The sequence below is a fragment of the Sphingobacterium tenebrionis genome, assembly GCF_037126265.1.
Classification (GTDB): domain Bacteria; phylum Bacteroidota; class Bacteroidia; order Sphingobacteriales; family Sphingobacteriaceae; genus Sphingobacterium; species Sphingobacterium tenebrionis.
On sequence record NZ_JAYLLN010000007.1, the window covers coordinates 1 to 57,671 of the forward strand.

The 57,671-nt window shown below is 39.9% G+C and carries 51 protein-coding genes (1 of these 51 running past the window's edge); 28 read left to right on the forward strand and 23 right to left on the reverse strand.

Going from position 1 to position 57,671, the window contains the following annotated elements:
- Positions 1-195: 195 nt before the first annotated feature.
- Entirely contained in the window at positions 196-1,659 is a 1,464-nt protein-coding gene (rpoN, locus tag VJ786_RS04740; RefSeq protein WP_099367963.1) for an RNA polymerase factor sigma-54, read from the reverse strand.
- Positions 1,660-1,885: 226 nt separating this feature from the next.
- Here rpoN and VJ786_RS04745 point away from each other — a divergent pair, with 226 nt between their 5' ends.
- Positions 1,886-4,207, forward strand: a complete 2,322-nt coding sequence (locus tag VJ786_RS04745; RefSeq protein ID WP_336557354.1) for a transglycosylase domain-containing protein — start codon at positions 1,886-1,888, stop codon at positions 4,205-4,207.
- Between the two features lie 46 nt (positions 4,208-4,253).
- On the forward strand, positions 4,254-7,379 hold the full coding sequence (locus VJ786_RS04750) for a DPP IV N-terminal domain-containing protein (protein WP_257213833.1): 3,126 nt from the start codon (positions 4,254-4,256) through the stop codon (positions 7,377-7,379).
- Positions 7,380-7,446: 67 nt separating this feature from the next.
- Here VJ786_RS04750 and VJ786_RS04755 read toward each other — a convergent pair whose 3' ends face one another.
- Positions 7,447-7,719 (reverse strand): GIY-YIG nuclease family protein, encoded by a 273-nt coding sequence (locus VJ786_RS04755; protein WP_099367961.1) that lies wholly within the window; start codon positions 7,717-7,719, stop codon positions 7,447-7,449.
- A 106-nt stretch (positions 7,720-7,825) separates the two neighbouring features.
- On the opposite strand from VJ786_RS04755, the gene VJ786_RS04760 reads away from it, so the two are divergent.
- The 5 genes from VJ786_RS04760 to VJ786_RS04780 all read left to right on the forward strand — a co-directional run bounded on the left by VJ786_RS04760 (position 7,826) and on the right by VJ786_RS04780 (position 14,665).
- Positions 7,826-8,599 (forward strand): XRE family transcriptional regulator, encoded by a 774-nt coding sequence (locus tag VJ786_RS04760; protein ID WP_099367960.1) that lies wholly within the window; start codon positions 7,826-7,828, stop codon positions 8,597-8,599.
- 90 nt (positions 8,600-8,689) lie between these two features.
- Positions 8,690-9,154, forward strand: a complete 465-nt coding sequence (rimP, locus tag VJ786_RS04765) for a ribosome assembly cofactor RimP (RefSeq protein ID WP_099367959.1) — start codon at positions 8,690-8,692, stop codon at positions 9,152-9,154.
- A gap of 2 nt (positions 9,155-9,156) precedes the next feature.
- Complete coding sequence (gene nusA / locus VJ786_RS04770; RefSeq protein ID WP_099367958.1) at positions 9,157-10,395, forward strand: transcription termination factor NusA; 1,239 nt, start codon at positions 9,157-9,159, stop codon at positions 10,393-10,395.
- A 98-nt stretch (positions 10,396-10,493) separates the two neighbouring features.
- Positions 10,494-13,553, forward strand: a complete 3,060-nt coding sequence (infB, locus tag VJ786_RS04775) for a translation initiation factor IF-2 (protein ID WP_099367957.1) — start codon at positions 10,494-10,496, stop codon at positions 13,551-13,553.
- 68 nt (positions 13,554-13,621) lie between these two features.
- On the forward strand, positions 13,622-14,665 hold the full coding sequence (locus tag VJ786_RS04780) for a 2Fe-2S iron-sulfur cluster-binding protein (RefSeq protein WP_336557355.1): 1,044 nt from the start codon (positions 13,622-13,624) through the stop codon (positions 14,663-14,665).
- Here VJ786_RS04780 and VJ786_RS04785 read toward each other — a convergent pair.
- The 7 genes from VJ786_RS04785 to VJ786_RS04815 all read right to left on the reverse strand — a co-directional run bounded on the left by VJ786_RS04785 (position 14,649) and on the right by VJ786_RS04815 (position 21,390).
- Entirely contained in the window at positions 14,649-15,539 is an 891-nt protein-coding gene (locus VJ786_RS04785; protein ID WP_099367955.1) for a DUF72 domain-containing protein, read from the reverse strand. The two genes, VJ786_RS04780 and VJ786_RS04785, sit on opposite strands and share 17 nt — an antisense overlap.
- A gap of 39 nt (positions 15,540-15,578) precedes the next feature.
- Positions 15,579-16,406, reverse strand: coding sequence for a S41 family peptidase (locus VJ786_RS04790; RefSeq protein ID WP_336557356.1), 828 nt, complete (start codon positions 16,404-16,406; stop codon positions 15,579-15,581).
- The gene (locus VJ786_RS04795; protein WP_336557357.1) at positions 16,342-17,814 is read right to left on the reverse strand and encodes a S41 family peptidase; all 1,473 of its coding nucleotides are present in this window, start codon (positions 17,812-17,814) and stop codon (positions 16,342-16,344) included. Before VJ786_RS04795 ends, VJ786_RS04790 begins: the two co-directional genes overlap by 65 nt.
- Before the next feature lie 58 nt (positions 17,815-17,872).
- Positions 17,873-18,832: a glycoside hydrolase family 43 protein gene (locus tag VJ786_RS04800; protein ID WP_099367953.1), complete on the reverse strand. Its 960-nt coding sequence runs from the start codon at positions 18,830-18,832 to the stop codon at positions 17,873-17,875.
- Positions 18,833-18,967: 135 nt separating this feature from the next.
- The gene (locus VJ786_RS04805) at positions 18,968-19,405 is read right to left on the reverse strand and encodes a nuclear transport factor 2 family protein (protein WP_336557358.1); all 438 of its coding nucleotides are present in this window, start codon (positions 19,403-19,405) and stop codon (positions 18,968-18,970) included.
- 173 nt (positions 19,406-19,578) lie between these two features.
- On the reverse strand, positions 19,579-20,463 hold the full coding sequence (gene ygiD, locus VJ786_RS04810) for a 4,5-DOPA-extradiol-dioxygenase (RefSeq protein ID WP_099367966.1): 885 nt from the start codon (positions 20,461-20,463) through the stop codon (positions 19,579-19,581).
- A gap of 96 nt (positions 20,464-20,559) precedes the next feature.
- Positions 20,560-21,390, reverse strand: a complete 831-nt coding sequence (locus VJ786_RS04815) for a helix-turn-helix domain-containing protein (protein WP_099367951.1) — start codon at positions 21,388-21,390, stop codon at positions 20,560-20,562.
- 277 nt (positions 21,391-21,667) lie between these two features.
- Here VJ786_RS04815 and VJ786_RS04820 point away from each other — a divergent pair, with 277 nt between their 5' ends.
- From VJ786_RS04820 to VJ786_RS04850, 7 genes are all read left to right on the forward strand, one after another.
- Entirely contained in the window at positions 21,668-22,987 is a 1,320-nt protein-coding gene (locus VJ786_RS04820) for an ammonium transporter (protein ID WP_336557359.1), read from the forward strand.
- 124 nt (positions 22,988-23,111) lie between these two features.
- Complete coding sequence (locus tag VJ786_RS04825; protein WP_099367949.1) at positions 23,112-23,330, forward strand: hypothetical protein; 219 nt, start codon at positions 23,112-23,114, stop codon at positions 23,328-23,330.
- A gap of 89 nt (positions 23,331-23,419) precedes the next feature.
- Positions 23,420-24,649, forward strand: coding sequence for a carboxypeptidase-like regulatory domain-containing protein (locus tag VJ786_RS04830; protein WP_099367948.1), 1,230 nt, complete (start codon positions 23,420-23,422; stop codon positions 24,647-24,649).
- Positions 24,650-24,744: 95 nt separating this feature from the next.
- The gene (locus VJ786_RS04835; protein WP_336557360.1) at positions 24,745-25,542 is read left to right on the forward strand and encodes a sulfite exporter TauE/SafE family protein; all 798 of its coding nucleotides are present in this window, start codon (positions 24,745-24,747) and stop codon (positions 25,540-25,542) included.
- Positions 25,543-25,627: 85 nt separating this feature from the next.
- A complete protein-coding gene (locus tag VJ786_RS04840; protein ID WP_336557361.1) occupies positions 25,628-27,409 on the forward strand; it encodes a DUF4091 domain-containing protein in 1,782 nt (593 codons plus the stop codon).
- Between the two features lie 158 nt (positions 27,410-27,567).
- Entirely contained in the window at positions 27,568-28,293 is a 726-nt protein-coding gene (locus VJ786_RS04845; RefSeq protein WP_099367946.1) for a basic secretory protein-like protein, read from the forward strand.
- An 11-nt stretch (positions 28,294-28,304) separates the two neighbouring features.
- Positions 28,305-30,608, forward strand: coding sequence for a GH92 family glycosyl hydrolase (locus VJ786_RS04850; RefSeq protein WP_336557362.1), 2,304 nt, complete (start codon positions 28,305-28,307; stop codon positions 30,606-30,608).
- An 84-nt stretch (positions 30,609-30,692) separates the two neighbouring features.
- Here the strand turns inward: VJ786_RS04850 and VJ786_RS04855 are convergent, their stop codons facing one another.
- The 3 genes from VJ786_RS04855 to VJ786_RS04865 form a co-directional block, all read right to left on the reverse strand.
- A complete protein-coding gene (locus tag VJ786_RS04855; protein WP_099367944.1) occupies positions 30,693-30,872 on the reverse strand; it encodes a RagB/SusD family nutrient uptake outer membrane protein in 180 nt (59 codons plus the stop codon).
- Positions 30,873-31,110: 238 nt separating this feature from the next.
- Positions 31,111-31,578 (reverse strand): hypothetical protein, encoded by a 468-nt coding sequence (locus VJ786_RS04860; RefSeq protein WP_099367943.1) that lies wholly within the window; start codon positions 31,576-31,578, stop codon positions 31,111-31,113.
- Positions 31,579-31,632: 54 nt separating this feature from the next.
- Positions 31,633-32,433, reverse strand: a complete 801-nt coding sequence (locus VJ786_RS04865; protein WP_336557363.1) for a hypothetical protein — start codon at positions 32,431-32,433, stop codon at positions 31,633-31,635.
- 186 nt (positions 32,434-32,619) lie between these two features.
- Here VJ786_RS04865 and VJ786_RS04870 point away from each other — a divergent pair, with 186 nt between their 5' ends.
- The 4 genes from VJ786_RS04870 to VJ786_RS04885 all read left to right on the forward strand — a co-directional run bounded on the left by VJ786_RS04870 (position 32,620) and on the right by VJ786_RS04885 (position 37,191).
- Positions 32,620-33,792, forward strand: a complete 1,173-nt coding sequence (locus VJ786_RS04870; protein ID WP_099367941.1) for a purple acid phosphatase family protein — start codon at positions 32,620-32,622, stop codon at positions 33,790-33,792.
- Between the two features lie 295 nt (positions 33,793-34,087).
- Positions 34,088-34,879, forward strand: coding sequence for a phosphatase PAP2 family protein (locus tag VJ786_RS04875; RefSeq protein ID WP_099367940.1), 792 nt, complete (start codon positions 34,088-34,090; stop codon positions 34,877-34,879).
- 36 nt (positions 34,880-34,915) lie between these two features.
- Positions 34,916-35,869 (forward strand): Dyp-type peroxidase, encoded by a 954-nt coding sequence (locus tag VJ786_RS04880; RefSeq protein WP_099367939.1) that lies wholly within the window; start codon positions 34,916-34,918, stop codon positions 35,867-35,869.
- A 14-nt stretch (positions 35,870-35,883) separates the two neighbouring features.
- Positions 35,884-37,191 (forward strand): cryptochrome/photolyase family protein, encoded by a 1,308-nt coding sequence (locus tag VJ786_RS04885; protein ID WP_099367938.1) that lies wholly within the window; start codon positions 35,884-35,886, stop codon positions 37,189-37,191.
- 6 nt (positions 37,192-37,197) lie between these two features.
- On the opposite strand, the gene VJ786_RS04890 is transcribed toward VJ786_RS04885, so the two are convergent.
- The 3 genes from VJ786_RS04890 to VJ786_RS04900 form a co-directional block, all read right to left on the reverse strand.
- Positions 37,198-37,533, reverse strand: a complete 336-nt coding sequence (locus tag VJ786_RS04890) for a HopJ type III effector protein (protein WP_336557364.1) — start codon at positions 37,531-37,533, stop codon at positions 37,198-37,200.
- A 68-nt stretch (positions 37,534-37,601) separates the two neighbouring features.
- Positions 37,602-37,820: a hypothetical protein gene (locus VJ786_RS04895; protein WP_099367936.1), complete on the reverse strand. Its 219-nt coding sequence runs from the start codon at positions 37,818-37,820 to the stop codon at positions 37,602-37,604.
- A gap of 83 nt (positions 37,821-37,903) precedes the next feature.
- Positions 37,904-38,398, reverse strand: a complete 495-nt coding sequence (locus VJ786_RS04900; protein ID WP_099367935.1) for an RNA polymerase sigma factor — start codon at positions 38,396-38,398, stop codon at positions 37,904-37,906.
- A 380-nt stretch (positions 38,399-38,778) separates the two neighbouring features.
- On the opposite strand from VJ786_RS04900, the gene VJ786_RS04905 reads away from it, so the two are divergent.
- From VJ786_RS04905 to ligD, 3 genes are read left to right on the forward strand one after another with little or no spacing between them, the layout of a single operon-like run.
- A complete protein-coding gene (locus VJ786_RS04905; protein WP_336557365.1) occupies positions 38,779-39,861 on the forward strand; it encodes a sensor histidine kinase in 1,083 nt (360 codons plus the stop codon).
- 2 nt (positions 39,862-39,863) lie between these two features.
- On the forward strand, positions 39,864-40,523 hold the full coding sequence (locus VJ786_RS04910) for a response regulator (RefSeq protein WP_099367933.1): 660 nt from the start codon (positions 39,864-39,866) through the stop codon (positions 40,521-40,523).
- 46 nt (positions 40,524-40,569) lie between these two features.
- Positions 40,570-43,101, forward strand: a complete 2,532-nt coding sequence (ligD, locus tag VJ786_RS04915; RefSeq protein WP_336557366.1) for a DNA ligase D — start codon at positions 40,570-40,572, stop codon at positions 43,099-43,101.
- A gap of 2 nt (positions 43,102-43,103) precedes the next feature.
- Here ligD and ku read toward each other — a convergent pair whose 3' ends face one another.
- Positions 43,104-43,859 carry a non-homologous end joining protein Ku gene (ku, locus tag VJ786_RS04920; RefSeq protein ID WP_099367931.1) on the reverse strand — a complete coding sequence of 252 codons (756 nt, stop codon included), beginning with the start codon at positions 43,857-43,859 and terminating at the stop codon, positions 43,104-43,106.
- Between the two features lie 64 nt (positions 43,860-43,923).
- On the opposite strand from ku, the gene VJ786_RS04925 reads away from it, so the two are divergent.
- Positions 43,924-44,454: a CinA family protein gene (locus VJ786_RS04925; RefSeq protein ID WP_099367930.1), complete on the forward strand. Its 531-nt coding sequence runs from the start codon at positions 43,924-43,926 to the stop codon at positions 44,452-44,454.
- Here the strand turns inward: VJ786_RS04925 and VJ786_RS04930 are convergent.
- Positions 44,410-45,300: an SDR family oxidoreductase gene (locus VJ786_RS04930; RefSeq protein WP_099367929.1), complete on the reverse strand. Its 891-nt coding sequence runs from the start codon at positions 45,298-45,300 to the stop codon at positions 44,410-44,412. The two genes, VJ786_RS04925 and VJ786_RS04930, sit on opposite strands and share 45 nt — an antisense overlap.
- Before the next feature lie 149 nt (positions 45,301-45,449).
- Between VJ786_RS04930 and VJ786_RS04935 the strand changes: the two genes are divergently transcribed.
- On the forward strand, positions 45,450-46,133 hold the full coding sequence (locus tag VJ786_RS04935; RefSeq protein ID WP_099367928.1) for a DUF421 domain-containing protein: 684 nt from the start codon (positions 45,450-45,452) through the stop codon (positions 46,131-46,133).
- A 15-nt stretch (positions 46,134-46,148) separates the two neighbouring features.
- Here VJ786_RS04935 and VJ786_RS04940 read toward each other — a convergent pair whose 3' ends face one another.
- From VJ786_RS04940 to VJ786_RS04960, 5 genes are all read right to left on the reverse strand, one after another.
- Positions 46,149-47,240: a sensor histidine kinase gene (locus VJ786_RS04940; RefSeq protein WP_099367927.1), complete on the reverse strand. Its 1,092-nt coding sequence runs from the start codon at positions 47,238-47,240 to the stop codon at positions 46,149-46,151.
- A 453-nt stretch (positions 47,241-47,693) separates the two neighbouring features.
- Entirely contained in the window at positions 47,694-48,152 is a 459-nt protein-coding gene (locus tag VJ786_RS04945) for a PA2169 family four-helix-bundle protein (protein WP_099367926.1), read from the reverse strand.
- A 61-nt stretch (positions 48,153-48,213) separates the two neighbouring features.
- A complete protein-coding gene (locus VJ786_RS04950) occupies positions 48,214-49,260 on the reverse strand; it encodes a DNA topoisomerase IB (protein ID WP_336557367.1) in 1,047 nt (348 codons plus the stop codon).
- Positions 49,261-49,266: 6 nt separating this feature from the next.
- Positions 49,267-49,515 carry a DUF7218 family protein gene (locus VJ786_RS04955; protein WP_099367924.1) on the reverse strand — a complete coding sequence of 83 codons (249 nt, stop codon included), beginning with the start codon at positions 49,513-49,515 and terminating at the stop codon, positions 49,267-49,269.
- Between the two features lie 86 nt (positions 49,516-49,601).
- On the reverse strand, positions 49,602-50,369 hold the full coding sequence (locus VJ786_RS04960) for an AraC family transcriptional regulator (protein WP_336557380.1): 768 nt from the start codon (positions 50,367-50,369) through the stop codon (positions 49,602-49,604).
- Between the two features lie 567 nt (positions 50,370-50,936).
- Between VJ786_RS04960 and VJ786_RS04965 the strand changes: the two genes are divergently transcribed.
- Positions 50,937-51,197 (forward strand): hypothetical protein, encoded by a 261-nt coding sequence (locus VJ786_RS04965; protein WP_336557368.1) that lies wholly within the window; start codon positions 50,937-50,939, stop codon positions 51,195-51,197.
- Between the two features lie 69 nt (positions 51,198-51,266).
- Here the strand turns inward: VJ786_RS04965 and VJ786_RS04970 are convergent, their stop codons facing one another.
- Positions 51,267-53,624, reverse strand: a complete 2,358-nt coding sequence (locus VJ786_RS04970; RefSeq protein ID WP_336557369.1) for a hypothetical protein — start codon at positions 53,622-53,624, stop codon at positions 51,267-51,269.
- Positions 53,625-53,813: 189 nt separating this feature from the next.
- On the opposite strand from VJ786_RS04970, the gene VJ786_RS04975 reads away from it, so the two are divergent.
- The 4 genes in view from VJ786_RS04975 to VJ786_RS04990 are tightly spaced (at most 22 nt apart) and all read left to right on the forward strand, a layout consistent with a single transcriptional unit that may run on beyond the window.
- Positions 53,814-54,980, forward strand: coding sequence for a Pycsar system effector family protein (locus tag VJ786_RS04975; RefSeq protein WP_099367920.1), 1,167 nt, complete (start codon positions 53,814-53,816; stop codon positions 54,978-54,980).
- A gap of 7 nt (positions 54,981-54,987) precedes the next feature.
- Positions 54,988-55,854: an SdiA-regulated domain-containing protein gene (locus VJ786_RS04980; protein ID WP_099367919.1), complete on the forward strand. Its 867-nt coding sequence runs from the start codon at positions 54,988-54,990 to the stop codon at positions 55,852-55,854.
- 3 nt (positions 55,855-55,857) lie between these two features.
- On the forward strand, positions 55,858-56,937 hold the full coding sequence (locus VJ786_RS04985) for a metallophosphoesterase (protein WP_099367918.1): 1,080 nt from the start codon (positions 55,858-55,860) through the stop codon (positions 56,935-56,937).
- Between the two features lie 22 nt (positions 56,938-56,959).
- A protein-coding gene (locus VJ786_RS04990; RefSeq protein ID WP_099367917.1) for a GAF domain-containing protein crosses the window boundary here: on the forward strand, positions 56,960-57,671 show its 5' end (the start). Its footprint extends 1,610 nt past the window's final position; only the first 712 of its 2,322 coding nucleotides appear in the window; the start codon lies at positions 56,960-56,962; its stop codon lies beyond the right edge, outside the window.

A 57,671-nucleotide genomic window follows, 5' to 3' on the forward strand; every position in this document is an offset into this window, starting at 1 on the left:
AGGTCCCGGCGAGGGACCCCAAGTTCGATCTGATCCAGCATGTGGAGGATCAGACGCTTGTCGAATGGCTGCTTCTTACTGGTCCGCTCCGCGAACTCAAACTCTCTTTCTATTGTTTCCATACACTTTGTTTTTGTGTATAGCTTTTTTAGGATTGGACAAACGGTCACCCTACAGGATGACCGTTGTATTTTTCTAAAGTTCTTTTCGAAGTCTGGCCACTGGAATATTCATGGCCTCCCGATATTTGGCAACGGTTCTTCTCGCTATGGAATAGCCTTTTTCCTTGAGGATTTCCGTCAATTTCTCGTCCGCTAATGGTTTTCGTTTGTCCTCATTGGCAATACATTCCTCCAAGATCTTTTTCACTTCCTTGTTGGATACCTCTTCTCCAGATTCTGTTTGGATGGCTTCGGAGAAGAAGGATTTTAATAAAAAGGTTCCAAATTCGGTCTGCACATATTTGGAGTTCGCTACACGGGAAACGGTTGAAATATCCATTTCGATCTTATCGGCAATATCCTTTAAGATCATCGGTTTCAGCATCCGATCATCACCCGTAAGGAAATATTCGTACTGGTATTCCATGATGGCATTCATGGTTTTCAGTAAGGTTTGTTGACGTTGTTTTATGGCATCGATGAACCATTTCGCAGAGTCCAGTTTCTGTTTCACAAATTGAACGGCCTCCTTCATTTTCTTGTCGTTCTTCTCCGCCTTCTCATAGTGTTCAAACATATCTTGGTAAGAACGGGAAACACGTAACTCTGGCGCATTTCTGCTGTTCAAGGTCAAATGTAAGACCCCATCGTTATTGCTGATGTGAAAATCAGGGATAATGTGCAGTTGCTTCCCAGCTGCTGCTCCAGAATCACCTGGTTTAGGATTTAGCTTCAATATTTCATTGACGATCTCTTTAAGCTCCTCGGAATTTACACCCAATTGCCTTTCGATCTTATCGTAATGTTTCTTGGTGAATTCATCCAAGTAGTCTTCCACCACCTGCATGGCTTTGCGGATAATGGCATTCTCCTGGTCTTTTTTTCGCAACTGGATCGCTAAACATTCCTGCAGGTTTCTTGCCCCAATGCCTGGAGGGTCGAATTCCTGGATGATCTTGAGCATATCTTCCACTTCTTTTTCTTCGACGATCACGTTTTGGGAAAACGCTAAATCGTCGATCAGGGAAGGGATGGGTCTACGTAGGTAGCCATCATCGTCCAAAGATCCGATGATCTGTTGACCAATTAAAAAGTCTTTATCGTTAAGTGCCAAGAGATCCAATTGGCTCTGTAGGTTTTCAAAGAAAGACGTTTGGATGGCGACAGGGATTTCCTTGCGGTTCTCATCATCATCGTTGTCATACCCACCACCGTAATCGCGGTAATCATCTTCTTGTATATATTCGTCTACGCTGAATTCTTCTTCATAGTTGCTTTCTTCCATGTTGTAGTCATCATCCGGGTCTTTGTCCGGATATTCTTCAACAGGATCGTTCATGTTAGCTAAGCTACCATCTTCAAGGGCAGGGTTTTCTTCAAGCTCCTCTTTGATCCTTGCATCCAAAGATACCGTAGGTACCTGGAGCAATTTGATGAACTGGATTTGCTGAGGTGATAATTTCTGAAGTAATTTCTGTTGTAAGGTTTGTTTTAACATGTCCCCGATTAATATTCATGGTAAAAATAGGTATTTAAATTGAATGAAATAGGAGTATTGAAATAATTACCGTATTTAGGTATAGTTTTTGTGGAGATATTGAACTGATTCCCAACAACCCTTCATGCAAAAATTGGTTTTGTTAAATTTCGTTAATTTTTCAAACATGTAAAGTTTTTGAGATTTTTGCTGTAGATATTTCCAAAGTTTTATTCATATTTACCCTATGTTTAAACGGGTCAGAAACAGATTTCTGCGTATTACGCTGATTCTTATATATTTCGTTATTTTATTTACTTGTGCGGTTCAGATTAACTTTTTAGGATTATTTGGTTCTTCACCCACCAAGAAAGAAATCCTATTACCTAGCCTAAATGTATCTTCTGAACTGTTTACGGCAGATTCTGTATTGATCGGCCGATATTATAAGCAAGACCGCGACCCCGTTCCCTACGATAGTATTTCCAAAAATGTAATCAATGCTTTAATCGCTACCGAGGATGTTCGATTCTTCAAACATCAAGGGGTGGATTTTATTGGTTTATTTGCTGGGGTGGTTTCCACCTTGAAAGGCGATGACCGAGGGGCAAGTACCATCACCCAACAATTGGCAAAAAACCTCTACAGAACCCGCTATAAGGATTCTCAAGGATTGCTAGGGAAAATTCCTGGAGTGGGTATCGTTGTTACAAAATATAAAGAGTGGATGACCGCTTTCAAACTGGAAAGCAAATACAGTAAGGAAGAAATTCTGACCATGTATTTGAATACGGTGTCCTTCAGCAATAATGCTTATGGGATCAAATCGGCATCTGTACGGTATTTCGATAAAATGCCGAGCGATTTAACGGTCAATGAGGCGGCCGTATTGGTAGGGATGTTGAAAGGGACAACCCTCTATAATCCGATCCGTAATCCGAAAAATGCTTTGCAACGTAGAAATACCGTTTTATGGCAGATGCAGAAGGAAGGCTACATCAGTGCAGAAGAGAATAAGAAATTCGCTGCAGATTCCTTGGGGCTGGATCTGAACAACCAGGAGCAACGAAACTCCAACGATTCCTATTTGCGTACTGCGGTAGAGAAATGGTTGGAAAAATGGGCAGAGGAAAATGAAATTGATATCTATACCAGTGGTTTAAAGATCTATACGACCATCGATTCCAGGATGCAGAAGATAGCAGAAGATGCGGTGAATTCCAAAATGAATGAATTACAGCGGAGATTGGATAATGTATGGCGCAATCAAGATCCTTGGCGCGATAAGGAGGGGAATGTCATTCCAAACTTCTTGGAAGACCAAGCCAAAAAACTGCCTGTTTTTACCTATCACATGGAAAAGTACAAGGATGAGGCCAAGGTGTTCGAGGAGCTGAACGTGAAAAAAGAGATGGAAGTTTTCACTTGGGATGGGATGGAAAAAGTGAATTATTCCAGCATGGATTCCTTAAGACATTACATCAGTATGTTGAATACGGGTGTTATGGCGATGAATCCTTATAATGGCGAGATCAAAGTTTGGGTAGGAGGTATCAACCACGATTTCTACAAGTTTGATCATGTCAACCAAGCGAAGAGACAGCCAGGGTCTACCTTTAAGCCATTTGCCTATGCGGCAGCGTTGGATGCTGGAAAAGCGCCATGTGATAAATATGAGGACAAACCAGTTAAGATAGAATTTGTTAACAATAAAGGGGAGCATGAAATTTGGGAGCCAAAGAACGCCGATTGGACCTTTTCTCATAGGCAATTGTCGCTAAGACATGCCATGGCTCGTTCATTGAACAGCGTAACGGCACAGATCACGGAAGAAGTGGGTTGGGATAAAGTAGTCGAGATGGCCCATAAAGTAGGGATCGAGAGCAAATTGGAATCTGTTCCTTCGGTAGGATTGGGGTCTAATGAAGTGACCGTTTTCGAAATGGTGCGTGCTTATGGGACATTTATGAACCAAGGGAAAAAAACAGAACCGATTTTGGTTTCGCGAATTGAGGATAAGGATGGGAAGGTGATCGCGGAATTCAAGACTGAGCAGAAGCAGGTGATGAGTCCGGAGAATGCCTGGTTGATGACCTATATGCTTAGGGGAACGATGGAAGAGTCAGGAGGTACCTCACAAGCTCTTTGGGAGTGGGATCTTTTCGATGATGAAAACCAAATCGGGGGTAAGACCGGTACTTCATCCGATTACGTGGATGGATGGTATATGGGTGTTACAAAAGACTTGATCACAGGAGTTTGGGTAGGTTGTGATGAACAAAGTATACATTTCAACAGTTCCGTGAATGGGGAAGGATCGAAGACAGCATTACCGATCTACGCGGTGTTTATGGAAGAGCTTTATAAGCATCCCGAGTTGGGCGTTACTTTGGGGAAATTCCCGGAGCCAACGGTGGAAATTTCCAAATCGTATAACTGTCCTGGTCCGCGGATACGTGTGGAAAGCCGTGGTTCCGGATCGGATTCCACAGCAAATGAGGAATCATCAGAAATCCCTACGTTAACCCTGCCTGAGGTAATAAGGGAAGAAGAGACTGAAAACAATTAAAAATAAGTCGTTCGGATTTTTTATTTTTAAGTACTAATTATTGGTTATGAGATTAAAAGATACTTATCTATGGAAGTTTTTGGGGCTGCAGGCTATACTGGTAATTTTAATGGCCATAGTACCCCAGCAAGGAAATGCCCAGTATTTTGGGCAGAATAAAATGAGGTATAAGAAGTTGGATTTCAAAGTTTTTGATACGCCTCACTTCAATATCTACTATTACCTGCAGAACGATTCCATGATGAATTGGCTGGCAAAAGAATCCGAAGTATGGTACGAATTGCACCAACAGGTCTTCCAAGATACCTTTTCCAGAAAAAATCCTATAATTCTTTATAACAACCATCCTGAATTCCAACAGACCACTGCTATTTCTGGTGAAATCTCTGTGGGTACGGGGGGTGTGACAGAAGCTTTTAAACAGCGGGTTGTGATGCCGGTGATGCAGATCAACCAACAGACAAGACATGTATTGGGCCACGAGATGGTGCATGCTTTCCAATACCGGGTATTGATGGAAGGAAATGATTCCACCCGTTTGGAAAGTGTGGCCAATATCCCCTTATGGATGGTAGAAGGTATGGCGGAGTATTTTTCGATCGGAAAGAAGGATGCTTTTACATCCATGTGGATGCGTGATGCCTATGCAAGAAATGATATCCCTAGTTTAGGGCAGATGACGGAAAATATGAACAAATATTTTCCATATCGTTATGGCCAAGCTTTTTGGTCCTATGTAGGTTCTACCTATGGGGATACGGTGATTATGCCTTTGTTCATCGAGACGGCAAAATATGGTTATGAACATGCCATTCGTCGTGTTTTTGGCTACGATGCCCAAACGATGTCTACCTTATGGCGGAGCACCATGGAAAATACCTTCCGTGGATTGGGCAAGGATACCACTTCTAGGCCAATCGGACAATTATTGTTATCCAAAAAGAATGCTGGACGGATGAATGTGGCGCCGGCCATTTCGCCTGATGGAAAATATGTGGCCTTCCTATCCGAATTGGATCTCTTCGGGATCGACTTGTTTCTTGCGGATGCGCAGACGGGAAAGATCATCCGAAAGCTCGGCTCACGGTCAACAAGTGCTGATATTGATGAATTTAGTTTTATAGAATCCGCAGGAACCTTTTCCCCGGATAGTAAGAAATTTGCTTTTTCGGTGTTCAGTGAAGGGAAGAACAAGCTGATGATTTTGGATGTGGAGACCGGGCGTACGGTCGATCTGACCGCCATGGGGGAGACTACTGAGTTCACTAATATTACCTGGGCGCCGCAGGGTGATCTGGTAGCTTTCTCCGGTCTGAAGAATGGTTATTCTGATATCTATACCTATAACCTCAGCACAAAAGAATTGGTTCAGTTGACCAATGATAAATATTCGGATTTTCAGCCAAGTTTTTCCAGAGATGGAAAATACATTGTCTTCAGTACAGATCGTGTAACCTTAGAATCTTCTTCACGTAGTGTGGATATCCCAATGAGTCTGGCACTGATCAATCTACAGACAAAGGCAGTTGAAAACCTTCCTGTATTTCCTGGGGCAAATAACCTGAACCCGCATTTTGCGGCCAACAGCAAGGACATCTATTTCTTATCCAACAGTGATGGTTTCCGGAATATGTTCCGTTATAATATCGAAACCCAGGCGGTGGATAGGATGACGGATTTCTTTACAGGTATTTCGGGTATTACCGAATATTCTCCGGCCATGAGTATTTCGGCAAATGATGAAATCGTTTATTCTTATTTCAAAGATAATTCCTATACGGTTTATCGGGCGAATGCATCCGAATTTGAACCTTTGCGCGTAGATGCTGGGACAGTTGATTTCGAAGCGGCCATGTTGCCTCCAAGTGCAAGCAGAGGCGTGAATGTAGTGAACACCAACCTTCGCAATTTTAATGCGTATGCCAGGATTTCAGACTCCCAGATCAAGGAGATTCCTTATCGTCCAAAATTCAAATTGGATTATCTGGCCAATAGTGGCGTAGGGATGTCCGTGGGATCACGCTATGGTGCGGGTATTGCTTCAGGTATTCAAGGGATGTTCTCGGATATCCTGGGTTATAACCAGATCTTCGCAGCAGCCAATATCAACGGAGAGATCTATGATTTTGGAGGGCAGGTTGCCTATATCAACCAAAGAAGCCGCTGGAATTGGGGTGGTTCTTTATCACATATTCCTTATCGTTTCGGTTTTTATGATTATGCATACCGTAATTTAGGGAATGGTGAAGAGCCCGTAATCGATCAATATTTGGTTCGTTCTTTCCAGACGCAGGCGGATGCTTTTATTGCCTATCCATTTAATCGTAACCATCGTTTCGAGATGGGTGGGGCAGCTTCCTATAACTCTTATCGTGTAGATCGTTTTACGCAGAGTTTATACAGTTATTATGGAACCAGGGAAAGGGTTCCAAACGATACAGCGGCCATGGCATTAGGGGTAAGGGATCTAGATCCTTTTACCTTGATGCAAGTGAACGCTGGATTTGTAGGCGATAAAGCGGATTTCGGAATTGCAGCACCGCTGCAGGGCTTTAGATACCGTTTAGGAGCAGAGCAATATTTCGGAACCTATAAATTCACGGCTGTGAACGTGGATTTAAGAAAATACCACCGTATCAAACCGATTACCCTGGCTGCCCGTGTGTATTCCTACATGCGTATAGGTGAAGGTGCGGATCGTTTGTACAATATCTACATTGGATATCCATATTTGATTCGTGGTTTTGAGGGGAATTCCTTCGGTGCGGACTCTAAAATTGGATTCAATGATCTGTCGGGCTCGAAAATGGTGGTAGGTAACTTTGAGGTTCGTCTGCCGTTTACCGGTCCTGAAAAGTTGGCGGTACTGCCTTCGGGATTCTTGTTCTCGGATCTGAACTTCTTTGTGGACGCAGGTTTGGCTTGGAGTGATGATTCGAAGATCGTATGGCAAAAAACAGATGCCGATAAGGTGACCAGACAAACTTCTGATGGAACATCCTATCAGGTATATCCAGAGAATTTAACGATGCCGGTATTTAGTGCGGGGGTTTCCCTTCGTGTTAATCTATTCGGCGCTATGATATTAGAGCCTTACTATGCCATCCAGCTGAATAATCCAACACGTTCTAAATTCGGAACCTTCGGATTAAACTTTGCACCGGGATGGTAGTCAAATTGATTGACCGATGAGTAGGTTAAGAGGTTAAGGTAAGGTTATTAAGGCCGTTGTTTACTGCTTATGCATAAACAGCGGCTTTTTTGTTGCGACACAAGTTTTGGGGGAGAGGCAGGCTCAACCAATTAGGGTTCTGTTTTCTAACCAGTCGTTCCCTTACGATGCGACCAAAGCTAAGTTCATTCAGTTTCTTTTCTGCATCAGCTTGGTTGCTGTACATCTCTAAAAATACCACTCTGTTCAACAAGGCGATTTGTTGGATGTCGGTTGTCATTCCTGCTTGAAGAAATTGTCTGTTCGCGTCGGTGCTGATGTAGATATAATAGGTATTCATGATGCTTTTAACTAAAATATTTGGTTAATTGAATATGTTTTGCTAATTTTATTGGCACAATAATACTAATAATATTAGTAATTCAAAAATTAATTGAAAATATTTTATGTCGAACATCTCATCGAATCTTAAGTTTTTACGTAAGAAAAAAGGCTTAACCCAACAGCAATTTGCTGATTTAATGGAAATTAAAAGGGCTTCTGTTGGAGCTTATGAGGAAGATCGTGCGGAACCAAAGTATGAATTGCTAAAAAAAATAGCGGAATATTATGAGTTGACGATGGATGAATTGGCGAATGAAGAGATCGATGAGAAATGGAAACCAACGCCTAAAAGTAATGCATCTAACCTTCGGGTATTATCTGTAACGGTGGATTCGGAAGATCGCGAAAATATTGAATTGGTTCCGGTAAAGGCGAGTGCTGGTTATTTGAATGGCTATGCGGATCCGGAATTTGTTAAGGAATTGCCAAAATTCTCGCTTCCGTTTATGAAGCAGGGTAGTTACCGTGCCTTTGAAATCAAAGGGGATTCTATGCTTCCTCTGCCTACGGGTTCTATCATCGTAGCGGAATACGTGGAGAATTGGCACGATATCAAATCGGGAAGTACCTATGTGATCGTTTCAGCCAATGATGGGGTAGTATACAAACGTATAGGACAAAAATATAAAGAGGATAAAGGGTTGAAATTGGTTTCCGACAACAAGACCTATGAACCTTATTGGGTGGATGCATCGGATATCCTTGAAGTATGGAAGGCGAAGGCCTTTATTAGTACCGAGTTTCCAGAGCCTAGCCCAGAGCCTACTTTGGAAGGTCTTTCGGCGATGATGGCACAGATGCAGAAAACCATCAATTCGGTTGTGGATAAAAACTAGTTCTTTATTTAGAAAAATTTTTCTTACCTTTGTTTCATCTGAAAGGAAGGGGGCATGGTATGCCCCCTTTTTTAATTCAATTATTAAAATATGCAGGTTGAAGATCGCGTAATCGAGTTAGTAGAAGAGAAAATCGCAGACAGAGATGATTTATTCATCGTTAGTGTAAAATTTCTGAAAAATGGCGTACTGGAGATTTTGTTGGATGGAGATCAAGGGATTTCCATTGACGATTGTGTGAAGGTAAGTCGCCATGTTGGTTTCCACTTGGAAGAAGAGAATGTGATCGAAACAGCCTATCGCTTGGAAGTGTCTTCCCCAGGAATCGATTCTCCACTGGAACTGCCTAGGCAATATCAGAAGAATGTGGGCAGAAATGTGAAGGTAAAACTAGCAGACGGAAACAAAAGAGAAGGTAAATTGGTTTCAGTTTCTGACTCGGCAATCGTAATTGAAGAAAAAGTAAAAGAAAAAGGAAAGAAAGCTGTCGATGTACAGACAGAACTTCCATTAGATCAAATAAAGGAAACTAAGGTGTTAATTTCATTCAAATAGAAATGAGTAGTAATATAAACTTGATTGACTCTTTTCAGGAGTTCAAAGATTTCAAGAACATCGACCGTCCTACAGTCATTACGGTATTAGAAGAAGTATTCCGTAGTATGATCCGTAAGCGTTTCGGTACAGACGAGAATGTCGATGTCATTGTGAACCCAGATAATGGTGACTTGGAGATTTGGCGTACGCGTGTGGTGATGGAAGATGGATTCTCTGAAGATGATGATTTGGAGATCGAATTGGCTGAGGCTCATCGCTACGATCCTGACCTAGAGGTTGGTGATGATTATATCGAGCAGATTACATTAGAAAGCTTTGGTCGTCGTGCGATCTTGGCAGCACGCCAAACATTGGTGTCCAAGATTTTAGAATTAGAGAAAGACGAAGTTTTCAAAAAATATAAAGATCGCGAAGGCGAATTGGTGATCGGTGAAGTGTACCAGATCTGGAAAAAGGAAATCCTTGTTCTTGATGAAGATGGTAACGAGTTGATCCTACCAAAAACAGAACAGATCCCTGCGGATTATTTCAAAAAAGGAGATAGCATCCGTGCGGTTGTTCACAAGGTGGATATGATGAACAATAATCCGAAGATTATTATCTCTCGTACAGCACCGGAGTTCTTACAACGTTTGTTCGAACTGGAAGTTCCAGAGATTTTCGATGGTTTGATTACGATCAAGAAAATTGTTCGTGAACCAGGAGAGCGTGCGAAAGTAGCAGTAGAATCTTACGATGACCGTATCGATCCAGTTGGAGCTTGTGTGGGTATGAAAGGTTCTCGTATCCATGGTATTGTTCGTGAATTGCGCAATGAGAACATTGACGTGATCAACTTCACGACCAACCACTCTCTATACATTACCCGTGCATTAAGCCCGGCAAGAATCACTTCCATCAAGATTGATGAAGATGGAAAAACGGCGGCAGTTTATTTGAAACCGGATCAGGTTTCTTTAGCGATCGGTCGTGGTGGTCACAATATTAAATTGGCTGGTAAATTAACTGGCTACGAAATCGATGTTTACCGTGAAACCGATGAAGAAGAGGAGGATGTGGATATCGAAGAATTCGCAGATGAAATTGAAAGCTGGATCATCGACGAGTTTAAACGCGTTGGTTTAGATACAGCAAAATCGGTATTAGCTCTTACAGAAGAAGAGTTGATTCGTAGGACCGACCTTGAAGAAGATACGATTCGTGAAATCGTACGTGTTCTTCAAGCGGAATTTGAATAGAAATATCGAAAATAATGGATTTAACAATTTTTAATAAATTGTTGAATCCATGTAAAAAAACATATTTTTGTATAATAAACACATTTTATAGATAGTAGATGTCAGAAGGTAAAAGCATAAACTTGCTAAAAGCAGCAAAAGAACTCAACATTGGTATCGGGACCGCGGTGGAACATTTGGTGAAGAAAGGATTCGAAGTAGAATCTAAGCCAAATACAAAACTGAGCCCGGAGATGTATGGGGTTCTTTTGAAGGAGTTTCAAGGTGATAAGATTGTTAAAGACGAGGCAAAACAAATTGTTATTGGCAAGATCCGCCGTGAAGAAGGTCCTGTGGTAGGCAACGCAACACCTGCAAATGAGTCTACTGAAGAGAAGGAAACCCCTTCTGATGTGAAGGAGATTTTGATCAAGAATACTTCTACTGATACCCCTGCGAAGGAGGAGAAGAAAGAAGAGGAATCTCAATCTGCTTTGAAGGTGGTTGGAAAGATTGATCTGGATAGTTTGAAGCGTGGCGCTAAGCCTGCTCCGAAAGAGGAGCCGAAAGCAGAGCAGCCTAAAGCGGAAGAACCAAAGCCTGAGCAGCCGAAGCAAGAGCAGCCAAAACCAGAACCTGTGAAGGAACCGGTAAAAGAGGTAGCGAAAGAAGAGGTGAAAGAGAAGGTAGAAGAGAAGCCTGTGGAAAAAGCTCCGGTTCAAGAAGAGGTCAAAAAACCTGAACCTCCTAAGGTAGAAGAAAAACCAAAAATAGAAGCTAAAAAAGAGGAGCATGTGAAAGCTCCAGTTGAAACACCTGTGAAAAAAGAAGAACCTGCTGTAAAACCTACAGAAGCAAAACCTAATCGTCCACAAGGTCAGGACGATGTGATTCGTGCGCGTTCAGAAACATTGAGTGGCCCTAAAGTGGTTGGTAAGATTCAATTACCGGCTGCAAGACCAAACAAACCTGTTGCGTCATCTTCCAACAATGCTGGAAACAATAACGACAACAAGCGTAAGCGCAAGCGTACGAACAAGCCATTAGGAGCGGGTTCAGACGGGAATCAACAGAACAATAACAACAACAATAACAACAGACAGGATGGAAACAACCGTCCGCCACACCAAGGAGGTCAAAACCAAAACCAAGGTGGTAACAGACCACACAATAGAGGTGGAAACCATCCGAACGATCGCCATGGAAACAAAGGTCGCCATGATAACAGAGGTCCTAGAAAACCGGAGGTAGCGAAAGAAGAGCCATCGGAAAAAGAGATCCAAGATCAAATCAAGGCAACATTGGCTCGTTTGAGCGGTGCTGGTAAGTCTGGTAAATTTGCACAACGTGCGAAGTTACGTCGTCAGAAACGTGATGATATAGCGACTTCTGCGGAAGAGGCAGCATTGGAACAAGAAATGATGTCGAAGGTATTGCGCGTTACGGAGTTCGTAACGGCAAACGAATTGGCAAACTTAATGGATGTTCCAGTAACGCAGGTTATTGCAACCTGTATGAGCCTGGGTATGTTCGTGTCCATCAACCAACGTTTGGATGCGGAGACCTTATCCATTGTTGCGGAAGAATTCGGATACCAAATTGAATTTATCAAACCAGAGGATGAGGAAGTAGCTGAGTTGGAAGAACCAGATACAGAATCACGTTTGGTTCCTCGTGCCCCGATCGTTACGGTTATGGGACACGTTGACCACGGTAAAACATCGTTATTGGACTTTATCCGTAAAGCAAATGTAACCAAAGGAGAAGCGGGGGGTATTACCCAGCACATTGGTGCCTATGCGGTTCAATTGGAAGATGGTAAGAAATTAACCTTCTTAGATACACCGGGTCACGAAGCCTTTACGGCGATGCGTGCTCGTGGTGCGAAGGTAACAGATATTGTAATCATCGTTATTGCAGCGGATGACGCGGTAATGCCTCAAACAAAAGAGGCCATCAACCACGCGATGGCAGCAGGAGTTCCTATCATCTTTGCCTTTACCAAGGTAGATAAACCAGGAGCAAATGCAGATCGGATCCGTGAGCAATTATCTGCGATGAATATCTTGGTAGAGGATTGGGGTGGTAAATACCAGGCTCAAGAGATCTCTGCGAAGACAGGTGAGAATGTTGACCTACTATTAGAGAAAGTACTATTAGAAGCGGAGATGTTGGAACTGAAAGCCGATCCTAAGAAACGTGCGGTTGGTTCTGTAATCGAAGCTGCTTTGGATAAAGGTAGAGGTATTGTGACTACGGTATTGGTACAAGGCGGTACTTTACGTGTGGGAGATCCTATTCTTGCCGGTTCTTATTCCGGTAAGGTGAAGGCATTGACCAACGAACGTGGAGAACGAGTTAAAGAAGCTGGACCATCGATTCCGGTACAGATCTTAGGTATGTCTGGTGCGCCGACTGCAGGTGATAAACTTTATGTGTTAGAATCTGAATCGGAAGCTCGCCAAGTGGCAAACAAACGTCTACAATTGCAACGTGAGCAAGGTATGCGTGCTACGAAACATATTACCTTGGATGAAATCGGTCGTCGTTTGGCAATCGGTAACTTTAAGGAACTTAACATCATTGTTAAAGGTGATGTGGATGGTTCGATTGAGGCATTATCTGACTCCTTGTTGAAATTATCTACGGATGAGATCCAAGTAAATATTATCCACAAATCGGTGGGTGCGATTTCTGAATCCGATGTATTATTGGCATCAGCTTCTGATGCGATCATCATCGGTTTCCAAGTACGTCCTACGCAAGGAGCACGTAAGTTGGCAGAGAATGAGCAGATCGATATCCGTTTATACTCCATCATCTACGATGCGATCGAAGAGATCAAATCGGCGATGGAAGGTATGTTGGCACCGAAACTTGAGGAGAAAATCGTTGCTGAGGTGGAGATCCGCGAAACCTTCAAGATTTCGAAAGTGGGTACCATCGCCGGATGTATGGTCTTGGAAGGAAAGATCAACAGAAACAACGACATCCGAATCATTCGTGAAGGCGTCGTGATCCATACAGGTAGATTGGCTTCCTTGAAACGTTTCAAAGACGATGTGAAAGAGGTTGCTCAAGGTTACGAATGTGGTCTGAACATCGATCGTTTCAATGATATCCAAGTAGGCGATATTGTAGAGGCATTCGAGCAAGTAGAAGTAAAACGTAAGCTTTAATCAGCTTGACAACAATAAAGCAATCCTGACCAGCAATGGTCAGGATTTTTTTTTATTATCTTTGGCACATGTACAAATTCAGTGTTTCCGAGATCATACAACAGCCAAACCAAAATGTGTCTATACGGTTTAACGATCTATCCGGAGAATTTCCAAGCTACAAGGCCGGTCAGTTCCTGACCTTATCTTTTCAATTTGGTGAAAGGGAGGTACGGAGATCCTATTCCTTCAGTAGTTCCCCTGTTTTGGATGAGCCTTATGAAATCACGGTTAAACGGGTTGAGAATGGCGAGATATCGCGACTATTGCACCATAAATTAGCTGTAGGGGATCAGATCGACGTGATGGAGCCTCAAGGGCTGTTTACCTATGAACCCTCTGAATCCAACGATTATACCTTGTTTCTATTTGCTGCTGGAGTGGGGATTACACCCTTGTTTTCTATATTGAAAACTGCTTTGACTGCTGAATCCAAAAGTAAGATTGTATTGGTGTACAGTAACAGCTCTAAAGAGCAGACCATATTTTACGAGGAGCTGTTGGAATGGCAAGCCAAATATCCGGATCGTTTGCACATTGAATTTATCTGGTCGAATGTGAAGAACCTTCTCAAGGCGCGATTGAACAGGGAATATATCTTAGAACTGGTTAAAACCCATGTGCTTGCTGGGGAGAAAATCCTTGCTTACATGTGTGGACCACTCTTCTATATGGACTTGGTTCGTTTTACCTTATTGGGAATGGGCATACCTGATGAAGACATCCGCAAAGAAACCTTCTTTTTTCCGGAGGAAGAAGAGGATGAAGATGAGAAAGAAGAAGAGCCGGTTGATACGACAAGTTATCAGGTTATTTTGAAATTCCAAGGTCAGGAACATGAGTTGACCATCCCGTATAATAAGACGGTTCTGGATGTTGGGTTGGAACATAAATTAAAACTTCCCTATTCCTGTAAATCCGGTATGTGCAGTACCTGCATTTCACAGGTTACAGCAGGTTCTGTGCGGATGGATTATAACGAGGTATTGACGGACAATGAAGTGGCTAGGGGGCGTTGTTTGATCTGTGTTTCCCATCCTTTGGAGGAAGGGACTACTATCGAGGTTCAATAAGCGGGATCCGAGGTTCAATAACCGGGAGCTGGCAGCCTAATGCCTTATTGAGATCTTTGGCAAATTGTTGGGATAGGAATGTAGTGTCTTGGTCTATTTTCTGGTGGATGAAGAAATAAACTTCTTGAAGACCGAGGTTCTTCCATTCCTTAAGCCGGATGACCCATGCGTCCAATCTTGCTTTATCGAGAATGGGATTGGTGGAAACAAATCGGATAAAAGCGGTGGGCGAGGTGAGGGGCATCTTCAATAAATCACGCCTTCCGGGTGTATCCACAATGATTCCGGTTTTCTTGGTCTTTCTATATATTTCTGTGAGTTGATTAAGGATCTGGGCATCAGAAAACCATTCTTCATGCCTTACTTCCACGGCCAAGGGATAACCTTTTGGAAACCGAGTTAGAAAGTCCTCCAAGCGATCGATGTTCTTTGGACGAAAGTTCTCCGGCATCTGCAAAAAGGCCATGCCCAGGTTCTCCTCAAAGAAAACCGTTGCATCTACAAAACTCAAAACCTTCTCGTCGGTATTGATCAATCTGGAATAATGGGAAATACTATTCGTTATCTTCGGACAGAATTTGAAATTCTCCTGCGTTCTGTTCTTCCATTTGATGACCTGTTCTTTTGTAGGCATCCTATAAAATGGACCGTTGAATTCCAATGCATTGAAATAGCTGGAGTAGTAAGGCAATTCATCCTTCGTGCCCCTTGGATAGAAACCTTTTAGATCCGCCTTTGACCATTTCGGATAACCCAAATACAGCTGAAAAGATTCTTTATTTTTGATCTGCTTTAGAAAGTCTTGACTTTCCTGATCAATTTCCGGCAAACTAAAATCAATGGATGATGGATCATCAACTCGTCCAAACTTCATACTAAACCCCCTCTTTAATAGCTTGCAATTTAACGGATATTATCTTCCTTTGGAAATCATTTCCAAGGCTTTTTCAATAAAGGGATCATTACGATTTTTAACATCTTCCCAAGAATAACCTACTTCCACATCAGGCTGGACACCTAACAGGTGGTGCTTAGTTCCATCAGAATTGACAACCTTTATACCTGAAAAGGAAACCTGTATTCCGCCTGGAAGATGTAGTATGTTGATATCGCCATTGGCACCAGCTGTGGGTTTTCCGATGATGGGGCCAATCTTTCCAAACTTTACCCAATCCAGAATGCTTTCTGGAGAACTTTGGGTAGCTTGGGCGGCAAGAAAATAGAATTTTGCTTGCGGGTGGTTTTCTTCAGGAAAGAGGTAATCTTTTCTGACCACAAACTTTTTATTCGTTGGAGAAAGAATGTGGTAGCTTAAGAAATGGTCAGAAACGAGGGTGTCTTTCACTAGTCTTCCCAATAGATTTTTTTCCTCCACATCGATGTTTGAATACCCTCGAAGATCGAATATAATATGCATCTGGGGATCATCAATATACCTCAATAGCGTATCATTCACTGGATTCTTGGAAAAGTTGAAATAGTAGGTGCTATCATTTAACAATTTATTGTCTGTGCTTTCCAGGAAGGAGGTGTACAGAAATCTATCTTGCTGTTGGTGATCCCTTATGCTTTCGATTTTTTTCTTTTTCTTGGATATGGGATCCATAAAGACCAACTTAGCCAGCGAGTTTTTTGGGCCGTACAATAAATGGAATTCTCCCGCTCTAACGATGAGATTAGCTTCTGAGCCTGATCCAAAATACTTTTTGGGTTTTCCATAGTTCTGGGATGGTTTTTCCATCGATGCTCAGCAGTTGGTCGCCAATTTGGATCTTATCTTTTAGGTTGTCGTTATGGATATTCTGAATATAATAATTTCCATCGACATGGATGATGGTAATGGGTACAGTATGGGTATACAGATCTTCCGTGATGAGATTGGTGAATAAGATATGCGCATCCTGGTAGGTATGTAGTATTTTTCGAAGGCTAAGATCATATTCCAATAGATCTTTAGAGGCTAGTACCTCCGCAAGGGTGTTTCTTAAGAGTTCTTCGGCTTCTTTTTCAGATAACGTATTGTAAACATAGGCGGTTTGAAAAATATTCCAAATACTGATTACATTAGCTAACCTTACATTCATGTCTTTTTGGTTCTCGGGACTGAATAAAGGGTAAGGTAATTTCTTTACATATGGTCCATTCCAAAAATTGGAAACAGGTCTTGGGTAGGTGTGTTTTTCATCGGCATAAACGGCCAATGGAAAACTGATCTTCAATCGATCTGATAGTTGAAGGGATACAGAATCTCCAATCTGATTCTCTTCTTCGAATATTTTTTGGTCGTTTTCAATGAGCCGCAAGGTGAATTGTGGTTTAGCCATATTCATCGTATCGGTCAACTCTTTTATACTAAAGCTCTTGCCTTCAATGCTTATGCTGTCTGATGAGAGGTTTAATTTTCCGATATCATCCATAATCCCCATTTCAATCTGCAAATGAGTTGCCCCTTGCGGGAGGGTGTCGCTTAGGTAAAAGACCCCATTTTCTTCCTTTAGATGATGGCTGGCTCTCAAAACCATTTTTTGGAAGGTTTGGATCAACCTATCTTTATCGGTAGCATAAGAGAATTTGAGTTGGAAAGGCTTGCCTTGAAGGCCATCCGGAATTCGAATGTTTACAAAATTAAAATAGTTTAGCCAGAAATCGGATAACAAGGACCTTCTGTTCAACCTAATACTTTTGAAAGCACCGTTGATATTACTATAGAGGTCCATCCCCCTTTGCTGCTTACTAACAACCCTATTTTTAATTTCTCTTGCTGGAGGTAAAGCAAGAATCGTATTCCCATAGGTCATTTTCAAGGAGGGTTCAAGTGGAAGAAAAAATTTAAGAAGAGAATCTGCTAAGGCTTTTTCTGATGGAGCAGCACGGCTTAACCGAACGCCCTCGACCATCACGGCATCCCATCCAGGTGAGATTAAAATGCTATCCACCATATCGGTCGGTGAAAAATGTCGAATGGCCCCTGCAACTTTGGCAAAGGCAGTTAATCGATCAATCTCCTCTTGGTGCTGCTGTGCCTGTGCAGGTAGTTGTAAAGAAGTAAGGCAGGTAAATGCTATAAAGGCTAAGAATCTGTTCATCATCATAATAAATCGGTTGTATAAAGTATCTACCTTCGAAAGTCTTAATTTCTTGATAGACATCAAAATACAACCGATTTATTTATGTTTTTTTAACGAATAATCCTTTTCTAGGGCTGGCTTATTTCAATTTATGTTTTACCCCTGTAAACGTCATTTTTACCGGAATGATCAATCCATCCTTATCAAATTTCATTTCATCAATACAGGTTTCTCGTTCATTCGCCGCTTTTTTGCCCAATGGACGACGATGGTAGACGATATAGTATTTATCCTTTTTCGGGATCTTAATCACCGAATGATGTCCGGCACTGGTAGCAACCTCTGGATCAGATTCCAATATGGTTCCTATGCGTTTAAAAGGGCCAAATGGCGAGTCTGAAATCGCGTAAGCAACCTTGTAATTTGGCAATCCCCAGCCACCTTCTGACCACATAAAATAATATTTACCATTTTTGATGAACATAAATGGTCCCTCCACATAGTTTTCCGGGGTAATTTCCTTATAGATGGTTCCATCTGGGAAGGGAACAATGCTTTTGAAATCATCACTCAATTTCACCACATTGCAATGTCTCCATCCGCCATAGTACATGTAATGTTGTCCATCCTTATCCTTAAAAACAAACTGATCTATCGGTTGGGCGCCATTTACGATGTCGCTAATAAGCGGTTTACCGATCAAGTCTTTGTAAGGTCCCTCGGGTTTATCGGCAACTGCTACGCCAATTCCACCTACTTCCCCTTGATGAACATCATTGGCCCCAAAGAAAAAATAATATTTACCCTTATGATGGACCACACTTGGCGCCCACATGGCTTTATGCGCCCAACTTACATTACTGTTTGTCAACACCTTTTCATGTTTCTTCCAGTTCACCAGATCCTTGGAGGAGAAGGCGTCGAAAAAAATCTGTTTTTCGTAGGGAGCAGAGTAAGTAGGGAAAATCCAATATTCTTTGTTGAGGATCATCCCTTCCGGATCGGCATACCATCCAGGAATAACAGGGTTCTGTTGAGCGAGCGCCGTTGAAGAAAATAAACAGGCAAAAAGTAACGATTTGAAATAGGTAGATTTCATTGATTAAAGGTTTTAGTTGGTTTAAATATACAAAAAAGAGCTAACCTTAGGTTAGCTCAAAACAACTGATTTTGGATTATATATAAAGAAATTACAATTTGTATAAAGAAATTACAATTTGGATTTAAAGAATTATTATTTGATAGGGTAAGTCACTACGACATTGCTGATTTTCCATCCATCTTTCGAATTACATAACGTAACGTAATCGTTTCTGGTAAAGTTTTCAAAGGTCGTGGTGATCTGCACGATGCTACAATCTTCATTCTTCTCAATGAATTTGTAATCGGATTCACATTCCATTTTTACATTTTTCAAGGATTTCAAATACTTTATCATAGCTTTTTTCTTGATGTTCTCCGAGCTGCGGCTGTTTGGTGTAGAGTAATAGAAATCGTTGGTGAACATGTGGTCTACCAATTCGATATTGCCTCTTAGGGTAGCATCGATATAGTGGTCTACAATGGTTTCTACTTTGGCAAATTTAACTGGTCCTTCCATTTCATTTGCAAATAATGTACTTGATAAAAAAGTCATTACGGTGGTTACGATTAAAGTGATTAGCGTTTTCATATCTTTTTATTTTTTTTGTGGTTAATTGTTCTAATTATTTGATTCAAAGGTATATGGAAAAGCAACGCCCAAACATAGCGTTTAGGCGTAATCACATTAATTTTCGGTGAATCCCCGAAAAATTTCGGCGAAATTATTTTGCATTTAAGAAGAATCGGTGAAAGAATGCCTTTCTACCCAATTTTAAAGGAGGTCATCGTCAAAGCACCAGCAACTGCAGCATCATTAAAGATGGTCAACTCCTCATTTTTCTCCTGAAGAGCCAAAGCATACAGCATTGGTATATAATGTTCAGGAGTAGGAATGGCCAATTGGAACTCTTTTCCCTGTTTATGGAAATCTATTAAAGGTGCATGGTTTCCGGAATTGATATATTCCTTCATTTTTTCATTGGCTGTCTGTGCCCAATCAAAAGCATAGCCTACCGTGTTCAGGTTTTTCCAGGAAACCAAGCCCAGGTTATGTACGATATTTCCAGAACCGATGATCAATACCCCTTTCCTTCTTAAGGCCGCCAATTCTTTGGCCAGCGCATAATGATGCGATGCGGGTTGGGTATAATCGATGCTCATTTGAATAATCGGAACATCCGCATTAGGGTAGAGGTGTTTAACGACCGACCAGGAACCATGGTCCAAGCCCCATTTCTCATCCAGATGAACCTCTTTACTGCCTACGATCTCTTTGACGGCCTGAGCAAGTTCAGGAGATCCCGGCGCAGGATATTGTACATCGAAGAGCGCTTGAGGGAATCCACCAAAATCATGGATGGTGGTTGGGTTTTCCATAGCGGTTACAAAGGTGCCTCTAGTTTCCCAGTGGGCAGAAACAACCAATATAGCGGTTGGTTTTTCGATTTCATGACTTATCTTCCTAAATCCCTGCACAAATTCGTTTTCCTCGATGGCATTCATCGGGCTACCGTGGCCCAGGAACAACACCGGCATCTTCGCCGTATGATTCAGCTCATCAACGAATTTATTTAAGCTATTTAACTTAACAGCCAATCCGGTAAGGGGAAGGGCGGCAGCTGCGGCAAGGAATTGTTTTCTGTTCATATCATCCATTTTCTTTGTCCTTTCTATTCTAATAATACAAAGGTCGCAAGAATTGGATGGTGGGTGGTATGAATATTCGGAAAAAAGATATGATAATTAAGAAATCAGTCGGCGCATTTCCTCTCGGAATTCCGATGGGGTCTGTCCGGCTTTCTTCTTGAATACGCTCGTGAAGTAAGCTTTATCGGTATATCCCAACTCAAAGCCAATCTCTGCTACGGTTTTGTCTGTGCTGAGCAATAGGTTTTTGGCCTCGATCAACTTTCTGGTTTCGATGATTTCGGACACCGATTGTTGGAGGATATTTTGGGTGATAGTGTTCAGGTTTCGAGCGCTCATGAATAATTTCTCCGCATAATACGCTACTCCTTCTGGTCTTCTGAAATTCTCCTCCAAAATGCTTAGGAAGTTTTTAAACGTTGTATCCTGGTTTTTGTAGAGTTGCAAGCTGTTCGGCTCCTGTTTCTGCCGTTCATCTTCAATCATGATAAATAAGCTGCTCAATAATTCTCTAACGATGGAAAGCGATGGCTTTTCCTGTCTCATTTCATCAGCGATCAGATTACAGATTATGATCAACCTATCAAAACATCTGCCTTCCTTAAATTGGAGGTTAGCATTCTCATGGTAATTGCTGTATAGGTTAAAGGTAGTTTCGGGTATAAATTCACTCTTGAAACGCAAAACCCAGTAAAAACATTCGCCATCAAGGAGCTCAGGAGATACACGGTGGATTTTTCCGCGGGTAACAAAACAAACGAAGGGAGCTTCATATTGATGGGTCTTAAAATCAATAAAATGCTCAATCTTTCCTTTTACACCGATAATTAGTTCTTCAAAATCGTGCTGGTGGGCTTCATTTAGGGAAGAATGAATTTTTTCCACTTCTTTTTCGTCAACTTGGTAGATTTTAAATAGATTTTCCATGTGATTTATCCCTTCTATCTTAAAATTGCATAAAATTTTAATAAATCAAAGCTTAAAATCTATATTTTTTATTTGAAGAGGCCCATTTCTGTAATGGGTATTTTTATCACTTACCAAAAAATGATGGTTCAAAGCTTTTTCGGATTCATGAAATATAAAATTTAATGAGTTTTTGTCAATAAAATCCTTTTTTAACAAAAATATTCTCAATAAAATTCAAATTTTATTTCATTTTTAATATTTAAAAACTATTTTTGATGTAATTAATTTAAATTTTATGGTTTTATCAGGTAAAAAGTCAATTATTCCTTCTCTTTTAATGGGTTTGGTGGTTATAATCTCCTTGTTTTTCACCAAAACACCCAAAATAAATGATACATCAAGCTATAATTATGCAGATATTGCTTGGATGCTTACCTCTACAGCATTAGTTTTGATCATGACACCTGGTTTAGCCTACTTTTATGGTGGAATGGTCAAAAAAAAGAATGTTATTTCTACCATGCTGCAGAGTTTTATCTGTATGGCGGTCGTTGCGGTAATTTGGGTGGTATTCGGATTTAGTCTCGTGTTTGGAGAATCACTCGGAGGGATCATCGGGAATCCATTTAGTTTTTTCATGTTCAATCAGGTATTGGAACATGAACCTTGGGAGGCTGCCGCAAGCATACCTTTTGCCTTATTCGCCATCTATCAATTGAAATTTGCGATTATAACCCCCGCTTTGATCACGGGAGCTTTTGCAGAACGCATCAGGTTCACTTCCTATGTGCTCTTCATTTGCCTCTTTTTCATTTTCATCTATGCACCATTGGCACATGCCACCTGGCATCCTTCCGGGATTCTCTTCAAAATGGGTGTGCTTGATTTTGCGGGCGGAACGGTGGTACACATGTCTGCAGGACTTACCGCCTTGGCATCGGCAATTTATCTAAAGCGGGGCAAAGACTATCATCAACATAACCCTGCGCGAATTACCTATGTGTTATTAGGAACAGGCATGCTCTGGTTTGGTTGGATAGGTTTCAATGCCGGATCTGCTTTTGGAGCGAATGCCCTAGCTGCTACCGCATTGATAACCACTTCCACCGCTTCGGGAGCAGCCGCTTTGACCTATATATTTTTGGATGCAGCCAAAGGCATAAAACCTTCAGCAATGGGGGTATGCATTGGTGCAGTGGTCGGTTTGGTCGCCATCACGCCAGCAGCAGGATTTGTTACCTTCGGACATTCCCTAGTTATCGGTTCGGTAGCCGCGGCGGTCAGTAAGTTTGTGATCGAATGGCGGACAAAATCCAGAATTGATGATACCCTGGATGTTTTTCCCAGCCATGGCGTGGGAGGGATGGTCGGTATGCTATTGACCGGTGTATTTGCCAGTAAGCACATCAATCCGGCCATACCGGATGATGGCCTTTTCTTTGGTGAGTGGAAATTATTCAACGCCCATGTGATAGGCCTACTTGGAGCGGCTGTTTTTACACTCGTTATGGCATTTTTGTTATTAAAAATTACAGATATGATTTCACCACTAAGGGTAACAGATGCCGAAGAAGAAGTCGGCCTGGACGTTTCTCAACACGGCGAAAAACTATAAGATTCTTTCCTATCCAATTTTCCTAAATTAGACCCTAATGATCAAAATCGTTAGGGTTTTTTCAATTAAACAAAACCATATGGATTATTTAGTGTTCTAATATTAAGATCAATAGGAAAAAAATATGCATTTTAAAAAATCAACCTTAATTGGGCTATTTTCAGCCGCTGTACTGTTTGCTACTAGTTGTAATTCCAACCAGAAAACAGATGGTGAAGGTACGGATCTGACACCTGTTGAAGGAAATGATCCAACCCGCTATAATCTTAATGAACCCGATAAGGATTTGATAGAATTGGATTCCTCCAAAATGGATTCCACCATTATAGATTCTGCTCAGTAAAAATCATTCTTTTATATTTTTGTTAGTCAAGCCTGAAGGTGTCATGCCCATCAGGCTTTTTTATTTATATTTACGGAAAATTAGTAGATATGAACCGCTTTCTCCTGCTCCTCTTGCTTATTCTTCAATTACCTGCAGCAATGGGGCAGCACCGCTTGGTAGGAACGGTTATCCATGGCGATACCAAGAAGCCAATTGCCGGCGCTTCCGTTTATATCAATAACTCTTCCATTGGGACGAGCACCGATAAATCCGGTAATTTCAGTTTGCATCTCGCTCAGGCTTCTGTTTATGAATTGGCCGTATCGGCAATGGGTTATCATGCCACAACGGTTCAAGAGCAAGTTCCTCAAGAAGGGAAATTGGAAATCTCCATGAAAGAGCGAGCGACCCAGATTGAGGAAGTGGTGGTCACGAATTATGTCAAAGATGGATGGTCGAAGTGGGGGCGTTATTTTACAGAAACATTGGTTGGACTGGGATATTATGCCGATCAGACCAAGATCCTAAATCCCGAAGTGGTCCGGTTCAGGTACAATCAGAAAGAGAAAATCTTAACCGCTTCCTGTACAGCTCCTTTAATCATCCGGAATGAAGGCCTTGGGTATGAGATTGTCTACGAATTGGTTAGGTACAGCTCCAACTTTACGACCAAATTCTTTTCCTACGCCGGAAATTCCTTTTTCCGGGACATCGGGAAGGGTAAGAAAAAATATATCCAAGCACGAAGAGATGTGTATGATCTCTCTTTCAAAAAGTTCCTAAGAGAAACCTTAAAAGGCGATTGGGAGAAAGAAGGTTATGTGGTTCGAAAATCGGTACATAAGGAAAATGAGGTTAAAAAGCAGGCGGATGAAAAATTGAAAGCCATCAATAAGGAGGTTTTTGAGAAATACAATTTTAACTTTAACCTCTATTATGCTTCCCAAAAAGAAGTTTTGCCCAGCCATGTAGAAGCCTTACGGGCGCAATCCCGACAGCACGAATCCATTACCTACCTGATGGGGATCATGAAGCCCCATCAGATCATTTCAGGAAGGGATACCGCCTTGGGATTAGTCCAGATAGATTTTCCTGACTATCTCTATATCATCTATCCTGAACGCTTTGCCAAATCCAAAAATCCTATGCTAAAGAAAGCCGCTTCGCAGGTAACTGAAGTATTTCTTCCGAATAAAGAAGGGATATTGCTGGATGTCTATGGAGGGTATTTCCCAACCAACAATTTGGTGATGATAGGGTACGGGGTAGCATATGCCAAATTGGGCTTCTTATTACCCTATGATTATGAAGAGCCCGAAAAATCCCGTAATAAATAATCCAAGCCCAATTTCTATGGAAATCCATGGATTTATGCTTAGCTTTATTGGATAAAATCACGAAATAATTCGCATAGAACAGGCTGCCCATGGGGATGTTAATTATAGGATGTATATTGGCTATCAGCGTAGGGGTCACTCTCGGGATGATCGGAAGTGGGGGTACCATTCTTACCGTACCGATCCTGGTATACATCATGGGGGTAGACCCGGTATTAGCGACTACCTATTCCTTATTTGCCATAGGCATCACTTCTTTTATTGGCGGGACAAGAGGGATTATTAAAAAAGAAGCCGATATCAAAAAGGTGTTCAGCTTTGGGCTGCCATCCCTTATCGTTGTCTTCCTTACCCGATCCTTTATCCTTCCCTTGGTTCCAGAGGTTATACATATTGGTCCATATGCCATTCAACAGAATGTAGCTTTAATGATTGTGTTTTCCTTCGTGATGCTGGCATCATCGATCAGTATGATCCGGACAGCCCAAAAAGGAATCGAGACTCCTAAAGTAGCTCATGTGGTTCCTTTGGAAATCATTATTTTACAAGGTGCTTTTGTAGGGCTTATTACCGGATTGGTTGGAGCAGGAGGGGGATTCTTGATTATCCCTGCCTTGGTGAATTTTTACTTTTTACCCATGCGGAAGGCTGTAGCGACTTCCTTGATCATCATCACCATCAATTCCTTCTTCGGAGTCTTAGGGGATATCGAGAAATTTGCGGAATTTGATTGGAAATTATTGGGCTTTTATACCGCTGGAACCGTATTAGGAATTTTCATAGGCTTTGCCTTTGCCGATAAGGTATCCAATAAATCCCTAAAGATCAGCTTCGGCTATATGATCCTGTTGATCGGAGCTTACATCTTGGTCAGGGAAACCCTGTTGGCCTAGCATCCAATCAAAAATAGACAATCGTTTGCATGTAGCGTTTCAGAAAAGAAATCTGTATCTTGATGTACATCTAAAACCTAATCTTATGTTTCAAGCTAGAAATAAATGGATTACCCTGTTTTCCATAGCTGTTTTGAGCTGCCAGTTACAGCCTGCTTTAGCACAGCAGCGACCTGTTGTACCTGCCACTTTCCAGGAATTGCCTGATCCGACTTCGGATGTTCGTTCCGATTGGTCAGCCGTCAAATCTGGATTGCATTCTTCTTTTGTGAGTATAGATAAGCGTTATCCCAAATCGGTAGCTCCTCAAATTTCCGTAGATAAAGATCAAACGCTTATCGGATGGAAAGGCGAGCGTGTGTCGGCACAGGTTCTGATCTGGTCTGCCCATTCCCAAAAGGATTTAAAAGTAGAGGTGTCGGATTTTAAAGGCCAGAACAATTCCAGGATACCCTCCAACCAGTTTTCGGCAAGGTTCATACGTTATGTGATGACGGATGAATTTGCTTCAGGATGTGGCCATCGGAAACCGGAAGACTTCGCCTCCTCCCTTTCGCCTGATATGCTGGATAACCTCAGCAAAATGGATCTGGATGCAAAAACAGTAAGGCCCGTTTGGATTACGGTGAATATTCCGACCAACGCCAAGCCAGGGAAATATGAAGCAAGGGTAAGCGTTTCTTCAGCTAATCAGAAAACCCAGCAATTAAGCTTATCCCTGGAGGTCTTGAATGTACAGATGCCCAAGGTGGCGGATTGGACCTTCCACCTAGACCAATGGCAACATCCTTCTGCAGTGGCTAGGGTAGAAGGGCTTAAGGTGTGGAGCGATGAACATTTTGAAGCCATGAAACCTATTTATAAACCCTTGGCCGAAGCGGGACAAAAGGTGATTACGGCAACCCTGAATAAGGATCCTTGGAATGTGCAGACCTATGATCCTTATGAGGATATGATCCTGTGGACAAAACAAAAGGATGGCTCTTGGAGCTATGATTATCAGATTTTTGATCGTTGGGTGCAGTTTATGATGGATATGGGCGTGAATAAGATGATCAATTGCTATTCCATTATTCCTTGGAACAATGAGATTCACTATCAGGATCAATCTTCCGGTAAACTAGTCAATGTAGTTGCTAAGCCTGGAACGCCTATTTTCGAAGAATTATGGACACCTTTCTTAAAAGATTTTGTAAAACATCTTCAAGGTAAGGGCTGGTTGGAGCGAACCAATATTGCGATCGATGAACGCGAGCGTGCGCAAATGGATGCAGCCTTTAGCCTAATGAAAAGGGTCGCTCCAGAATTGGGGATTTCCTATGCCGATAACCAGAAAACCTATCAACGGTATCCGGATAGCGAGGATATCAGTATCGCAGTAGGACATCCCTCCTCCCTGGAGGACCTGATCGATCGTAGGAACAGAGGATTGAATTCCACTTTTTACATCTGTTGCTCGGATGCTTTTCCAAATCAATTTACCTTTTCAGATCCGGCAGAATCCACCTATTTGGGCTGGTATGCATTGGCCTCTGGATTTTATGGCCTCTTAAGATGGGCCTATAATTCTTGGGTCGAAAACCCTTTGCAGGATTCCAGGTTCCGGACCTGGCCGGCTGGAGATACCTATATCATCTACCCGAAGGGCCGAAGTTCGATCCGTTTTGAGCGGATGCTGGAAGGGATCCAGGATTATGAAAAAGTATTGCTGCTTCAACAAGCCTTACAAAAGAAGGGCGATCATGAAGCCATGGAAGCCTTGGCAAATGCTATCGCCAAACTGAATAATCCAAAGCGATTTGAGGGATGGAATTCCGACCTGAATAAAGCCAAATCATTGCTGAACGAGCTGTCGAGAAAGCTTTAAATACCAATAGACCGTAAATAAATAGGGAAAGGCCAAGGGTCTTTCCCTATTTTGTTTTTAGGATAATTTTAATATATTTGAGAATACAATTAACGTTTTAGTAGCTTTAAAACGAGCTTTTCTTACGATATAAACCCTAATCAACACCTAAAAACAATATGAAAATAACGACAACATTTAGCAAGATTTTGATCTTGGGATTACTTTGTGGAGTATCCAGTTTGCCTTTGAAAGCACAGAACTGGCATCGTACCGATGAAGATCGTGCAGTGGCAGTTGAGGTGGATACCCTGAAGAAAAAGGGATTTACCTTAATTTGGATCAATAAGGAAAAGAATTTTGATCCAGCCTTGAAAAAACAACTGATTGACACCTATTTTACCAATTATCCGAAATTGGCCAAAACATTTAACAAGAATACACGCAAAGAAGTTACTTTTATTATTGATCCGGACTACAAAGGGGTGGCGGCTACGGCAGGAGGGATTGTTCGCTATAGTCCAGGTTGGTTTGCCAAGAATCCGAAGGATATCGACGTCGTAACCCATGAAGTGATGCATATTGTGCAGGCTTATCCAAATAATGCCGGGCCGTGGTGGATAACCGAAGGTATTGCCGACTACGTGCGCTTTAAATATGGTGTTGCCAATGAGGAAGGGAATTGGCGGTTGCCGGAATATAACCCAAAGCACAAATACACCGATTCCTACCGAATCACGGCACGTTTTTTTAATTGGATTGAAACGAAAGTAAAAAAGAACACCATGAAAAACCTTGATTTGGCAATGCGCTCAAAAAGTTATACTCCAGATTTTTGGGTAAAACAGACAGGTAAGACCATTGATCAATTATGGGAGGCATATGCTGCTAATCCTGCTATTTAAAGCAATTTATTATGAACATACACAGAAGAATATCGAGATTTCTATTTGCCGTGCTGATGCTACCTGCTTTTTCTTCCGCCCAGGAAGCGAATTTAGGTCAATATGTGAAGCCTTTGATCGGGACAGCAAAGATGGGGCATACTTTCCCCGGCGCCACGGTGCCCTTTGGGGCGGTTCAATTGAGCCCAGATACCGATACCATTCCTTACTCCGTCGACGGCAAATATACGGGAGATGTCTACCGTTATTGTGCAGGTTATCAGTACGATGACCCTACAATCGTTGGCTTTAGCCATACCCATTTCAGTGGCACCGGACATTCGGATCTGGGGGATATCCTGGTGATGCCGAGCCAAGGTAAGGTTTTGCTGAACCCTGGTACGGCCGATAGACCTCAGGATGGATACCGCTCGCCATACAGCCACGACAATGAAGTGGCGGAAACCAACTATTATAAAGTACGCTTGGATAAACATAATATTTTGGCCGAGTTGACAACGAGTACCAGGGTAGGCATGCATCGTTATACTTTCCCTTCCAATAAGCAATCCCATCTGGTATTGGATCTTACATCCGGAATCTACAATTACGATGGGAAAAACGTGTGGACAGTCGTTCGGGTATTGAACGATTCAACCATCACCGGTTTTCGCCAAACCAACGGATGGGCAAGAACGAGGACCGTTTATTTCGCGATAAAAACTTCGAAGGCTTTTAAGAACTATGGTGCCAAATATTTTGATAGCAACGTGCAGTACAAAGGCTTTTGGCGTAAATTCAATCAACAGGATAATTTCCCTGATCTAGCTGCCCATAACATCAAAATGCATTTGGATTTTGATACCGAAGCAGGCGAGCAGATCATGATGAAAGTGGCTCTGAGCCCCGTAAGCATGAAGAATGCATTGACCAATATGGAATTGGAAACCCCAAACTGGAACTTTGACCAAGTAGTAACGAAAGGAAAGCAGGCCTGGGAAGCGGAATTGGGGAAATTCAAGGTGGATATGTTGAATAAGGAAGATCTGATCAATTTCTACACCTCGGTTTATCATGCTAACCTGATGCCTACGGTTTATATGGACAGTAATGGTGAGTACAAAGGGTTGGATCAAGAAATCCATAAGGCAGAAGGATTTGTAAACTACACTTCTTTCTCGCTTTGGGATACTTTTAGGGCTTTCCATCCTTGGTTGAATTTAGTGGATCCAAAAAGGAATGCAGACATCGTTTCATCGATGATGGCACATTATGATCAATCGGTGCTGAAGATGCTTCCGATCTGGTCGCATTATGCCAATGATAACTGGTGTATGAGTGGCTATCATTCGGTTTCTGTGATCGTGGATGCCATCATGAAAGGTGTTTACCAAGGCGATGCAGAAGCTGCTTTGGCTGCTTGCGTACAGACTGCGAAGGCCAGAAGGTATGAAGGAATCGGTGAATATATGGATCTGGGCTATGTTCCGGATGATGTAAATGGGACATCGGTTTCCAATACCCTGGAATATGCCTATGATGATTGGTGTATCGCGCAGTTGGCGAAGAAATTAGGAAAAGCGGATATTGAAGCCGAATTTTCTAAACGAGCAGAAAATTGGAAGAACCTATACGATAAGCGGATTGGATTTATGCGTCCAAAGGATAGTAAGGGGAATTTCAGGGAGAAATTCGATGTACTGGAGACCCATGGTCAAGGCTTCATCGAGGGGAATACATGGAATTATTCGCTGTATGTGCCCCATCAGCCAAAGGAAATGATGGAGGTTATGGGCGGACAGAAACGTTTTGAAACCTATCTTGATTCCTTGTTTACTATGCACCTTCCAGATAAGTACTTTGAGCATACCGAGGATATTACTCGAGAAGGCATCATCGGAAATTACGTGCATGGAAATGAACCTTCGCACCATGTAGCCTACCTTTATAATATCACCAAAAGCCCTTGGAAAACGCAAGAACGTGTAAGGCAGATTATTCGAAATCAGTACCATAATGGAGCTGCAGGATTGGGTGGAAATGACGATTGTGGACAGATGAGTGCTTGGTATCTGTTTACTTCCTTAGGTTTTTATCCGGTATCTCCAGGTTCAACAGCTTACTGGATCGGTAGTCCATTGGTGAAATCAGCCGAAGTAAAATTATCCGATGGAAAAGTTTTGAAAGTCCTGGCCAAGAACCAGTCGGAGAAGAATGTATATGTGCAGAAAGTCCTGTGGAATGGTACAGAGATTAAGGATTTCTTGATCAACCATGAGGATATCATAAAAGGAGGAGAGCTCAGCTTTTTGATGGGATCTAAACCTAAAAAATAAAAAATATTCCAAAGAAGAAGCCGTATCGGTTTTCCACGATACGGCTTCCCATTTACTTAACAAAAATATTTTACCCGAATATTTTTATTTAGCTTTTTCCCAACCTGGATTCTGTTCCAGGTTTTTATTTAATACCAAATCCTCGATAGGGATAGGGAAGAAGTACATTCTTTCGTTGAAAGTTCTTCCATTTGAGGAAAACAGAACAATTTTCCAATTTAGCCTATTTGGTTTAATTGGTTTTCTGAATCGTAAATTGTTCATTGTTGGTGTTTGATTACAATAATTTTTTTGGATGAAAATTTAGAATTTGCTTTAGTGCTATAATTTGCATCCAATGTAGACGATAAGAATTGTTTAATCAAACGAAATCAACGGAAACGATTGCATTAATGAGTTATAATTATTTCATATAAAGAATAAAATGTGTTTATAACAGGAGATTGTGGATTAAAAATAGTTAATTTTTAAAAATTAATATTTAGAGGATATAATTTGTTTTTTAATTATTTTTAAATTTTGGTACAATTTTGATGATGTAGGATCTCATTTCTTCTTCTGTCACATCGACCTCTGCAATGGAAATAGGGATTATTCCATTTTTTGCTTTAACAAACGTGTCCCTGACAAAGAAATTCTTCATTCTTGCGGCATATTTGTCGGGATCACTTACTAAAATCTCCATATAATTTTTGTTCAAGAAGATATCCGCAATATCTTCTGAATGGATAAATCCGGCTGCTTTTGCAATCGGTGTGGTCTGTGCCTCAATCCCTTCGGTGGAAATGCGAATAGCTGTTTCATCGGGATTCTTGGGTGCCAACTTTAATTTTAACCAACCCCCAATACCCAACAAACTGACAAATATAGATACCACACGACCAACGAGCCACACCCTGGTTTCAATGAACCAGATGAAGATCACCATGGCAATTCCGAGAACCCCTAACAGTAGGAACATATTTGCCATTTTGTTCTGCCCCCCTTTTCCGTATTTTATTTCTATTGTATCTATAGTTTTTATTTATAAATCGTTCTTCAATGCAAATGCAAATTCTTTTATGTTTTTTTCTGGCCAAGGAGAATACCAATGGTAGGCCTTTCCTGCCTGGATAAGATCGATTTGTCTTATACTCACCAGATGCTGATCTACGATCAATGCCAAAACGGTCTTGGGATCCTCCGATTTTAACTGGTCGATCTTTTTGATGTCTCCATCGGCCAATTGAAAGGATATACCAAAGGAATAGGGCGCCACTTCAACAAATTCGACTTGCGATAGGTGATGAGCCGGTAGCAAAGGCTCAGGATTGAATTTGCTGTTCTGTGGCATCTGGCTATCATATACTTCAACATGATAAACGCCATTTGGTTTTTCTATGGTGAAAAAGGCAAATGGATTTGCCTGATCAGGCTTTCCAATTTCCTTAACTCCGGATATTAATCGTTGGGCATCCAGATATCGTTCATCATACATGATTTCCAATTCATACTCGAATAATTCATATTTTTTGGAATGTTTGGACATGATTTCCTCTGAAGTCTGATGCTGCATTTTGCTGATTTCCTTTTCAGAAAAGATCGATTCAAATTTATTGATCAATAAACTATCCATAGAGGGTTTGAAGAATTTTTCCTCGTAAGCCTGTAAATCCTGTTGGTTTATGCTTTTGTATTTTTCCTTAAGTGCAGTAGGATTGATGTCCTTGACCGCTTGTTGGAATTGTTCCAAGACACCAAGTTTTTGCAAAATGGCCTTTGTATTCACTTCGTCCTGTGAAGCAGCATCACAACCAAACAAGCTTAAAAAAATAAGGAGGATCATAGGGTTTTTCATAATTTCTTGATTCAAAGACTTTATTTTTCCACTTCTAAGATAGCGTTTGCCATTTAAAAATATTGTCCTTCTCCTCTTTCTGCCTTGTTGAATTATATAATTTGGCTATGAAAATCCTATTAGTCTTCTTAAATTGCTTATGTTTTAAAAACATTTATCCTAAACCCTAAAAAAATGAAGTTTAATCTCCATTTCCTATGTTTTGTTTTTCTGATCCTACTGGCGAATTCCAGTTTCGCCCAAGAGAAGATAAAGATCAGTCATATGCCGTACATCCAAGCACTCACGGATTCTACGGTATCCATTATCTGGACCAGTAATAAGGATGCCATCGGATGGGTAGAGCTTGCTCCGAATGATGGTTCGCATTTTTATCAGCAGGAGAGACCGAAATTTTTTGCCGGTAAATATGGTTTCAAACATGTTGGGTCGGTTCACCAAGTAAATCTCAAAGCTCTGACCCCAGGTACTACCTATCGGTATAGGGTGTATAACCAGGAGGTTTTGAAACACGAAGGTACCAAAGTGCAATATGGTGATGTAGTGGCTACCAATGTTTATCGGCAGAAGCCCTTGACATTTTCTACGCCAAGCCCTAAATCTTCAGTTTCTTTTGCTGTGATCAATGATATTCATGGTAAAAATGAGCTGTTGAAAAACCTGATCAATCAGGTCGATTTAAAGCAAACGGACTTTGTGGTTTTCAATGGAGATATGTTAGATAACATGTTAAGTGAAGAACAGATGTTTGGCGGATTTATGGACACCGCTATCCGGTTATTTGCCAGTGAAAAGCCCATGTATTATTCCCGTGGGAACCATGAAACAAGGGGTCCTTTTGCCGTAGCATATCCTAAATATTTCCCTACGAATTCGGGCGAATTATATTATCAGTTCAACCAAGGGCCAGCAGCTTTTATCGTATTGGACTGTGGGGAAGACAAACCGGATAGTGATATCGAATACAGCGGAATAGTGGATATGGATGCTTATCGGACGGAACAAGCCAAGTGGTTGGCCAAGGCGGTTGAAAATCCATCATTCAAAAATGCCAAGTATAAAATAATCATTTGCCACATGCCTGCAACAGGAGGGTGGCATGGCATGGAAGATTTAAGGGATAAATTCCTGCCTATATTAAATAAAGCGGGCGCTCAGATCATGTTGAGTGGCCACTTGCATACCCATCGGATTCAAAAACCAGATCAATACGCTAATTTTCCTATTTTGATCAATTCAAATGTGCATGTGATCAAGGCGCAAATGGACGAGAAGGAGGGTAGATTCCGTGTTTACGATCAGAGCGGAAAATTTATCGAAGAATTAAAGATCAATCCCTTGAATTGATCGTATAAAGAACAAACAGGAGGCTGTATCAAAAAAAAGATACGGCCTTTTTTTTGTCCAATTAGGTTCTTGGTCGAAGTGAGGTGTAAGTGACATGTAAGTGAGTTGTAAGTGTATAAAGGCACTTACAACTCACTTACATAGTACTTGCATAGTACTTACACAGTGGGGGCAAAGAACCAAGAAAGCGCATTTAGCTACCAACTTTTTTAAATATTTAGCATGTAAAGACATACGTTTTATGTTAAATGATATTATATTTGATTTATAGTTTAATTAGTCGTGTTTAATAAATATGAATAGGCTGTTAAAGAAATCTTCTATTATCATTAAGCAAGCTTTTATAGCTTTAGGATTATGTTGTATCGATTTGCCTGTTGCAGTCGCTCAAATAGATTCTTTATCTGAAAACTATTCCCAACCAAGGTATGGATTTCATCATAAGGTATTCCGAATTGAATATGTAGCTCCAACCGTTTTTATGACCTATGGACTGATGTCCATTAAGAATCCCGTTGTTAGATCGCAAGTGATGAATATAAAGTTGGAACTTCAAAGGAATCATCCTAAAAAGTTTCCCGTGGATGACTATTCACAATATATGGCGACTGCCGCTTTTTTGGGTTTAGAATATGCAGGTATCCCGGCAAAACATAATCTTAAACAGCGATTGTTCACAGGGTCTGTTTCACATATTATTATGGGTTCCGTGGTTAACTTAATGAAACAGACCATGCCGGTCATGCGGCCCGATGGTTCCGCACAGAATTCTTTTCCCTCTGGCCATACGGCAACTGCATTTGTAGGGGCAGAATTGTTGTGGCAGGAATACCATGATCGTTCGCTATGGTATGGCGTGGCAGGTTATGCAGTAGCTGCAGGAACCGGATTTTTTAGAATGTACAATAATAAACACTGGTTGAGTGATGTGGCCATGGGAGCGGGAATTGGTATCATGAGTACGAAGATAGCCTATTGGATGCTACCCATGTTAGATAAGCAAAAACGGATAATTCCAGGAAATTACTTATTAGTTCCAACCTATGATGGAAAACATTCGGGCATTTCCCTATTGGTAAACCTCTAAAAATTTTTGTACATTCCATCATAATTTTCACTAATTATGATACAAAAATCACAAGCTATTAAAAATAATGCCCAGAATGTCACAGACTATCCTAACAATAACACCTTCTTCCTTACTTGGGTATTCAAAACTGATGTAGAAAAATCTCATATAATCGATGGATTCAAGCGGATCTGTGCCTTGGTTATCAATCTGAATCATTCTTCCCAGAATAGGTTTCCAGATCGCAAAGCAAGTTGCGTCATGGGAATAGGATATGATGCCTGGAAGTATTTGAACCTACCGAATCCCTTACCCAAAGAGCTGAAAACTTTCCAAGAAATTAAGGGAAATAAGCATACCGCTGTTGCCACAGGCGGAGATATTCAATTTCATATCCGTTCGGATGAAAAGAGCTATGCCTATGATATGGCGGCAGAGATTTCCAGTTTTATGGCACCCATTGCAGATTGTACTGTGGAAGTCCAGGGATTTCGATATTGGGACAGCCGATCGATCTTGGGTTTTGTGGATGGTACGGAGAATCCACATGGTGATGCAAGGGAATATTTTGCTGTTATTGATGAACAAGATCCGACCTGCAAGGGTGGGAGCTACCTTTTTGTTCAGAAATATATCCATAACCTAAAAGCCTGGAATGATCTTCCAATCCATGATCAGGAAAAGGTAATTGGACGTTCAAAGGCCAATGATATCGAAATGACCGATGCTGAAAAACCGAAGAATTCCCATAGTGCATTGGCAAATGTTGGGGATGATCTGAAAGTGGTTCGGGATAATATGCCTTTTGGGAATGTCGCAAGCAATGAAATGGGAACCTTCTTTATCTGTTATGCAAGCACCTTCAGTACGGTGGAGAAAATGTTGAACCAGATGTTCATTGGAAACCCAGCAGGAAATTATGACCGGATATTGGATTTTAGTACAGCTGTAACCGGTGCTCTGTTCTTTGTTCCATCGATGGATATGTTGGATAAATTCTCCGGATAAGTTAACTTGCATTCATGGATTCAGCATCGCCTATTCATATTTTTTGGTTTCGGAGAGATTTAAGAATAGCAGATAACGTAGGTTTATCTGAAGCCCTAAAAGACGGCTTACCTGTATTACCCATCTTTATTTTTGATACGGATATATTATCACGGTTGGAAGATCCCTATGATCGTCGAGTGGATTTTATACATCAAGCAGTTGCTGCTTTAAAAGCTTCATTTCAAAAATCGGGTTCCAGTCTGAAGGTCTTTCACGGAAATCCCTTAGCGATATTCAAAGATTTGATAGCTGAATATCGAGTAGAAAAGGTGTATTGGAATCGGGACTATGAACCGGATGCCCTGAAGAGGGATCAGGAAATAATTTCATTGTTGGAAAACGATCAGATCAAATGGAAATCCTTTAAAGACCAGGTTATTTTTGAAGGCAATGAGGTGTTGAAATCCAATGGCCACCCTTATACGGTCTATACTCCCTATGCGAAAAGATGGCGCATGAAGTTGGATCAGGAAGGATTGGATTTCCATCAAGCAAAACTGGAAAATCTCTTGACATTTGAAGATGAACGTTATATCAGCCTAGAGGAATTGGGTTTCCAAAAAACCGATATGGAGTATTCCGAACCTATTATAGATTTGGAGCAGATCCAGCAATACGATAAGCTTCGGGATTATCCGGCTCAGGATGGCAGCACAAAAATCGGGATACATCTTCGGTTTGGAACCATCAGCATTCGGGAATGTGTTAAGGTTGCTTTGGAAAATAATGCGACTTGGCTTTCGGAATTGATTTGGCGGGAGTTTTTTATGCAGATCCTCTATCATTTTCCCAGGGTGGTCCATGAAAGTTTCAAACGAGAATATGATCAGATCTCGTGGCGAAATAATCCTGCAGAATTTGCTTTATGGTGTGCCGGCGAAACGGGCTATCCCTTAGTTGATGCAGGAATGCGAGAACTGAACAGTACAGGTTTTATGCACAATAGAGTGAGGATGTTGGTGGCTAGCTTTCTGACAAAACATCTGTTGATCGATTGGCGATGGGGGGAAGCCTATTTTGCGAGTAAACTTAATGATTATGAATTAGCATCCAATAACGGTAACTGGCAATGGGCGGCTGGATGCGGTTGTGATGCCGCGCCCTATTTTCGGATTTTTAACCCCAGTATTCAACAACAGAAATTCGATAAGCAGGCCGAGTATATCCATAAGTGGTTAGACGAAAAAGCCTATACAACTGTTAGCCCCATGGTAGAACATGGTTTTGCACGAGAAAGAGCAATCGCTACCTATAAAAAGGGCTTAACAGCCGCAAAGTAATTGTGGTTATAGGGGTTTCAGAACTTCAATTTCGAAGGAAACTTTATCCCAACCGTGTTCCATGAATTGACGGATATTCTGGTGGTCGGTGCCTTGAGGATTTGCCAAGACTTCTTCATAGTGTTCGGCAAACAATTTTAAGGTATCTTCCTTAGAAAGGTTGTTCAATTTAGCATAGGAAAGTACTTTGGCAGAACCTTGGTTCTGATCAGCTGCATTGTCCTGGTTGCCATTGATAAAGGAAGACGCTCTATATTCGTAATGCTGTTCTATATAGTTTATAACATCCTTGAATTGTATGGATTTGTTCTCCAATTGTTGTAGTAGATTTGATGTAGACATTTTCAAATATAAGAAAAGAGGCGCCCTTTCGGACACCTCTCTCATATAAATCTGAACATTTATGGGTATTATTTTTTGCTGCCACCTCTTAGTAGCGCAACTAATAATAAAATAAATACTGCTCCTCCAACTATCCAAACCCAAGGTTGTGCGAACATATTACTGTCGCCTTTGTCTACATCAACGTTGATGTCTAGACCTTTTTCTTGCGCAAATGCCTGAACAGACATCAAAACAAACATAATTAATGCTAATGCGCGCGTTTTTAAAATCAACATATTTTTCATACTCGAAATATTAATAATTTATAGATTGAGTATTAAACATCTAAATTGAAAAATGGTTTGTTTTTCAGCCTTCCCTGGGAAAATTATGGCGTGTAAACACCTAATTTTTTCTTTAGCACCTTACGGATACTATGAATCCTCGTTTTTATAGTTCCCTCTTTTATAGCCATATAACTAGCAATCTCGTGGTATTTGAAGCCTTCTAGGTACATACTGAAAATTTTATAATTTTCATCTGATAAGGTTTTCATTGAATTATGGATATCATTGACCACAAATTTTGATTCCGCTTGATTCTTGGTGCTGCTGGACATATTTTGTGTATAGGAGATTTCTTTTTCCGCAATTCGATGTATGTTATCACGTCGGTACCTATTCAAATAAATGTTTTTCATAATGACATATAACCAAGAAACGAGTTTCGGATGGTTAATGAACTTTTCCAAAGATTTAAGAGATCGGATAAAAGTTTCCTGTACCAGGTCGTCTTTTTCGGAAGGATCCTTTGTGAAGTTATTGGCGAGCCTTTTTAATACGGGAGAGTTTTCGAGGATAACATGTTCAATTTGCGTTTTCATGATGAGCGATTTTAAGTTCAATTGTACTTAATATAACGTATTGAAATTGAGTATGTTTTGCTAAAACGGGTTCCCTCTGTAAAATGGGTACTTATACGATAGAAAAAAGTTATACAACCTTTTTTGAATAAGATTGTTCCTTAATATTTACGTATTTCAATAAAATATAGGAGCAAAATACCTGAAATATGTTTTTATATATGGTAAATACCTATTCATAATCATGGGGTTAAGGAGAAAAGAATATTATTGCTTAAATTTAATGGTTTTTTGAGAATAACCTATTCTTAAAATTCATCCAGATGGGGTAATCAAATTCACTACATCTAACCTATATGTTAATTATTTGAATCTTTTCAATAATTATTAATAAGAAAATCATGCAAACCTCGGAAAACGAATTTACGAATGAAAATGCAAACAAGGGTCAATATTCCTTGTTTGAAGATGAATCTGAGCGAGATGAATTATGTTTTGATATCTTTTTTAAGGATGGTCCATTCGCTATCATCATTTTAGATCGTTTTTTCCAAGTTAATAAGGTTAATGAAAAGTTTACAGAGATCTTTTCTCAATCCAGTGCACAGTCGTACGGTAGGAGTATCTACGAGTTTTTACATTCAGAGGATGCACTCAAATTAAAATCCATATTCGAGAATCGGGATTCCATCAAATCGCCCTTACTTCTTCATCTTCATTTTATCAATAGGAAGGGAAATGGCTTTTTCAAGATGGATACTTACGTCAAAAAATATACAAATCGCTTGGATGAGGTGATGTATTGTTTATTGATGTTCGATCAGGAATTCTGTCCGGATCCGGATTGGATGGATGTGAAACAAGAAATCTATAAATCCATTGTTGATACCCAAGAACAGGAGAGGAAGCGGATTGGGCATCAATTGCACGATAGTGTGGCCCAATTATTATATGCAACAAGGTTAAACTTAGAGCATTTCGCCCAAGAAAACCATGAACATGCTGCCATCATTCGTCCTATAAAGAAGATGTTGAATGATGCCATTCATGAAGTTAGGAATGTATCGATTGATCTGGTACCCTCGGTATTGCATGCATTTGGACTGAAAGCAGCGATAACTGCCATGACGGAGCGCATTTCCATGCCTGATTTTACGGTAGAAACGAGTCTTCCAATTGGTGTGGAGGAACTGGATAAAGATATGAAGCTGGTTATTTACCGCATAGTTCAAGAGCTTTTGAATAATACCCTGAAACATTCTTCAGCAAATAGGGTACAGATTATTATTCGAAATGGACAGGATCAATTGGAAATTGAAGTTAAGGATAACGGGCAAGGCTTTCCTTCAGATCTCAAAGAGAGTAAGCGGATGGGTAGCGGCCTTCGCACGATAGAAAACAGAACAGATTTATATAAGGGAAAATTATCAGTTATAAGTTCAGACAAAGGATCGTCGGTGTTAGTAACGTTAAATAAGGATTAGAAATGGCAGAAGTGAAAATATTATTAGCAGAAGATCATCTTGTGGTGAGGAATGGAATAAAATTGTTGTTAGACTCCCAACCTAATTTTGAGGTGGTGGCTGATGTGAACAATGGAAAGGAAGTGTTGGATTTATTATATGCAGGTTTGGATACCCATATTATTCTTACGGACCTAAGTATGAATGATATGGATGGGATTCAGTTGATTGCTGAGGTGAACGAGAAGTTTCCGGATATTAAAGTGGTTGTACTGACCATGCTGAACTGTGAACAGCATGTCACCAAATCTTTCGAATTAGGTGCCAAAGGATACTTGGTGAAGAATGTCGCTTCAGATGAGCTGGTGTTCTGCATCAATCATATTGCTAAAGGTGGCCGCTATCTATGTGAGGAAATATCCATGCAGCTCCTACAGAAAATGATTGATAAAAATAATCATAAATCGCTACAGATCGACCCAACAGAACTTGATTTGACATCAAGAGAAATGGAAGTGTTGGAACTGTTGGGCGAAGGTTATACCAACCTAGAGATTTCAAAGAAATTATTTTTAAGTAAACGGACTGTGGAAGGACATCGTCAAAACCTGATCGATAAGACCAAATCAAAAAATACCCCTGCATTGATTAAGTTTGCTATTCAAAACGGCCTTATTCAATAAAAAGAAAACCATTAGCTTAAGCCCGTGTTCTTTTAAAAAAAAGAACATGGGAAAGCTTGATCTATACCAAAAGAAAAGAGATTTTTCGAAAACTGCCGAACCTTCAGAAAATGGATTGAAAGATTCATCTTCGAAGTTGATCTTTACGGTGCAACGACATCATGCGTCGAGATTGCACTATGATTTTAGATTAGAGATCGATGGGGTTCTGAAAAGTTGGGCTGTACCCAAAGGTCCCTCGTTAAATCCCAAAGATCGAAGACTTGCTGTTGAAGTGGAAGATCATCCCTTAAGTTATGCTGATTTTGAAGGCAGTATTCCCAAAGGGAACTATGGAGCAGGAACGGTCGTGGTTTTTGATTCAGGAACCTATGATCTGGTTGCAGCAAAGAATGAAAAAGAATTCTTAAAACAATGGAAAGAAGGATCCATTAAGTTCGAATTGCATGGGGAAAAATTGAAAGGGGAATTTGCCTTGGTTCGGATGAAAGGGGATGACCCAACTAACTGGTTATTGATCAAGCATAAGGATGAATATGCCGTAGAAAAAGAGTATGATGCAGAGGATTTTATAGCGGCATCGGTTAAAAAAGAAGGGAAAACCTTTAAGAAAGAAGGTACATCTATTAAAAAAAAAGTCCTAAAGACAGAAGAGGCAACTCCTGAAACTTCCGAAAAGCAATCAAAAAAGAAGGCTGAAGCTGTTCCAGCTCCAATGTTAACCAAATTATCGCCTGATCTACCAGATGGAGCGGAATGGATCTACGAAAAAAAGTTTGATGGATTTCGAATTTTAGCCGAAAAAAATGGAGAGAAAACCAATCTTTATTCTAGAAACGGCAATCTGTTGAATAAACAATATCCCAGTATCGTAAAAGCTTTAGCAGAAATTGACAAGGATTTTGTTTTAGATGGCGAACTGGTCATTGAGAACAAACAGAACCAATCCCAATTTCAATTATTGAAATCTGGCGAACCTATTGCCGCCGGGCTAAGCCTTAATTACTATGTTTTTGATATGTTGAGTTTGGATGGGAATGATCTCCGCGACTTTGAATTGGAAAACCGGAAAGAATTGTTGAGATTATTTCTGGAAAAGGTCAAAGCAAAACAAATCCATTTTGTGCCCAGTTTGGACTTGCAAGTGGATAATATGCTGGTTCATGCGGAAGAAAATAAGTGGGAGGGGGTGATTGCCAAGGATAAAACCAGTACCTATCTTTCGGGGAAAAGAAGTTCTTCCTGGCTGAAGATAAAGTTACGGAATACACAAGAAGCCATTATCTGTGGTTACACGGTTCCTCAAGGTGGGCGGAAATATTTTGGAGCATTGGTATTGGGAGTTATGGAAAAGGGGGAGCTCCTTTACATCGGAAATTGTGGTACGGGTTTCAATGATGATTCTTTAAAAGAATTACATGGTAGCTTTAGTAAGCTCATTCGGAAAACTAAGCCTTTTCCAGCTGCTGTAAAAATAGCTAAGGCAAGGGAAGTGACCTGGTTATCACCAAAATTGGTCTGTGACGTTTATTATTCAGAATGGACAATGGATAGACATCTTAGACATCCGGTTTATAAAGGATTGCGAGCAGATAAATCAGCTGAAGAAACAAAGCTGGAAGTTATTGAACCACAAGAAACAGAGAAGGGTAGTGCTATAGAAAAGGAGAAATTAGCTAACGAAAAGGAATTGGTTTTTGGAAAGAAAAAGGTTTCCTTGACAAATCTGAATAAAATTTACTGGCCAAAAGAGCAGATCAGTAAAGGGGAGATGTTAAGTTATTATGAGCAGATCGCTGATTTTATATTGCCTTATCTGAAAGATAAGCCCATATCCTTGAACCGGTATCCGAATGGGATCGACAAACCGGGCTTCTTTCAGAAGGGTGTGGAACCCAAACAATTACCGAGTTGGGTTAAGACGACAGAAATCTACTCCAAGAGCACAGAGAAGACCATAGATTATCTGCTTTGTAATGATGTGGCCAGTTTGTTATTTATAGCAAACCTAGGTTCGATTGAAATCAATCCTTGGTTATCGACCTATAAAAAACCAGAAAAGCCCCAATTTGCTGTTTTAGATCTGGATCCCAATGGAGCAGATTTTAAGGAGGTGGTTCAAGTGGCCTTGAGCTGTCATGATATATTAAACAATGCAGAGGTTCCACATTATATCAAAACTTCCGGATCAAGTGGATTGCATATTTATATGAATATGGATCAGAAGTATGATTACGAATTGGTGCGGGATTTTGTTCAATTATTGGCAGAAATGCTGCAATCCGCGCACCCTGACACCACTAGTATCATTAGGGATCCTAAAAAACGAAAAAACCTGATCTATCTTGATTATCTGCAGAACAAGCAGGGGCAAACCATCGCCGCCCCTTATTCTGTACGGCCAAAGCCTGGTGCAACGGTCAGTGCCCCTTTACATTGGGAAGAAGTTAATGACGAATTATCCATTAAGGATTTCGATATCTTCAGTATGCCAAAGCGCTTGAAAGACCTAGCAGACCCTTGGGAAAACATCTGGAAGGATACGGTGGATCTCAAAGCTGCAATCAAGAAATTCTAATCTTAGGCCAAACTCGCTTTAAGTTTTTCGAGTAGATCTGAAGCCTTGGTATTTTCCACATTGATCTTTCGAATAGTGGCTCTTTTTCCTTTGCTCTTTTGCTGGATGATCTTCATCAATTCCTTGCTGTATTCGTTTTTGAAGTCTTTGATGTCGAATTCTTTGCTGTTCATTTTGATCAGCTGCATGGCCATGTCCATCTCAGCCTTGCTGATTCGGGCAGATGAAGGTATCTTCAATTCCTCTGGATTGCGAATCTCCTCTTCAAAGCGGATTTTATTTAAAACCAGGACATTATCAAAAGCTTTGATGATCGCCAAATTTTCTACATTTCGCATCACAAAGCTTCCTAATCCGGCGGTTTTACTTTTCTCAAGGGCTTTCAATAATAATTGATAAGCTTTCTCACCTGATTTTTGGGGCTCTAGGTAATAAGGTGTATCAAAATAGATGCTGTCTACTTCTTGGAGTTTAACAAACGATTGAAGGTTTATCATCTTGTTTTTTTCGGGCATGGCTTCTTCAAAATCTGCATCCTCCAACACGATATATTTGTCTTTCAGCATAAAGCCCTTCACTATATTTTCCCATTTCACTTCCTTGCCTGTCTGCTCATTGACGCGTTTATATTTAATATTAGCATGGTCTTTTCGATCCAGCATATCGAAATCCAAACTACTGGTTTGGGTTGCACTATAAATCTTGATCGGAATGTTTACCAGTCCAAAACCGATGGCTCCTGTCCAAATTGCTCTCATATCTTCTTTTTTTTATTAACAAACGAAACCCCATTTTGGTTGTTCTCCCTAAAAAACAAAACAGATGTTCAAAATTGACCATGGAAAATTAAATACGATTGCTGAAGAACTTCAGGCTCGAAAGCTCAAACTTGCCTTGACAGAAAGTATGACCGGAGGATTTATGTCTTCTGTTTGGAGTTTACAGACCGAGGCAGGGGATTATTTGATGGGTAATTTGGTCTGTTTTAATATAGCTGTTAAAGTCGACGTACTTGGGGTTCCTCAAGAACTGATTGACCAATTTACGGCTGAATCGATGGAAGTGACCGAAGCCATGTTGGTCGGATTGAAGAAATTATTTAAGGCCGATGTGTATTGTGCCATTACGGGTTTGGCTTATCAAGGAAAAGAAAAGCACCCTACAGCTGAACCGGGGGATGTCTTTTTGGCGGTGAGTTTTGAAAACAAGTTGCTCCAACGGAAATTGAAATTTCATGCCAGAAATGCAGGGGATATATATATCCAAAGCTTCAATGCCGGCATGGAAATGATTGGAGAACTTCTTGGTTTAAATAGTGATCCTACCACCTGTAACAGGGATAGTGGCTCCTGAAACATAGGATGCAGCTGCGGTTGCTAAGAATACAAACACAGGGGCTATTTCTGCTGGTTGCCCCGGTCTTCCGATCGGTGTATTATCTCCAAAGTGTTCATGGTCAGGAATGGTACTTGGAATCAAAGGCGTCCATACAGGACCTGGTGCTACGGCATTTACCCGAATACCATTTCCATCCTCTAAGAATTTCTGCGCAAGATTGGATGTGAAATTCTGTATGGCAGCTTTGCTCGCTGCATAAGGAATCAACGTAGGATTGGGATCATAGGCATTAACTGAAGTGGTGTTGATGATGCTCCCTCCAGGTCTGATATGTTTTAAAGCGTGTTTTACCAAGTAGAACATGGCGCTCAAGTTGGTTTCGAAAGTCTTATCCCACTCTTCGGCAGAGATTTCTTCAAGCGTTTTATAAGACATCTGATAGGCGGCGTTGTTGACCAAAATATCGATCATCTTAAACTCATCTACTGCGGCGTCGATTAATTTCTTACAGGTTTCTTCCTCTCGAATGTCTCCTTTAAAAAGTAAGGCTCTTTTTCCTGCCTTTTCAACCCAATATTTACAGTCTTCAGCATCTTCATCCTCCACATCATCCTTATAGGCAATAACAATATCAGCTCCTTCACGTGCCATAGCAATTGCCGTAGCTTTGCCAATACCCGAATCACCACCGGTTATAACCGCTACTTTCCCTGTTAATAACCCATTACCCTCATAGCTCTGTTCGCCATGGTCAGGTTTTGGATCCATGAGTTTTGTCTCACCGGGAGGTTTTTGATCTTGTTTCTTGAAAGGGGGGGTAGGGTATAAATCTTCAGGATTGCCTTCTGTTCTAGTTTCCATATTCTTTTGATTAATTATTATATAAGTATGATGAATAGGCGAATAGGCCTATAAGTAATGAACAATTCTTTAAATGATTGGTTCAGATAAATATGAAATGCCTATTCAATCCTTGATAAATTGGTAAAGCCTCATTAAAAATTGATGTTATGGAAGGTAAAAGCTTATACGAAATTCTTTTTGACGGTGTAGAACCTAGTTTCTTATGGGAAATTGGTTTTCGGACACTTTTTATGTTTTTGTTAATCGTAATGATGTTACGGGTATCAGGCAGAAGGGGTGTTCGGCAATTAACTTTATTTGAAGTAGCCATTATCTTAGGATTGGGTTCAGCGGCAGGCGATCCCATGTTTCAGGATGACTTTCCCTTGGTCCATGCAATCATTGTATTCATAATCGTGATCACCCTCTATAAACTTCTCACCTGGTTAGTAGCCAAATATGATTTTTTTACGCGGATGCTGGAAGGTAAAGCCCTGGTGATTGTAAGAGATGGAGAGTTTGCTGTAACCGAGGAAAATAAGAGTACATTTTCCAAAACGGAGTTTTTCTCTGAATTGAGGAATGCCTCTATTGAGCATTTGGGCCAGGTAAGAATAGCTGTATTGGAGACTGACGGCTCCTTAAGTGTGCTCAGATACGCTGATTCCGAGGTGAAATATGGGCTTCCGATTTTCCCGGATGATTATAAGGAGTTCGAACAACAACCTACTGCGGGAACTCCCATTGCTTGTATGTACTGTGGGCATGTAATTTTCGATGAGAAGCCATTAGAATGCCCGACATGTAACCATCGCAAATTTGCCAAAGCGATGAATAAAAAATATTGTTGAGAAAAAGAAGCTATGTTAATTAGGGAAAAATAACCTTACTTCTGTTCCTTTACCCAATTTGCTGGTAATATTTATTTGGCCATCCAGTCTTTCCATAATTCTTTTTACAATAAAAAGGCCTATCCCTTTACCTTGGAAAGACAACGCATTAGAGCCCCTTTTTAAATTCAGGAATATGTTGTTGATTTCATTTTCAGGGATTCCGATGCCATTGTCTTTAATGTAATAGGCTATCCCTTTATGGGTCTTTTCACTGTAGATACTAAGTGATGGCCTGATGTTATGAATGGAATATTTAATGGCATTTCCAATAATATTTGAAAAGATCTGGTACAGTCCTCCTTTATCCGCCATGATAGGATGAATTGCTGCTATTTCAATAATCATATCCTTTGCGTTATTTAGGATAACAGCTTCTTCGACCCAGCTAGGCAATATTTGATCGAGATGGATTTCTTCCTTTTCCAGCACATAAGTTCTCGCTTCACTTAGCTTTACGGTCTTATCGATGATATTGTTTAAGCTTCCGATGGCACCATCAATTATTTCAAACCAATTTTCCTTTCTTTCTGCACTTAGATTTTCTTTTTTCCTTAAGGTTTCCAATCCTAACTTAGCTATAGATAATGGGTTTTTTGCATCATGTGCCAACGTATGCGTCAAGATTTCCAGGTCTTGATTCAAGTTGAGTTTCTGTTCTTGGTCTCTAATCAATATCCTGGATAAATTACGCTCAGTAACATCTATGGATGTATGTAAAATAGCATAGGTGTTTTGGTTTTCATCCAATAAGGCGCGGTATTCAAAATCAAAATAACGTTTATGAAAGGTGTTACCTTCTTTAATCTCTGCAGGCGTATCGGTGGCAATGTAGGTTGTGCCGGTTTTCCAAACTTTCATTAGAATACTGGTGAAACCATCTTCGTCAAAATTAGGGAATGCATCGCTAAAGGTTTTACCAATTATGGATTCATTGGAACACCACATTTTTAACATTTCTTTATTAGCAAATGCGATATGTAGTTCAGGTGTAGCGTAGATTGCAGTAGCAAGTGGAGCATGATCCAATGCTTTAATTATCAATTGATAATTTATATTATTTGACATAAATGTTTTTCCGATACAATTTCAGTACTATTAGGGAGCAAAATTAATGTAGCTAAAACGCTACATTTATCATGCCATAGCAGTTGTTAAATTGATTTTTACTTTTCTGAATAAATATAAAAAAATGCCCTTAGAGATTAAAAAGTAAGAATCCTCAGCAAAAATGCCAAGGATTCTATGATGCAGGTTGTATAAAAAAATGCTGATTTTTCTTTAAGTTATTTTATATCATTTAAATAACCTGACTTTCTGTTTTTATTTCTGTTTGCTCTCGAATTGTAAACTATAATACTAATAATTAAAATAATCACAATTCCAAATATTACTGATAACCACATAAATCTTTAATTTTTAAAATTTCTGCAAATGTTTCTCTAAAACGAGATTTAATTTTTAAGTATTATTTTTTTTGAAGCAAGTATAAATAGCGTGCTTTACCCTGTAAAAAAACAGCTAGGTGCGGTCTCTAAGCTCTTTTATATGTTGATGGGCTATTTGTTGATCAGCTACCTGAGCTTGAAGTAAATCTACAATGCCTGGATAATCTTCCAAGGCATCGTTAAGAATTTTCTTGTAGGCATCTCGGAATTCATCTTCTCCTTTTTCACAGCTTTCCAATACCGCTTTCGAAGTATAAGGAGCTACCAAAGATTTTATATCCATCCAAAGACGGAACAACTTACCGCTTACCATGGTGCCTTCCTCAGGTTCTGCCCCAAATTGTTGCACATAGGGTAGAAGCTCATCCTTAAAGTTTTCAGACTGTTCCTTATATTTTTGAAACAATAAGGTCAGATCTTGTTCCTCAGACTCATTGCAAAGTTCCATAGCTTTTTCATAGCCCGCTATACGATCGTTATTGATCTCAATCGCCGCATTGACGATGTCTATTTTTTTATCTATAGTTTCCATAGGATGTAAGATTTTAAAAATGAACTATTTGGAAGTGGGAATAGTTCAATCTTTTTTCTATTTAGGTATAAATACGATTGAGTATTTTTATCATCACTTTCCTTAAATATTCTTCCTTGGCATTTTTGTTCATCCTTTTTGTTTTCTTTAAAAAATCATCCAAAACCTCTTGATCGTACTTTTCAATCAATAAGGGGCAGATATAATGTTTTTTAGAAATATTCTTTGAATTTCCCAATCGTACGGCTACATAATCATAAGCTAATTGAAGATTGGAATTTCTTTCTTTTTTTGTTTTAGGTGGTTCCAGTTGACTAAGAAATAAGAGAAAATCAAAACAGGCATTCCAAGTTCTAAAAGTCTTGCAGGTAATCTCTTTCTGTGAAATTTCTTTCAAGTATTGGTTCAAATCCGATGGGGTCAATGACCTGAAATCACCAGCGCTGGTTCTGTATTTTAAAAGGTTACCACCTTTTATTGCTTTTAATTCAGTTAGTAAGGAATATAACTGTTTATTAACGATTATTTTTTCCTGTTTAACGGCCTTTTTACCTACATAAGAAAATTTGATGTTATTTGAAGTGCTTAGATTAACATGCTTCTTCTTTAGGGTGGTCAATCCATAGGAACCATTGGTTTTGGTATATAAAGAATTACCTACTCGGATGGAAGTAAGATCCATGATCCGGAGTCCGATGGCACTGGTTTTTTCTAATGTAAATCCCTCCTGATTAAGGTCTTTCTTGATTTTCTTTTTTAATAAAGGTAAAGCTTTTCCGAAGGCGATCAATTTATGGAAATTCAGTGATTTTTGCAGCTGCGACCATTGAGGATGGTACAGGTACTGTTTTCTCCCTTTATCATCCAAACCAGTGGCTTGAATATGGCCTTTTGCCTCGAGACAGATCCAAACCTTTTTCCAATTAGGTGGAATAACCAACGAATTGATTCTTTCCAGGACTTTTTCGTTGGTTATTCTGTTATGGCCTTTATCCAAATAGATAAATGACTGACCTTTTTTCTGTCGTTTATATCCTCCAGTATTGCAGTCAACATATTTTAGACCATTCTCTTTTAACAGCGTAAGTTGATTAATAGCTTTGAACATGCACAATTAATGATTTCGAATAGCATCAATTAATTTATCCTTCGTCATTTTGTGCCTTCCGGATATTCCTATCTTTTTGGCCTCCTGCAAGAGTTCTGTTTTAGATCGCTCGTCCAAGTCGCTGGCTTTTCCACCTTTTTTACTGGAATTTGGATCATTTGAAATTCGGGCAGCCCTTTCCTTACTCATCCCCTTATCGCGCAAAGCCTCATATTTTTCATCATTTTTGATGCTTTTTCCGTGATCTTTTACCATGATATTCTCCTTTCTACGTTGATTGTGTAGAAGGAACAGTCGGCAGGTGTTTTGGTTCGGAACTAAATACCTGATAATAAAAATAATTACTTTTTTGCGGCCTGTTTATACGCTTTGGCGGTCAGTCCAAAATTCTTTTTGAAGAGTTTATTTAAATGGCTTTCATCCACAAATTTAAGCTCACTGGCAATTTGGGCAATGGTCATTTCACTATAGATCAATCTTGCCTTGGCTAATTCGAGTTTATAATACAGGATGTATTCCTTAATACTCATGTTGGATTCCTGCTTGAAATAACGGCTAAAATGTCCGACAGAAAGATTGAATTGATTGGCGAGGTTTTCTACCCGCAGCAGATTATTGTCAAATATATGATGCCGGATATAGTCCAGTACATCTAAGAATCTGGAATTGGTATTTTCCATTTTGGATGTAGAGATAAAGGACTCCTGGATATTTCTGGACAATAGATTAAGTAACAGGAGAACAATGTTTTTGGTGATCATCTTGTGCCAAATCCGATTATATTTTGTCTCCAGAATAAGTTGCTTGATCAAGCTATGGAATAGGGTAGAGTCATCCTTACCAATTAGACTTCCCTGAAACTCACTATAGTTGTTCAGAATAAACTCCAATTGCCGAAATTCCTTACTGAAGTCCAAGGAATCGATTTTAGAGGTATGGGTTTCCGAGAAAAATTCTTCATTGAAATTGATCAGGCATAATTCTACATTATGATCAGAATCAAAACCATGCACATCCCCAGGTTTTATCAAAAATAGATTTCCTTTGCTGAACTCAAATACGCTCTGATTGATCTTGTGGGTTCCTTTTCCCATAGTATATACACCAATTGATAGTAGGGATGTTTATGAAAGGCTGAAGTAATATCATCCAAACTGATAAGTTGAACCCCAATGGATTGTATGATGTATTTTGATCGCATATTACAATTTTACTTAATTAGGTTGGATTTTTACCAGTTAATATAGAAAATCATGCCTTAATTTTGTGGAATAATGTTAAAAACTTAATTTATTTATATAATAAATTATTTGGGTAAAATAAAAGGTTTGTTTCCTTATAAAAACATTTTTCCAAGAACTAGGAGAAAAAACTAAAATTCACTAACTATTAGAAAACTGGCATTCAGACTCGTATGCCAGTTTTTCTTTTTAGGGCAATTTAATTCATTTTTTTATTTTTTTCCATTAAACCTTATTAGCGGTCAGAAGTCATAATAGAAAACCAATATAATTATGACCTCATGTCTTCGTATTTTTCTTTTTACGGTCTTAGTCTTACCGTTCTTTCATTTGAAAGCTCAGGATAAATCGTTGATTGTCAAAGGAGTTTCTAAAGACGAAGTGTTTTCTAAATTAAAATTTTATGCAATTGAAAATGATTGCTTCATTCAGAAATTGAACAGAAAAGAAGGGATGGCACAGTGGCAATTCTTTAAGGAATGGAAGGAATTTATTTTTACTAAAGAAGAACGGTATACCATTAATCTATTTGTCTCTCCATTGAATGAAAAGGATTCTAAGATTGACCTTCAGATAAAACAAGATCCGATACACGTTTCTAAGGATGTTTATATTGATTGGAAAATTTTAACAGATGGCGAACTCTATACAGATTTTATAATATCGCTGAACCAGTTTTTTGAACAAAAGAAATGATTTTTTAAACCATTATATCAAGTAAAACAAGTTTATTTATTAAGTTGGAGAGCCCCGAAAGGGGCTTTTTCATTTTACGATGATCTCTTTTTCGGCATATATCAACTCCCCGGTATTAGTTACCCCTTCTATGATGAGTTTATATTTTCCAGTCTGATCCGAGCTATAAAACTGAATCTGATTATCATTGACATTATCCACTAGGATATAAGGCATCCAGAACAAGGTAGAAATGTAATTTTTGGAACTAAAATCCGATAGTTCCGCTTTAGACATCCCTTGAAAAGTTCGTCCAGTGTAGATGGGTTCGATGGTGCTTTCTCTATCTGTACAGCCTTTGTAAACCGTGCGGATACCATTAACCAGATAACTTTCACCTTTAACAGCAGGTCGACCACTATAAGGATGATTCTGGCAGTTTAAAATATTATATGGACATACATAATCGCCACATTCATTTCTTCCAAATGTACTCCTTAGGTCTCTTGGTTTTGCATAGACCACCACTTCCTCAATCTTGTTCACATTAGGATCTTTGATCTGGAATTCTGCAGTGTTTTTCTTTCGTGAAATCATCCCATAACGGGTCAATTCCGAGGAATTTTGTTGGATATTGGTAAAGAGTTGCTCTAAGGGATTCGAGATTTTGATCGTTACATCCGAACTTCCCACTTTTTTCTTCTTCTGATTGATAGAAGCAAATAAGTATAACTTATTAGGTTCCTGTATGGCAATTTGCCGCGGGTTCAAATAAAATTTACCCATACTGTCAGTCAGCTGCTGTTTAAGCCCGTTTCCCACCCTATACAGCAGGTCTACAGGTACTTCTATTCGCTTCAACGCTGTTGTGCTGGCGTAACCCTGAATATCCTTCTTCAAAGCAGGATCATTGCTAAAGAACTTGGAAGGCTGATAAGGTTTTGCAAAGGCCAATTGATGATTTAACCGAGAAATACGATCAAGGGTAGGGTCTGTTTTCCAGGCTTGCCCTAACCAAAAATCCCAATAATAATAGCTGTCAATATGTTGTTTGTATTCCGGGATGATTCGATCCTCCAGCACACAATATAAAGTCAATATGGATTCAATGGCTTTTCCCTGGAAGTCGGATGTCTTCAGATTAATCCGGAGGCTATCTCTAGTGGATAAGGTGTCTTTCGATAAAGCGATTTCAATTCCAGGTTTTTTATGGTAATTGGCTAGGAAATAAGATCGATCCAAGGTCTTGTTTTGCCCATCGGTGATCGTATATTCATATATTCCTTTTATAAAGTCCTTTAAAGGGACTACAATTCGTTTGCTCTTTTCATCAATACCAGAGAGGGAGGAAACCATTGCAGCACTTTCCTGCAAAGCCCTGAAGTGAATCTGTAAAGGCCCTGCCTGCGTATTTTCCAAGTCGATCAGTAAGGTATCTTTTGGTACATGGTTTTTATTGGATAGATGGAAGATGTTTTTCTTAGCCTTATTGAGGGTATAATCGAGTTTAAAAGGAGCTGTTTTTGAATTAATCGTATATAAGGCGTCTTCTTTCGGTACAAAGCTAAAAGATCCCATCCCTTGTTCATCTGATTTGGAAGTTAAAATCTCTTGACCATTCTCAAGGATAGCAATTTCAACCGCTGCCGGAGAACCATTCTCTTGGCTCGTCTGCCAATAAAAGAAGTTTTCCTTGTCGGCAAGTAAGGTTTTATCTGGATTGGAAATGGATAATTTGATTATTGGGTTCTCCTCTGCGATTTTAAAATTGCTGTACTTTTTGTTGTTCTGATAGAATATCTGCGTCATGAGATTTTTATCCGATTGCTGAAACTCCTCCTTTGGTATGCTAATGATTGCCTGACCAAAAATATCCAAGGGTACTTCGCCTTTCCAGCCTGTGGAAAGTTTATAGGCAATACGGTTGTTTTTTGCTTTTTCGCCCCTCAGTTCTAGGTTCCAAGCTTTCACCTGAATTTCAATCGTATTCTTGTCCTTGGTATCCAATTGCTCGAAAGTACTATGGAAGGCATTCAAGGTTGGGGATTTGATGATAATCTTGGAGGAGAAAAAATGTATCGGCTTATGTTCTGTATCAGTCACATTGCTGAAGGCAACCAAACGATAATCTCCAGGGACTAAAGAATCGGGAATGGTCAGACTTCCGGGACAAATCTTATTGGCCATTAGGTAATACCGCTTCACACTAAAGGAGATGCTATCTTCACGTAATAGACCTACTGCTAAAAGATCGGGCGATAGGGTATCTGTCAACTCTTTGGTGTTTAATAGATAGGAGGAAAACCAAATGATTTCTCCAGGCGTATATATGTTCTTATCCGTAGTCACATAAAGGATTTCTTTAGGAGTTTCCTGGGCACTGAGCGGATGTAAAAAAGGAAGAAGAATAATTTGAAAAAGTAAATAAATGGTTCTCTTCCAATTCATGGACGTATGCATAATAAGTAAATGATCGGTTAGCGAGCAAAATTGTATTCAATTTTACGTAAATTAATTAAATTAAAGACTTGTTTACCAATAATAAATCTACGATTACCTTTTAGATGTCATATTTTAGTCTTTTTGACTTTTTGTTATAAAATGTCAGTAATATTGTAAAATTTTAATAAAGTTTAAATGGAATATGGCCCATTGCTTCTGCAAATAAACACCTATTTACAGGAACGGATAAAAAACGGATCCTGTGAATTTTGTTTCCATAACTTTCAGCATACCCAAGATGTGGTCGAAGCTGTCGAGGAATTAGCAAATCATTATGCGTTAAATGACCAAGACCGGTTTGTGGTTTTAGCTGCAGCCTACTTTCATGATATAGGATATGAATCCGGTGGTTCTGAAGGTCATGAGGCGCGAAGTGCAGAAATAGCTATGGAATTTCTAGCAGGATTGGGGGTTTCCAATGAAAAACAAGATCAGGTAAAAGGATGTATTTTAGCCACAAAAATGCCTCAGGCACCTAGAAACCTGTTGGAACAGATCGTTTGTGATGCTGATCTATTCCATTTAGGGAAATTATCATTTGATGAACGCAATAAACTGATGCTCCAAGAAGCAGAACAGTTAAAGGGGGAAAAAATTGATCGGAACATCTGGAGGGAGCAGACCATCGAGCTCCTTCAAAAGCATGTTTACCATACAAAATATGCCCAAGAAAAGCTTGCACTTGGAAAAAGAGATAACCTTCAAGGCCTAATGAAGAAACAGAAAAAGACCTTGGAAAAGCAAGAAGCTGCCTTGGAAGCGGAGCGCCTGAAAAAGCCCGAGCGTGGAATAGAAACCATGTTCCGAATCACTTCGGCAAATAGCCAAAGATTGAGTGATATGGCTGATAACAAATCAAATATTCTGTTGACCGTAAATTCCATTATCCTTTCCATTGTCGTTGCGGTATTGGTCAAGGCATTAGACAATAATCCGCATTTGATCATTCCTACTGTTATTTTAATGAGCTGTTCTGTGGTAACCATGGTACTGGCCATATTGGCTACCATTCCAAAAATACCAAACGGAAAATACCAACCAGAGGATGTGAAGACCAAATCCGTAAACCTACTATTCTTTGGAAATTTCTATAAAACATCCTTTAAGGATTATGAGGAGGCCATGAAGAAAGCCATGGATGATAAGGAATTTTTATATGGGATGTTGACTAAGGATGTACACTCCCAAGGGGTAGTGCTAGGAAGAAAATATCGTCTATTGAGATATGCTTATGGTGTTTTTATGTTCGGTTTGATATTATCGGTGATTGCCTTTAGCATCGCTATTTTTATTACTAAATAAGGATAAAATGAAATTATTTTTAAGTCTGATCCTAGGTTTGGGATTTATTTCCTGTCAAAGCCAATCTGCTGGAAAGGTAGAATCCAAATTAGAAAAAGAAAACAACAAAAACGAACAACAGGATATCCTTGGCTATGAGCGCGTGTATGCATTGCCTACAGAACTTGATGAAATATCAGGAATAACCTTCCTGCCTGGAAATTTGGATGTTATTTATGCCGTTCAAGATGAAGAGGGGATCTTATACGCCTATTCGCTTAGCCAAACTGAAATTATTGGGCAGTATAAGTTTGCTGGAAAGGGCGATTTTGAGGAAATAGCAACCGACGGAGAATCCTTCTATGTTCTAGAAAGTAAAGGAACCATCTATAGTTTTCCTGTAGACCTCAAAGACTCCGAAAATAAAGTCAAGATCCATATAGATCTTTTGCAAAAAGGAGAATATGAATCCATGGCCTATGACCCTCAAGATGAAAGCTTAATGGTTGTTTGTAAAGAATGTAAACAGGATAAGGGAAGTCCGCAACTGACCGCTTATCGTCTTTCTATATTGGAAAATGGAAATCTTAGCCTTAAAAACAACATTATCGTTTCCCTTGAAGGGGTTACTTCGGCCAATGGTAAACCTGTGAAGAATTTAAAACCTTCAGCCTTAGTTAAAAATAATCTACAAAAAAAGTGGTTCCTACTATCCTCGATCGATAAAAATATCCTCATTTTGGATACTGAATTCAAACCCATAGAGACCATATTTTTAGATAAAAATCAGTTTCAGCAACCAGAAGGAATAACCTTCGATGCACAACAGAAAATGTATATCAGTAGTGAAAAAAACAATGCTGAAAATGCAATGCTCTTTCAATTCAAGAATTAATAGATGAAACCATTTTTTGTTTTTATTTTAAGCCTTTTTCTAGGATTTGTACAAGCCCAGGAAATAGAAAAGCGCATGATTGTTTTTGGGGATGCAGGAGAGATTAATCCTGCCCAGCATTTTTTAATCCAAAAAGCACAAGACCTCCTATTAAAAGATAAAACGGTTGCTTTTTTTGTGGGCGACAATATCTATCCTGATGGAATGGCATTGGAGGATAAGGAAAAAGAAAAAACTGAGAATATTCTAAAAAGCCAGTTTGAAGACTTTCGTAAGGCCGGCGTGCCGGTTTATTTTTTGGCAGGTAATCATGATTGGGACCATTCCGGTAAACTTGGTTTGGAAAAAGTAAAAGCCCAAGCCAATTACCTCGCGCAATTCCAGGATAAAGATCTGAAGTTTGTACCGCAAGCAGGTACTTTAGGGCCTGAACCCATACAACTTGCAAAAGATGTAATAGCCATTACTTTTGATAGCGAATATTGGCTGTTCCCACATCATGGCAAGGATATAAAACAGGATAAGGAAGGTTTTATCCAAGAATTGAACGCGATTTTGGAAAAACATCAAGACAAAACCATTCTGATTTTTTCCCATCATCCGATGAAATCCTATGGCGAACATAGTCTAAAATACAATTGGAAAGATCATCTTTTCCCACTTACCAGACTCTGGAAACCCTTATACATCCCCTTGCCAGCAGTAGGTTCTTTATATCCATTGGTGAGATCAACAGCTTTTAAATCAGCAGAGGATCTGAAACATCCTATATATAGGGAGATGGTAGATAAGGTAACTTCCACCGTAGCTGAGCATCCCAATATACTATTTGTGGCCGGGCATGATCATGGATTACAATATATTGAAACGGAAAATATTAAGCAGGTCGTTAGCGGTTCGGGAGCAAAGCATTCCAGCATTCAACCTTCCAAAAACCTACAGTATAGTTACGAAGATCAAGGCTTCTGTGTAATCGATTATTTAGATAATAAGGATATGCTGTTGTCTTTCTATATCGTAAATGATTCCGATGCCCTTTTCCAAGCTTTTAACATAACGATAAAGCATCAGGCTGTAAATTAGTCTACGACCAAACCAATAATTTATGTTACTACAAAATGCCCATATTGATAATAATTTCCTTCAGAACGGAGACTTGGAAGAGAAAATGTCATTAGGGCCTTTCCTACAATATCTGGAAAATAATAAATCAGCACATGCATCCGGCATGTTGCTACCAAAGTTTGCCAAAGAACTGATCCAAAGTAAAATGGCCGTTTTAGGGGATCTAAACGATAAAAACCTGAAGGAATACCAAGAGGTCTTTGAGGTCATCTACCATTTGGCTAAGGGGGTGCCTACAGAGACCCACATGAATTGGGCTTTAGGATATCCTATTCCGGACCGCGTATTCTTTGGAACCGAAGCCTTTTACGAATTGATCGCTGATGATTTCACCAGAATATCGCCTCCGGTGAGCCATCATTTTCTGGAACTGGAATTCATCAATAAGCAATTATTGCTACTTATCTTGGAACGATTTTATGATGTTCCTCCGTTAAAAAATAAAGATCGCTATGTGAAAAGGGATCTAGCATTCAATCGGTATTTTGAATTGGATCTTGACTTTACCTTTGTAAAGATTAAACCGATCGGGAAGCTGCCAGAGCTTGATCTCCATTCTTTAAAAGGGAAAGACAATATAGAGTTTAAAGATATTGAGCCTATTATACAGCGTTTTGACCTCCGTAATTTTTTGTTTGAAGGATTTACCATCCTGACTTTTTCGGATTGCCAGGAATCCTATACGTCTGAAC

Coding starts and splice junctions, on each gene's coding strand:
- rpoN (WP_099367963.1), bottom strand. CDS start 1,659: ATGTTAAAACAAACCTTACAACAGAAATTACTTCAGAAATTATCACCT.
- VJ786_RS04745 (WP_336557354.1), top strand. CDS start 1,886: ATGTTTAAACGGGTCAGAAACAGATTTCTGCGTATTACGCTGATTCTT.
- VJ786_RS04750 (WP_257213833.1), top strand. CDS start 4,254: ATGAGATTAAAAGATACTTATCTATGGAAGTTTTTGGGGCTGCAGGCT.
- VJ786_RS04755 (WP_099367961.1), bottom strand. CDS start 7,719: ATGAATACCTATTATATCTACATCAGCACCGACGCGAACAGACAATTT.
- VJ786_RS04760 (WP_099367960.1), top strand. CDS start 7,826: ATGTCGAACATCTCATCGAATCTTAAGTTTTTACGTAAGAAAAAAGGC.
- rimP (WP_099367959.1), top strand. CDS start 8,690: ATGCAGGTTGAAGATCGCGTAATCGAGTTAGTAGAAGAGAAAATCGCA.
- nusA (WP_099367958.1), top strand. CDS start 9,157: ATGAGTAGTAATATAAACTTGATTGACTCTTTTCAGGAGTTCAAAGAT.
- infB (WP_099367957.1), top strand. CDS start 10,494: ATGTCAGAAGGTAAAAGCATAAACTTGCTAAAAGCAGCAAAAGAACTC.
- VJ786_RS04780 (WP_336557355.1), top strand. CDS start 13,622: ATGTACAAATTCAGTGTTTCCGAGATCATACAACAGCCAAACCAAAAT.
- VJ786_RS04785 (WP_099367955.1), bottom strand. CDS start 15,539: ATGAAGTTTGGACGAGTTGATGATCCATCATCCATTGATTTTAGTTTG.
- VJ786_RS04790 (WP_336557356.1), bottom strand. CDS start 16,406: ATGGAAAAACCATCCCAGAACTATGGAAAACCCAAAAAGTATTTTGGA.
- VJ786_RS04795 (WP_336557357.1), bottom strand. CDS start 17,814: ATGTCTATCAAGAAATTAAGACTTTCGAAGGTAGATACTTTATACAAC.
- VJ786_RS04800 (WP_099367953.1), bottom strand. CDS start 18,832: ATGAAATCTACCTATTTCAAATCGTTACTTTTTGCCTGTTTATTTTCT.
- VJ786_RS04805 (WP_336557358.1), bottom strand. CDS start 19,405: ATGAAAACGCTAATCACTTTAATCGTAACCACCGTAATGACTTTTTTA.
- ygiD (WP_099367966.1), bottom strand. CDS start 20,463: ATGAACAGAAAACAATTCCTTGCCGCAGCTGCCGCCCTTCCCCTTACC.
- VJ786_RS04815 (WP_099367951.1), bottom strand. CDS start 21,390: ATGGAAAATCTATTTAAAATCTACCAAGTTGACGAAAAAGAAGTGGAA.
- VJ786_RS04820 (WP_336557359.1), top strand. CDS start 21,668: ATGGTTTTATCAGGTAAAAAGTCAATTATTCCTTCTCTTTTAATGGGT.
- VJ786_RS04825 (WP_099367949.1), top strand. CDS start 23,112: ATGCATTTTAAAAAATCAACCTTAATTGGGCTATTTTCAGCCGCTGTA.
- VJ786_RS04830 (WP_099367948.1), top strand. CDS start 23,420: ATGAACCGCTTTCTCCTGCTCCTCTTGCTTATTCTTCAATTACCTGCA.
- VJ786_RS04835 (WP_336557360.1), top strand. CDS start 24,745: ATGTTAATTATAGGATGTATATTGGCTATCAGCGTAGGGGTCACTCTC.
- VJ786_RS04840 (WP_336557361.1), top strand. CDS start 25,628: ATGTTTCAAGCTAGAAATAAATGGATTACCCTGTTTTCCATAGCTGTT.
- VJ786_RS04845 (WP_099367946.1), top strand. CDS start 27,568: ATGAAAATAACGACAACATTTAGCAAGATTTTGATCTTGGGATTACTT.
- VJ786_RS04850 (WP_336557362.1), top strand. CDS start 28,305: ATGAACATACACAGAAGAATATCGAGATTTCTATTTGCCGTGCTGATG.
- VJ786_RS04855 (WP_099367944.1), bottom strand. CDS start 30,872: ATGAACAATTTACGATTCAGAAAACCAATTAAACCAAATAGGCTAAAT.
- VJ786_RS04860 (WP_099367943.1), bottom strand. CDS start 31,578: ATGGCAAATATGTTCCTACTGTTAGGGGTTCTCGGAATTGCCATGGTG.
- VJ786_RS04865 (WP_336557363.1), bottom strand. CDS start 32,433: ATGATCCTCCTTATTTTTTTAAGCTTGTTTGGTTGTGATGCTGCTTCA.
- VJ786_RS04870 (WP_099367941.1), top strand. CDS start 32,620: ATGAAGTTTAATCTCCATTTCCTATGTTTTGTTTTTCTGATCCTACTG.
- VJ786_RS04875 (WP_099367940.1), top strand. CDS start 34,088: ATGAATAGGCTGTTAAAGAAATCTTCTATTATCATTAAGCAAGCTTTT.
- VJ786_RS04880 (WP_099367939.1), top strand. CDS start 34,916: ATGATACAAAAATCACAAGCTATTAAAAATAATGCCCAGAATGTCACA.
- VJ786_RS04885 (WP_099367938.1), top strand. CDS start 35,884: ATGGATTCAGCATCGCCTATTCATATTTTTTGGTTTCGGAGAGATTTA.
- VJ786_RS04890 (WP_336557364.1), bottom strand. CDS start 37,533: ATGTCTACATCAAATCTACTACAACAATTGGAGAACAAATCCATACAA.
- VJ786_RS04895 (WP_099367936.1), bottom strand. CDS start 37,820: ATGAAAAATATGTTGATTTTAAAAACGCGCGCATTAGCATTAATTATG.
- VJ786_RS04900 (WP_099367935.1), bottom strand. CDS start 38,398: ATGAAAACGCAAATTGAACATGTTATCCTCGAAAACTCTCCCGTATTA.
- VJ786_RS04905 (WP_336557365.1), top strand. CDS start 38,779: ATGCAAACCTCGGAAAACGAATTTACGAATGAAAATGCAAACAAGGGT.
- VJ786_RS04910 (WP_099367933.1), top strand. CDS start 39,864: ATGGCAGAAGTGAAAATATTATTAGCAGAAGATCATCTTGTGGTGAGG.
- ligD (WP_336557366.1), top strand. CDS start 40,570: ATGGGAAAGCTTGATCTATACCAAAAGAAAAGAGATTTTTCGAAAACT.
- ku (WP_099367931.1), bottom strand. CDS start 43,859: ATGAGAGCAATTTGGACAGGAGCCATCGGTTTTGGACTGGTAAACATT.
- VJ786_RS04925 (WP_099367930.1), top strand. CDS start 43,924: ATGTTCAAAATTGACCATGGAAAATTAAATACGATTGCTGAAGAACTT.
- VJ786_RS04930 (WP_099367929.1), bottom strand. CDS start 45,300: ATGGAAACTAGAACAGAAGGCAATCCTGAAGATTTATACCCTACCCCC.
- VJ786_RS04935 (WP_099367928.1), top strand. CDS start 45,450: ATGGAAGGTAAAAGCTTATACGAAATTCTTTTTGACGGTGTAGAACCT.
- VJ786_RS04940 (WP_099367927.1), bottom strand. CDS start 47,240: ATGTCAAATAATATAAATTATCAATTGATAATTAAAGCATTGGATCAT.
- VJ786_RS04945 (WP_099367926.1), bottom strand. CDS start 48,152: ATGGAAACTATAGATAAAAAAATAGACATCGTCAATGCGGCGATTGAG.
- VJ786_RS04950 (WP_336557367.1), bottom strand. CDS start 49,260: ATGTTCAAAGCTATTAATCAACTTACGCTGTTAAAAGAGAATGGTCTA.
- VJ786_RS04955 (WP_099367924.1), bottom strand. CDS start 49,515: ATGGTAAAAGATCACGGAAAAAGCATCAAAAATGATGAAAAATATGAG.
- VJ786_RS04970 (WP_336557369.1), bottom strand. CDS start 53,624: ATGAATTGGAAGAGAACCATTTATTTACTTTTTCAAATTATTCTTCTT.
- VJ786_RS04975 (WP_099367920.1), top strand. CDS start 53,814: ATGGAATATGGCCCATTGCTTCTGCAAATAAACACCTATTTACAGGAA.
- VJ786_RS04980 (WP_099367919.1), top strand. CDS start 54,988: ATGAAATTATTTTTAAGTCTGATCCTAGGTTTGGGATTTATTTCCTGT.
- VJ786_RS04985 (WP_099367918.1), top strand. CDS start 55,858: ATGAAACCATTTTTTGTTTTTATTTTAAGCCTTTTTCTAGGATTTGTA.